Genomic DNA, 57671 nt, shown 5'->3' on the forward strand with positions numbered 1-57671 from the left:
TCCCCCTCTCCCCCCCCCCCCCCCCCCTCCCCCCCCCCCCCCCCTCTCCCCCCTCCCCCCCCCCCCCCCCCCCCCCCCCCCCCCCCCCCCCCCCCCCCACGGCCGTGAGGGGGCCCGCCGCCTCAGTGGCCCCGGCCGGTGGTCGGCTGCGGGCGCAGCAGGAAGCGCTGCGTCTTGCCGCTGGAGGTCTTGGGCAGTTCGTCCACGAAGTGGATCTGCCGCGGGTACGCGTGCTTGGCGAACCGGTCCCGGACGAGCTGCTGCAGCTCGGCGGCGAGCGTCTCGCCCGGCCGGGTCCCGGGGCGCAGGACGACGAACGCCTCGATGACCTCGCCGTACTCGTCGTGCGGAATGCCCACCGCGGCGGCCTCCGCCACCGCCTCGTGCTCCTGCAGCACGCTCTCCACCTCGAAGGGGCCGATGCGGTAGCCCGCCATCAGGATGATGTCGTCACCGCGCCCGGAGAAGAACAGATCGCCCTCCTCGTCCTTCGCCGCGGTGTCGCCGGTGTAGAACCACCGGCCGTCGGGGCTGAACTTCTCGGCCGTGCGCTCCGGGGAGCCCAGGTAGCCCTTGAACCACATCAGCGGGCTGTTCGCGATGTCGATCGCCACCCGCCCGGGGACACCGGTCGCCGCCTCGGCGGAGTTGGTGTCCTCGCGCAGGATCTTCACCGACCAGCCGGGCAGCGGGCGGCCCATGGAGCCGGACTTGAGGTCGGTGCGCAGCTCCGGATGCCAGGCGTGGACGATGGTCATGCCCAGCTCGGTCAGGCCGTAGTGGTCGCGTACGGGGACGCCGAGCGTCTCCCGGGCCCACTCGACGACATCCGTGGGCAGCGGTTCACCGGCCGCGGAGCAGCAGCGCAGCCGCAGGTCGCCGGGGACGGCGGCGCCGGATGCGCGCAGCTTGCGGTAGACGGTCGGTCCGGCGGTGAAGTTGGTGACGCCGTACTCGGACAGCACGCGCCAGGTGTCCTCGGCGGAGAACAGGCTGCTGAACAGCAGGCTGCGCCGGCCGAGGGCGAGCGGCCCGATGATGGCGTAGTACAGGCCGTACGCCCATCCCGGGTCGGCGGCGTTCCAGAACACGTCGGTGGGCTGGTGGTCCAGGCCGAATTCCTGGTACATCGCGAAGCCCGCGACGGCGTTCAGCGGGATCGGCACGGCCTTCGGGGAGCCCGCGGTGCCGGAGGTGAACAGCTCCACGATGGTGGCGTCGCCGCCCACCGCCACCGGCTCGGGCTGCGGTGCGTGCGCCTCCAGCAGCTCGGAGAAGGCGAGGTCGGTGCCGGTGGCGTGGCCGGTCGTGATGATCTGCCAGGGCCGCTCACCGGGGAAACCGGACTCCGGGTCCAGCTTCGGGCGCTGGTCGGCGTCCGTGATCACGGCCTTGGTGCCGTTGCCGATGGTGCGCAGCGCGATGGCCGGTGGGGCGAACGCGGTGAACAGCGGCACCTGAACGGCCCCGAGCCGCCAGATGGCGAGGGACACGATGAGCAGTTCGGCGGACTTGCCCATCAGGGTGGCGACCCGGTCACCGGTCCCGACGCCCAGGTCGGCCAGGGCGCTCGCCATGCGCGACGAGCGGTCGCGGAGCTCACCGAACGTCATGTCATGGCTGGTCAGGTCCTTGCTCACCACGGTGAACGCCACGGCGTCCGACGGATGCCGGTCGCACAGCAGGTACGCAGTACACGCCGCTGGCTCACCGAAGGTCTTGAGCAGGTCAGCCATCCGCTCTTCTGGGCTGGTCAAGAGGGCTCCTTGGGCTGGTTTCCACACGTCGCGCCATACAGGAGGTCGGCGGCGCCTTCCCGTTGGCCGGTACACGCTATCGCGGTTTTCGATGTGCTCCGCAGCCGTGTGCGGTGGGATTCCGGCTCGTCAACGCGGTGGCGCACGCCCGGTTTCCGTCGCGGAAGCCACAGCGGCACTCTGGCGTCACCCCGGCCCCCGGCTTACCGTGGCAGCCGTAGTCATACCGTGCGCACGGCTGGTTCTGTCTGAGCAACACTTCCGGACAAGAGGTGAGCCTTGTTCCTCCGCCGAAGACGAGTGCGCCGATTAACGGTCGTCGCCACGCTCCTCGCCGCCCTGGCCGCCGTCGCAGCCGGGCCCGCGGGGGCCACTCCCGACCGTACGCCGAGCGCCCGGCCGCCCCTCGTCGACCCGATCGACCCCCAGCGCTGGCAAAACCCCGACGACATGACCTGGGCCGACTACCGCGCGGTCCCCGGCACCCGCTGGGCCGACCCGGACGTCGAGCCCACGCAGCGCACCTTCAAGGGCGCGCTGGTGCTTCTGGACTACCCGGACGAGGAGTTCACGGTCGGCCAACCGGCGGGATCGACGCTGTTCGGCAACCCGCAGCCGTCCGCCTCCGGCATACCGCGCGACCGCCTGCCGCGGTTCTACGAGGACTTCCTCAACAAGCCCGGCGCGCTCAACAACGGTCACACCATCAACGAGTACTGGATGGAGGACTCCGGTGGCCGCATCGGCGTCGACCTGACGGCCTTCGGTGTGTACCGCATGCCCGCGAAGTCCTATCAGTACGGGGTCGAGGACTCGATGAATCCGGGCGCCTGCCCGGCCGGGGACACCTGCGGCATGGACATCCGGACCGACGGGAAGGCGGCCTGGACCGCCGACGTGAGCGCCGGGGAAACCGAGAAGTTCGACTTCGTCTTCTATCTCGCGGCCGGGCAGGACGAATCGTCCACCTGGCAGGAGTTCGGCCAGATGAAGTTCGCCGACCGGCAGGACGTACCGGCCGTATGGGGCCCGCCCGCTTCCACCGGGAGCAACGCGGCGGCGACCCGCTACGTACCGTGGACGTCGTGGCAGGCCGCGGCCCGCATCTGGCCCAACGCGGAGGAGGGTTCGTCCCTCCAGACCGAAAGCTCCGGCATGGCCGTGTACGCCCATGAACTCAGCCACATCCTGGGCATAGGCGACAACTACAACAACCCCTACGGCACTCCCCTCAGCCGCTCCTACACCGGCATCTGGGGCATGCTCTCCCGCGGCTCGTTCAACGGCCCCGGCGGCCCGCACACCCGGTGGCAGATACCCGCCACCGCCGGTGGGTCGATGGGCGCCCAGCATGTGCTGCGCGACAAGCTGAAGCTGGGCATCGTGGACGAGAAGAACGTCCTGCGCCTGGACCGGGACGCGCTGGCGGATTCCGGACTCGCGGTGGCCCGGGTCACGGCGCGTTCCGCGCCACCGGGCGAGAAGGGCCTCTCGGGCGTCAACATCACGCTGGGCAGCGATCTCTCACCGTCCTGCGACCGGAAGACCGACCCCCTGTGCGACGGCGGCGGCTACGACAACTACACCGTCGAGGCGGTGGACCGCATGGGCATGGACTCGTTCACCCCGGACAACGGAGTGCTGATCAGCAAGACGAAGAACAAGGATCAGGCCCCGTTCGCCTGGGTGGTCGACGCCCACCCCGAGGACATCGACATGGTGGACTTCCAACGCCCCGACGGCACCACGCAGAAGATCACCATGGGCGACTACCGGCAGCTCAGCGACGCGCTCTTCCACGCCGGCGCCGACTCCGGCAGCCAGTACGAGTACATCGACAAGGCCAACCGGCTGCACTTCTACGTCCTGAACCTGAAGCGCGACCGGTCCGGAGTGCTCTCGTACGACATCGCCGTCAAGTCGCTGGACGGCTCCGGGCCGCAGCGGCGTGGCGTCGGCCTGGACCGCGGCGTGGCGAAGGGCCACCCCTCGAAGGGCCGCGCCATGTGCACCTTCGACCTCGCCAACACCGGGCGCGCCGGAAGCGGCGGCGCCCATCTGGACTCGGATGTCTACCGGCTGTCGACCACGGCCACCGGCCGGGGCTGGTCGGCGTGGCTGCCCAACCAGCTCGCCACCGCCAAGGCCGGAACCTCGGTCGACGTGGGCGTGGCCGTGACCGCGAAGAGCGGAGCCGACCGGCACGGCAAGGTCGTCCTCACCGCCCGCTCCGAGAGCGACCCGAACAAGACGGCCAAGGCCACGTGCGCGCTGCGCACACGGTAGGACCACGCACGCGGTGAGTACGGCAGCATGAGGGCGGCCCGCCGGGAAACCGGCGGGCCGCTCCCGTACGTACCGTCACCCCTCAGCCCTCAGCCCTCAGCCCTCAGGTCGATTCCAGCGGCACCCGGAGGGTGTCCGGCGCACAGCCGTGCGTCCCCGCGATGATCCGCGCCGCGCCCATGGTGAGCGGCACCAGGCTCTGCTGGTCCACCTTGTCGGGGGTGTCCCTGGGGTCGAAGATGTACATCGGCGTGGTGATCAGCTGCACCAGTGGCACACCCGTGTAGTAGAAGTACGCGCCGTCGGTGGCCGGGTTCGGCGCGAAGGCGGTCGGCGACAGGATCCACGAGCGGCGCAGATCCTCGGCCGCGATCGAATCGGCCACCAGCCGCTCCAGCGCGGGCGCCTGGGTGGTGAACCACCAGCGCACCTCCGGATCGTCGGTGGGCACGACCTCACCGTCCACCACGACGGCCTGGCGCGCCGCGTGTTCCAGATGCATTTCGAGAACGACCTGCGGAAACAGCTCCGGATGCGCCTCGATGAACGCCTGGGTGCCCGCGGCCCCGGCCATATGGCCCGACGTCAGCAGGAACAGCATGTTGTGCGGCCGCAGTTCCTGGGGCACCGACGCCCAGAACGTGGCCTGCGCGAGGACGAGCGCCACCCCCGAGGCGTCCTCCACCGCCGAGGCCCACGGTCCGTCGTGGTGCGACCCGATGATCACCCAGTGGTCCGAGGCGCCGGGCAGGGTGCCCACCACATTGTGGGTGGTCTCCTCGGTGATGGTGGCATCGGAGATGATCCGGCCCTCGCACGCGCCCGAGGCCATCAGCTCACGGACCCGCTCGCCGTCGCTGCCGCTCAGCCAGATCCCGGGGATCGACCGCAGCTCGGCGTCATAGGGCCAGTAGAAGTCGCTGGTCTCCCAGGGCACACCGGTGAGCAGGCCGACGTACGCGGTCGCCCCGTCCTTGATGGCGATGTCGAAGTCCAGCACATGCGGAAGGTCGAACGGCACGGTCTGGACGAGATCGGGGAAGACCCCCTCGGGGTCGTACGCATCGGTGGCGCGGGCCTGCACCTCCGTCTGCGGCAGCTGGGTGAAGCCGATCTCCTGGACGGCGATGCCGCCGCCGACCTCCCCGTCCTCCATCCGCACCAGCCGTCCCTCGGTGCCCTCGGTGGGGGTGGTGTACGGCAGGGCGAGCCCGGAGAAGCGGGTGACCTCGCCGGGGCGGTCCGCGGGCCAGATCTCGAAGGCGGCCGACCGCGGCCGCCAGACCGGCGTGTCCAGCGGCTCCAGCCGGACGTCCTCCAGTCCCACTTCCCGGAACTGCTCGGCGGCCCACTCCTCGGTCCAGCTGTCGGCGGAATAGCCCGCCCGGCGAATGCCCTGGCTGACGATCAGTTCGATCCAGCCCATCATCTCCTTCGAGGTGGGTGCCCGATCGATGTACTTCTCCAGCGCCGACCAGCCGCTCATCGCCATCCTCCTTCATCCCGACGTCCGGTTCATGCTCGACGGCCGGTCTAAAGCTGGGCTAATGAGGCGCGGCGCCAAGCCACGCGTTAGAGCACCTTTAGGGACGGCGCAAATGATGGTCGCCGTATCCGCTCCAGGGCTTGCCAGGTGGCTCAGCCGCAGGTCAGCGCCCGATCAAAGCCCGATTACCGATGGGAGTCGCGTATGCGTACCGGGAAGGCAGTACACACGGGCCTAGTCGCCGTGGGTCTCGTGGCGTTCGCCGTCACTCCGGTGAACGCCGAACCCGAGGCCGAGTCCGGGGCCGACTCCGGGGACAGGCCGTCGCGCGCCACTTCCGCGAACCCGCTGCCCGCACCGCCCCAGATGCGCGCATTGGAATTCCTCCTCGGGTCCTATACGTGCGACTACACACCCCCACCGGGCAGTAAGGAGGCGGTGATGCACCTGACCACGAAGCGGGCCATGGGCGGGCATTACTACTACACCGACGCGACGCTGGAACCCGGCCATGTGGTCGGCCGGTCGACGTTCGGCTGGGATCCCGTGGACGGAAAGTTCATCGTCCAGTACCACGACAACTGGGGCTCCTCCGCGAATTACTCCTCCCCCGGCTGGAGGAACGGCCACCTGGTGTTCAAAGGCCCGCTCAGCCAGGTGGTCACGCCCAGCGCCACCGGAAAGACCGAGGGCGTGAACATGGACGTGGTGGACGATTACCAGGTACTCGGTCCCGGACATTTCAAGGACGCCACTAGCTTCACCTTCCCCGACGGAACAACCTTGCGGGGCAGTTACGACTGCCGTCGCTCATAGCGGTTTCGTGGTCGCCGGTTCTCGCCGAGGGGAAGTGGGTGCGCCGACAATGGCGAGCAATGAAGAGAAGCTTCTCGACTATCTGAAGCGTGTGACGGCGGACCTTCGTCAGACACAACGCCGCCTGAAGGATGTCGAGTCGGCCGGGCACGAACCGGTCGCCGTCGTGGGAATGTCGTGCCGGTTCCCGGGCGGGGTGCGTTCCCCGGAAGAGCTGTGGGAGCTGGTCGCCACCGAGCGGGACGCCATCACGGAACTGCCCACGGACCGCAACTGGGACCTGGACAACCTCTTCCACCCCGACCCGGAGCACCCGGGGACCACCTACTGTCGCGAGGGCGGCTTCCTCGACGACGCGGCGGGATTCGACGCCGCGTTCTTCGGCATCAGCCCGCGCGAGGCCCTGGGCATGGCACCGCAGCAGCGGCTCGCGCTGGAGGCGTCGTGGGAGGCCATCGAGCACGCGGGCATCGATCCGGAATCGCTGCGGGGCAGCCTCACCGGCACCTTCATCGGCTGCGACCACCTCGACTACTGCACGGACGCCTCCCAGGTGCCCGAGGGCTCGGCCGGGTACTTCACCATCGGCAGCTCCGCGAGTGTGGTGTCCGGCCGGGTCGCGTACACCCTGGGGCTGGAGGGCGCCGCGGTGACGGTGGACACCGCGTGCTCCTCGTCGCTGGTCGCCATGCATCTCGCCTGCCAGGCGATCCGGCAGGGCGAATGCGATCTGGCGCTGGCCGGTGGGGTCGCCGTGATGTCCTCGACGGCCGGCCTCATCGGCTTCAGCGATCTGCGGGGACTCGCCCCGGACGGCAGGTCCAAGGCGTTCTCGGCGAACAGCGACGGCATGACTATGTCCGAGGGTGTCGGTGTCCTGCTGCTGGAGCGGCTGTCGGACGCCCGGCGCAACGGTCACCGCGTACTGGCGCTCGTACGGGGCTCGGCGGTCAACCAGGATGGCGCGAGCAACGGGCTGACCGCGCCGAACGGGCCCTCGCAGCAGCGGGTGATCCGGCAGGCGCTCGCCAACGCCCGCCTGACGCCGTCCGAGGTGGACGCGGTCGAGGCACATGGCACCGGGACGACGCTCGGCGACCCGATCGAGGCCCAGGCGCTGCTGGCCACATACGGACAGGAGCGGCCGGAGGACCGACCGCTGTGGCTCGGCTCCATCAAGTCCAACATCGGCCACTCCCAGATGGCGGCGGGTGCCGCGGGTGTGATCAAGATGGTGATGGCGATGCGGCATCAGCTGCTGCCCGCCTCGCTGCACATCGAGGAGCCGACCCCGCATGTGGACTGGAGCGCGGGTGAGGTGCGGCTGCTGACCGAGGCAGCGGAGTGGTCTCGGGGTGAGCATCCGCGCCGGGCGGGCGTGTCGTCGTTCGGCATCTCGGGTACTAACGCGCATCTGATCCTTGAGCAGGCCCCGGAGGCCGCGGAGGCCGCGGAGGCCGCACCACCAGTTGCCGAAGCGGGCGGTGTCATGCCGTGGGTGGTGTCGGCACGGAGTACGGAGGCGCTGCGCGGCCAGGCGGCCGCCCTGCTCGACCGGGTGACGGCCGACGACGAGGTATCGCCGGTCGAGGTGGGCTGGTCGCTGCTGAAGACCCGCTCGCTCTTCGACCACCGGGCGGTCGTGGTCGGGGAAAGCCGCGAGGAACTGGCGGCGGGCTTGCAGGCCCTGGCGAACGGGGTGCCACACCCGGCCGTCGTAGATCCCGGAAGGGCCGCGGGGGTCTCGGGCCAGACGGTGTTCCTCTTCAGCGGTCAGGGCAGCCAGCGCCCCGGCATGGGCGCGGCGCTGTATGACCGATTCCCGGTCTTCGCCGAAGCCTTCGATGAAGTGTGCGCGCTTCTGGATCCCCATCTGGAGCAGCCCCTCCGGCCTGTCGTCTTCAGCGAGCGGCACGCGCAGTTGCTGGACCACACCACTTACGCCCAAGCCGGGCTCTTCGCCCTCCACATCGCCCTCGCCCGGCTCCTGGCCTCCACCGGCATCCACCCGGACGTGGTCATCGGCCACTCCATCGGCGAGATCGCCGCCGCCCACATCGCAGGTGTCTTCGACCTCCCCGATGCGTGCCGACTCGTGGCCGCCCGCGCCACCCTGATGGGCCAGCTCCCCACCGGGGGCGCCATGGCCACCATCGCCGCCACCCCCGACGAACTCGCCGAGGACCTCACCGCAAGCGACGGCCAGGTCAGCATCGCCGCCCTCAACACCCCCGCCAATACCGTCATCTCCGGCCCCACCCCCCTCGTCACACAGATCAGTACAGCCTGGGCCGAACGCGGCCGCAAGACACGCATGCTCACCGTCAGCCATGCCTTCCACTCACCGCTGATGGACCCCATCCTGGAACCGTTCACCCAGGCCATCAGCAACCTCACCTACCACCGGCCCACCCTTCCGCTGCTGAGCAACCTCACCGGGGAACCCGCCGACGAACAGATCGCCACCCCCGAATACTGGGCCCAGCACATCCGCCAACCCGTCCACTTCCACCCCGCCATCACCCACACCGCACCCCATACCGGTACCTACCTCGAACTCGGCCCCGACCCCGTCCTGACCACCGCCACCCAACACACCCTCCACCACAACAACCACCCCACACCCCTGCTCACGGCCATCCTCACCCGCAAGCAACCCGAAACTCAGGCGTTCGCCCACGCCTTGGCACGGCTCCAGACCGCCGGGATCGACGTCGACTGGGCTCCTTGGTTCCCCGCCAGCCCGGCCCCGAGGCTCGTCGCGTTGCCGACGTACGCCTTCCAGCACCAGCGGTTCTGGCTCGCCCCGCCCGCTGCCCGTACCGGCGGCGCCGCCGGGATGGGAACCGACCAGGCCGAGGCACAGCTGTGGCACGCCATCGAAGAGCTGGACGTCGACGCCCTCACCAGCACACTCCAGCTGGAGAAGAACGGCCCGGGCATCGACGCGCTCCTGCCCGCGCTCCCCGTTCTGTCGGCTTGGCGGCGGCAGCATCGCGAGCAGGCGGTCATCGACTCCTGGCGCTACCGGACCACCTGGCAGCAGCTGCCCGACTCCACCACGGCGGCCCTGGACGGCACCTGGCTGGTGGTCGTCCCCGTCGGACAAGAGGACCACTCCACCGTCCGGACCGTCGTCCACGCCCTGCAGACCCATGGCGCCGCCGCGTCCGTCAACGTGCTTCCTGCGGAGCACTTGCGTCGCGATGCCCTCTCCGAGCGGCTGACCCAGTGGGCCGAGGATGCCCCGATCTCGGGTGTGCTCAGCCTGCTCGCCATCGACACCGCGGCGCACGCCGAACACTCCGCCGTACCCGCCGGGCTCATCGGCACCGTCACGCTGCTCCAGGCGCTCGGCGACGCCGGTATCACCGCTCCCCTGTGGTGCCTTACGCAGGGCGCGGTCGCCACCGGCCGTACGGATCCGCTCCCCCACCCGGGCCAGGCCCAGGTCTGGGGGCTGGGCCGGGTCGCCGCCCTCGAACACCCGCAGCAATGGGGTGGGCTCATCGACTTGCCCGCCACCGTGACCCACCACACCGCCGGACGGCTGGCTGCCCTGCTGGTCCCGGGGCAGCCCGAGGACCAGGCGGCGATCCGTACCAACGGCACCTACGCCCGCCGCCTCGGCCACGCCGCTCCCGGATCGTCCGCGAACCCCGCGCCCTGGCAGCCGACCGGTACGACGCTCATCACCGGCGGTACGGGCGGGCTCGGCGCCCACCTCGCACGCTGGCTCGCCCACAACGGCGCACCCCACCTCCACCTCATCAGCCGGTCAGGCCCCGACGCGCCCGGAGCCGCCCAGCTCAGCGAAGCACTCGTCGCTCTGGGTGCCTCGGTCACCATCTCCGCATGCGATGTCTCGAACCGGGCAGCGCTGCAACACCTCATCGACTACATCCCCGCCGAACACCCCCTGACCACCGTCATCCACACCGCCGGGACCATGGACCTCGGCCCGATCGCCGAACTGGACCCCGAGCGACTGCAGTACGTGCTGCACTCCAAGGCGCTGGCCGCCACTCATCTGCATGAGATCACCCGGGACCTCGGTCTCGACGCCTTCGTGCTCTTCTCGTCGAACGCCGCGACCTGGGGCAGCGGGCAGCAGGGCGCCTACGCCGCGGCGAACGCGTACCTCGACGCCCTCGCGGAACACCGCCGGGCCCTGGGGCTCCCCGCCACCAGCATTGCCTGGGGCCCGTGGAGCGAGGCGGGCATGGCCGCCGACGAGAACACGCTCTCCCACCTCAGGCGGCGCGGTCTCTCCCCGCTGACCACCGACCTCGCCCTCAAGTCCCTGCACCACGCCCTGACGCACGACGACACCACCGTCACGGTGGCCGATGTCGACTGGGAGAGGTTCTCCAGCGCCTTCACCGCGCAGCGCCCGAGCCCGTTCCTCGCCCCCGTGACGGCGCGCCCCGTGGAGGACACCACCGCCACCGCCACCGCACCCGCCGCCGGGGCCACTCCGCTGCGGCAGCAGTTCGCCGCCGCCACGGCGACGGACCAACAGCAGCAGCTCCTGGTGCGCCACATCCAGACCCTCGCCGCGGCCATCCTCGGTCATCCGGGCCTCGACGCGGTTCCGCCCGCGCAGCCCTTCCAGGAACTCGGCTTCGACTCGCTCACCGCTGTCGAACTGCGCAACCAGCTCGTCGCCACCACTGGTCTGGAACTCGCCCCCGCGCTCGTCTTCGACCATCCCACGCCGAGTGCGCTCGCCACGTATCTGCGCGCTCAACTCACCGGCCGGAAGGCCGTTGTCGGCGCCCCTGCGTCCTCCGTTGCCGCTGATGACGCGCCCATCGCCATCATCGGCATGGCCTGCCGCTACCCCGGTGGGGTGCGCTCCCCGGAGGAGCTGTGGAAGCTGGTCGCCGAGGGCCGGGACGCCGTCTCGGCGATGCCCACCGACCGGCACTGGGACCTGGACACGCTCTTCGACCCCGATCCGGAACGTCTGGGCACCAGCTACGCGCGGGAGGGCGGCTTCCTGTACGACGCGGCCGCGTTCGACGCGGCGTTCTTCGGCATCAGCCCGCGCGAAGCGCTCGCCATGGACCCCCAACAGCGGCTGCTCCTCGAAACCGCCTTGGAGACCTTCGAGAGCGCCGGACTCGACCGTGACGCGCTCAGCGGCAGCAACACCGGCGTCTTCGCGGGCGGCACCTATCAGGGCTACGGCGCGGTCGGACGCTCGTCGGCCCAGGAGGTCGAGGGCTATCTCCTCGCGGGCGGCACCCCGAGCGTGATGTCGGGGCGGGTGGCGTACACCTTCGGTCTGGAGGGACCGGCGGTGACGGTGGACACTGCGTGCTCGTCGTCGCTGGTCGCGATGCATCTGGCGGCTCAGGCGCTACGGCAGGGCGAATGCACCCTCGCCCTGGCCGGTGGGGTGACGGTGATGGCCACCCCGACCACCTTCATCGAGTTCTCCCGCCAGCGCGGGCTGGCGGCCGACGGCCGGTGCAAGCCCTTCGCCTCGGCGGCCGATGGCACGGGCTGGGGAGAGGGAGCCGGACTTCTGCTGCTGGAGCGGCTGTCGGACGCCCGACGCAACGGCCACCGCGTACTGGCGGTCATGCGAGGCTCGGCAGTCAATCAGGACGGCACCAGCAACGGCCTGACGGCGCCGAACGGCCCATCGCAGCAGCGAGTGATCGGCCAAGCACTCGCCAACGCCTGTCTCTCGCCCGCCGAGGTCGATGTGGTGGAAGGGCATGGCACAGGAACTACTCTCGGCGATCCCATCGAGGCCCAGGCGCTGTTGGCCACGTACGGACAGGACCGGCCGGAGGGCCGTCCGCTGTGGCTCGGCTCCATCAAGTCCAACATCGGCCACACCCAGGCCGCCGCGGGCGTGGCCGGGGTGATCAAGATGGTGATGGCCATGCGGCACGAGTTGCTGCCGGTCTCGCTGCACATCGACGAGCCGAGCCCGAACGTCGACTGGTCCGAGGGTGACGTACGGCTGCTGACCGAGCCGGTCCCTTGGCCGCAGGGTGAGCAGCCGCGCCGGGCGGGTGTGTCGTCCTTCGGCATCAGCGGCACCAACGCCCACGTGATCGTGGAGCAGGCCCCGGAGGCCGCGGAGGCCGCACCACCGGTCGCCGAGGCAGGCGGTGTCACGCCGTGGGTGGTGTCGGCACGGAGTACGGAGGCGCTGCGCGGCCAGGCGTCCGCTCTGCTCGACCGGGTGACGGCCGACGACGAGGTATCGCCGGTCGAGGTGGGCTGGTCGCTGCTGAAGACCCGCTCGCTCTTCGACCACCGGGCAGTCGTGGTCGGCGAAAGCCGCGAGGAACTGGCCGCGGGCTTGCAGGCCCTGGCCACCGGCGCGCCACACCCGAGGGTGACGCACTCCGAAGACACCCCGACCGCACCGGGTCAAACGGTGTTCTTGTTCAGCGGTCAGGGCAGCCAGCGTCCCGGCATGGGCGCGGCACTGTATGACCGATTCCCCGTCTTCGCCGAAGCCTTCGACGAGGTGTGCGCGCTTCTGGATCCCCATCTGGAACAGCCCCTCCGGCCTGTCGTCTTCGGCCAGCAGCACGCGCAGTTGCTGGACCACACCACCTACGCCCAAGCCGGGCTCTTCGCCCTCCACATCGCCCTCGCCCGACTTCTGACCTCGACCGGCGTCCACCCGGACGTGGTCATCGGCCACTCCATCGGCGAGATCGCCGCCGCCCACATCGCAGGCGTCTTCGACCTCCCCGACGCCTGCCAACTCGTCGCCACCCGCGCCACCCTGATGGGCCAGCTCCCCACCGGGGGCGCCATGGCCACCATCGCCGCCACCCCCGACGAACTCGCCGACGACCTCACCGCAAGCGACGGCCAGGTCAGCATCGCCGCCCTCAACACCCCCACCAACACCGTCATCTCCGGCCCCACCCCCCTCGTCACACAGATCAGTACAGCCTGGGCCGAACGCGGCCGCAAGACACGCATGCTCACCGTCAGCCACGCCTTCCACTCACCTCTGATGGACCCCATCCTCGAACCCTTCACCCAGGCCATCACGGACCTCACCTACCACCGACCCACCCTTCCGCTGCTGAGCAACCTCACCGGACAACCCGCTAACCAAGACATCACCACCCCCGAATACTGGGCCCAGCACATCCGGCAGCCGGTCCGTTTCCACCCCGCCATCACCCGTGTCGCTCCCGAGGCGGGCGTCTTTCTGGAGCTGGGACCGGACCCCATCCTCACCACCGCCGCCCAACACACCCTCCACCACAACGACCACCCCACACCCCTGCTCACGGCCACCCTCACCTGCAAGCAACCCGAAACCCAAGCCTTCGCCCAAGCCTTGGCACGGCTCCACACCGCCGGGACCACAGTCGACTGGACCCCTTGGTTCCCCGCGGTCCCGACACCACGCACCGTCGAACTCCCCACGTACGCCTTCCAACACCAGCACTTCTGGCTCGCCTCCTCCGAAACGGCCACGGCCGCCACCGAGACCGCGCAAGCGGACCGGGCGTTCTGGGACGCCGTGGAGCGCGAGGATCTGGAATCTCTCGCCGCGACCCTCGACTCCCCTGCCGATCAGCAGCCCATGCTGAGCGCCGTGCTGCCGACTCTGTCGGCTTGGCGGCGGCAGCACCGCGAGCGGGCGGTCATCGACTCCTGGCGCTACCGGACCACCTGGCAGCAGCTGCCCGACTCCACCACGGCGGCCCTGAGCGGCACCTGGCTGGTGCTCATCCCGACCGACCAGGCCGATCACCCCGCCGTGGCGACCGTCGTACAGGCCCTCACCAGGCACGGTGCCACTCCGCTCCCCCACACGCTCGACACCCGCCAAGCCCATCGCGGCGATCTGGCGGAAGCACTCACCCGGCTCACCCTCGACAGCGAGCCGAAGGGGATCGTGAGCCTGCTCGCACTCGCCCAGGAGCCGGATCCCGGCTACGCCGCGGTTCCCTCCGGGCTCGTCGCCACCACCGCCCTGGTCCAGGCTCTCGGTGACGCCGACGTCGCCGCGCCCCTGTGGTGTCTCACCCAGGGTGCCGTCGCCATCCATCCCGCCGATCCGCTCCCCAGCCCGCGGCAGGCGCAGACCTGGGGGTTCGGCCGCTCAGCCGCGCTGGAACACTCCCGTCGCTGGGGTGGTCTGATCGATCTCCCGACCGTCATCGACCACCACACCTCCGACCGTCTCGCGGCGCTCCTCGCGCCCGGGCAGCCCGAGGACCAGGCCGCGATCCGCGCCACCGGCACGTACGGCCGCCGTCTCAGCCGCGCTCCCCAGCCGTCCACGAGCCGCCTTCCGTGGCAGCCGACCGGTACGACGCTCATCACCGGCGGTACGGGCGGACTCGGCGCCCACCTCGCACGCTGGCTCGCCCGCAACGGCGCACCCCACCTCCACCTCACCAGCCGCTCCGGCCCCGACGCGCCCGGGGCAGACCAGCTGGCCCAGGAACTCACCGAACTCGGCACCACCGTCACCCTCACCGCCTGCGACGTCTCCGACCGCACCGCCCTTTACCACCTCATCGAAGCCATCCCCACCGAACACCCCCTCACCGCCGTCATCCACGCCGCGGGCGCCTCCGACACCGAGCTGATCGCCGATCTCCCGCCGGAACGCCTCCAGCATGTACTGGCGCCCAAGGCCCTGGGCGCGGCGCATCTGCATGACCTGACGAGAGAACTCGACCTCAGCGCGTTCGTCCTCTTCTCCTCCGGCGCGGCCTCCTGGGGCGGCAGTCGGCAGGCCGCCTACGCCGCCGCCAACACCTACCTCGACGCCCTCGCCGAACACCGACGCCATCAAGGACTCCCCGCCACCAGCATCGCCTGGGGACCCTGGAGCGACGCGGGCATGGCCGCCGACGAAACGGCGCTCTCCTTCTACGGGCGGCGGGGGTTGGCTCCGCTGAGCCCCGATCTCGCGGTCGCAGCACTCCACCACGCGCTCAACCACCGCGACACCACCGTCACCATCGCGGACATCGACTGGGAGAAGTTCTCCGCCACCTTCACGGCACAACGGCCGAGCCCGTTGCTCTCCGACCTGATCGAACCCGCCGTACACCCGGCGGACCGTCGCCGTACCCCGTCGCTCGTCACACCGCTGCGTCAGCAGCTCGACGCCGGCTCCCCCGCCCAGCAGCATCAGCTGCTCCTGCACCAGATCCAGTCCCTGGCGGCCGCGATCCTGGGCCACGCCGGGCCGGATGCCATTTCCCCCAGCCAGCCGTTCCAGGAGCTGGGGTTCGACTCCCTCACCGCCGTCGAACTCCGTAACCAGCTCGCCACTGTCACGGGCATCGACCTTCCGCCCTCCCTCATCTTCGACCACCCCACGCCGCACGCCCTGGCGACCCGTCTGTGTGCCGACATCACGGGGCTGCAGACGGCGGTCACCGCCCCTGCGCCGACCGCCGCCGCGCTCGACGAGCCCATCGCGATCGTCGGAATGGCCTGCCGCTATCCCGGTGGCGCGCGCAATCCGAAGGATCTGTGGGAGCTGGTCGTCGCACACCGCGACGCCATCTCGGAAATGCCCACCGACCGGCACTGGGACCTGAACGCGCTCTTCCATCCCGACCCCGGCCACTCGGGTACGAGTTACGTCCGCGAGGGCGGCTTCCTGCACGACGCGCCCGCGTTCGACGCGGCGTTCTTCGGCATCAGTCCGCGCGAAGCGGTCGCCATGGACCCCCAACAGCGGCTGCTCCTCGAAACCGCGTGGGAGACCTTCGAGGACGCGGGACTCGACCGCGACGCGCTGAGCGGCAGCAACACCGGTGTCTTCGCCGGAGTGACCTCCCAGGACTATCTGTCGCTCACCGGCGATACGGCGAGCGATGTCGAGGGCTACGTCGCCACGGGAAACATCGGCAGCGTGGTGTCCGGCCGGGTGGCGTACTCGTTCGGCCTGGAAGGGCCCGCAGTCACAGTCGACACGGCCTGTTCGTCCTCGCTCGTGGCCATGCACCTGGCCGCTCAGGCGCTACGGCAGGGCGAATGCACCCTCGCCCTGGCCGGTGGGGTGACGGTGATGGCCACCCCGGGCGCGTTCGTCGAGTTCTCCCGCCAGCGCGGCCTGGCCCCCGATGCCCGGTGCAAGCCGTTCGCCGCGGCCGCCGACGGCATGGTGTGGGGCGAGGGCGTGGGGCTCGTACTGCTGGAGCGGCTGTCTGACGCCCGGCGCAACGGTCACCGCGTACTGGCGCTCGTACGGGGCTCGGCGGTCAACCAGGACGGCACGAGCAACGGCCTGACGGCGCCGAACGGGCCGTCGCAGCAGCGGGTGATCCGGCAGGCGCTCGCCAACGCCCGCCTGACGCCGTCCGAGGTGGACGCGGTCGAGGCCCATGGCACCGGGACGACGCTCGGCGACCCGATCGAGGCTCAAGCGCTGCTTGCCACCTACGGACAGGACCGGCCGGAGGACCGACCGCTGTGGCTCGGCTCCATCAAGTCCAACATCGGCCACACCCAGGCCGCCGCCGGGGTGGCCAGCGTCATCAAGATGGTGATGGCGATGCGGCACGGGCTCCTGCCCTCCTCGCTGCACATCGACGAGCCGACCCCGAACGTGAACTGGTCCGAGGGGGACGTACGGCTGCTCACCGAGCCGGTCCCGTGGCCGCAAGGTGAGCAGCCGCGCCGGGCAGGTGTGTCGTCCTTCGGCATCAGCGGCACCAACGCCCATCTGGTCCTGGAGCAAGCTCCCCAGCAGGTAGCACCGGATCCCGTCGGCGGCGGTGTCGTGCCGTGGCTGGTGTCCGCGCACAGCCCAGAGGCCCTTCGGGGGCAGGCGGGGGCCCTGGCCGAGCACGTCTGCGCTGAGGACGACGTATCCCCGGTGGAGGCGGGCTGGTCGCTGCTGAAGACTCGCTCGCTCTTCGACCACCGGGCGGTCGTGGTCGGGGAAAGCCGCGACGAACTGGCGGCGGGCTTGCAGGCCCTGGCCAGCGGCGCACCACACCCGGCCGTTGCAGATCCCGGAAGGGCCGCAGGGGTCTCGGGCCAGACGGTGTTCCTCTTCAGCGGTCAGGGCAGCCAGCGCCCCGGCATGGGCGCGGCGCTGTATGACCGATTCCCGGTCTTCGCCGAAGCCTTCGACGAGGTGTGCGCGCTTCTGGACCCCCATCTGGAGCAGCCCCTACGCCACGTCGTCTTCAGCCAGCAGCACGCGCAGCTGCTGAACCACACCACCTACGCGCAAGCCGGGCTCTTCGCCCTCCACCTCGCCCTCGCCCGGCTTCTGGCCTCCACCGGCATCCATCCGGACGTGGTCATCGGCCACTCCATCGGAGAAATCGCCGCCGCCCACATCGCAGGCGTCTTCAACCTTCCCGACGCCTGCCGACTCGTCGCCGCCCGCGCCACCCTCATGGGCGGACTCCCGGAAGGCGGCGGCATGGCCACCATCGCCGCCACCCCCGACGAACTCGCCGAGGACCTTGCCGCACACGAAGGTCACGTGACCATCGCCGCCCTGAACACCCCCGACAACACCGTCATCTCCGGACCCACCGAACGAGTGGCCTCGATCAGCGCCACCTGGGCCGCCAAAGGCCACAAGACCAAGACCCTCACCGTCAGCCACGCCTTCCACTCACCGCTGATGGACCCCATCCTCGAACCCTTCACCCAAGCCATCGCGGAGCTGACGTTTCACCGGCCCACCCTTCCGCTGCTGAGCAATCTCACCGGGGAACCCGCCGACGAACGGATCGCCACCCCCGGTTACTGGGCCGAGCACATCCGGCAGCCGGTCCGTTTCCACCCCGCCATCACCCGTATCGCTCCCGAGGCGGGCGTCTTTCTGGAGCTGGGACCGGACCCCGTCCTCACCACCGCCACCCAACACACCCTCCACCACAACAACCACCCCACACCCCTTCTCACCACCACCCTCACCCGCAAACAACCCGAAACCCAAGCCTTCGCCCACGCCCTCGCGCGCCTCCACACCGCCGGAATCGACGTCGACTGGACGCCCTGGTTCCCCGCCAGCCCGGCCCCACGTACCGTCGAACTCCCCACCTACGCCTTCCAACACCAACGCTTCTGGCTCGCCCCGCCCACGCGCCGTCCCGATGGCCGCGGCGCGCAGCACGACCCGGCCGAGGCACAGCTGTGGGGCGCCATCGAAGCGCAGGATGTGGATGCCCTCACCAGCACGCTCCGGCTGGGGGAGGACAGCTCCGGCATCGATGCCCTGCTCCCGGCCCTCCCCCTTCTCTCGGCCTGGCGGCGACGGCACCGGGAGCACTCCACCATCGACTCATGGCGCTATCGGATCGCCTGGGACCGCCTGCCCGACGCCGTCGCCACTCCTGCCCTCACCGGGACCTGGCTGCTCCTTGTGCCGTCCGGCCTGGCCGGGCACCCGGCCGTCGAGGCCGCCGTCCAGGCGCTCGATGACCACGGCGCGGCTCACGAGACGCTGACCATCGACACCGTTGCCGCTCATCGCGAAGCCCTCGCCCAGCAGCTCGTAGGCCCCGTCGGCGCACGTACCGCACCCGTCGGTGTGCTGAGCCTCCTCGCTCTCGATGAGGCCCGCCACCCGGATCACCCGGCCGTTCCCACGGGGCTGGCCGCCACCATGGCCCTCGTCCAGGCCCTCGATGAACTCGGGCAGCCCGCAGCCCTGTGGTGCCTCACCCAGGGCGCCGTGGCGGCCACTTCCTCCGATGCGCTCCCCCGTCCGCACCAGGCACAGATCTGGGGGTTCGGCCGGGTTGCCGCCCTGGAATACCCCCAGCTCTGGGGTGGTCTGATCGATCTGCCCGACACCATCGATGCCCGCACTCCCAGCCGGATCGCGGGGCTGCTCATGCCCGGGCAGCCCGAGGATCAGGTGGCGCTGCGTTCGACCATCCTGGGCCGCCGTCTTGAGCACGCGCCCGCCACCGAAGCCCTGACGGTCCCCTGGCAGCCGACCGGCACGACGCTCATCACCGGCGGTACGGGCGGACTCGGCGCCCACCTCGCACGCTGGCTCGCCCGCAACGGCGCACCCCACCTCCACCTCACCAGCCGCTCCGGCCCCGACGCACCCGGAGCAGACCAGCTGGCCCAGGAACTCACCGAACTCGGCACCACCGTCACCCTCACCGCCTGCGACGTCTCCGACCGCACCGCCCTCCACCACCTCATCGAAGCCATCCCCACCGAACACCCCCTCACCGCCGTCATCCACGCCGCCGGTATCGCGGAGAACACATCGCTCGCGGAGATCGATCTCCCTCATATCAACGAGGTCCTTCAGCCCAAGGCGCTCGCCGCCACCCATCTCCATGAGCTGACCAAGGACCACGACCTCAGCGCCTTCGTTCTCTTCTCCTCCGGCGCGGCCTCCTGGGGCGGCAGTCGGCAGGCCGCCTACGCCGCCGCCAACACCTACCTCGACGCCCTCGCCGAACACCGCCGGGCCCTGGGGCTCCCCGCCACCAGCATCGCCTGGGCGCCCTGGGGCGACGCGGGCATGGCCGCCGACGAGGCGGTCATCGACTACTACAACCGGCGCGGGATGAATCCGCTCGACCCGGATCTCGCCGTCGCCGCCCTTCAGCACTCCCTCGACCACGACGACATCACCGTCACCGTCGCCGATATCGACTGGCAGAAGTTCCCGGCCAGTTTTACGGCGCAACGGCCGAGCCCTCTCCTCACCCGCCTCATGCCCGCCCCGTCGTCCGGCGCCGACACCGACGCCGCGGATTCGACGGCGGCCATCAGCTCGCTCCAGAAACAACTGGCCGAGGGCACACCCGCCCAGCAGCATCAACTCCTGCTCCATCACCTGCAGACACACGCGGCCGCAATCCTCGGCCACCCCGACATCGACGCCATTCCCCCCGCCCAGCCATTCCAGGAGCTGGGGTTCGATTCCCTCACCGCCGTCGAATTCAGTAACCGGCTCACCGCCGCCACCGGTATCGATCTGCCGCCCACTCTCATCTTCGATCACCCCACGCCCAAAGAGATGGCGGACTTCCTGCGTGAGCGACTTGTCGACACCGACGTGACCTCCGAGGGGCGGCTGCTGTCGGACCTCGACAGGTGGGATTCGGCGTCGGAGCCGTCCGCGGTGGACGAGGCGGCCCGTCGCCGAGTCACCGGCCGCCTGCGGCTCCTGCTGGCCAAGTGGAGCGACACGGAACGCGAAGCGGACCGTTCCACGGCTCATAGCGAGCTTGAGACAGCAACAGCGGAAGACATTTTCGACCTCATTTCCGATGAGTTCGGAAAGTCGTGAGCCCCATGACCTCCACCCTCCGCGCCGCGCCAAGGAGCTTGCGCTAAATGTCCAACGAAGAGAAGCTTCTCGATCACCTCAAGTGGGTTACGGCCGAATTGCGCCAGACCCGCCAGCGTCTGCGCGAGGTCGATTCCGCCGAGCCGGAGCCGATCGCCATCGTGGGAATGGCGTGCCGCTATCCGGGCGGGGTGCGGTCGCCCGAGGACCTTTGGCAGCTGGTGGCGCGGGGCGGTGACGCCATCTCCGGGTTTCCGACGGACCGGGGCTGGGCGCTCGGCGAACTCTTCGATCCGGATCCCGAGCAGTACGGCACGTCCTATGTGGACCAGGGCGGCTTCTGTTACGACGCGACCGCCTTCGACGCGGCGTTCTTCGACATCAGCCCGCGCGAGGCGCAGGCCATGGACCCCCAGCAGCGGCTGCTCCTCGAAACGGCGTGGGAGGCGTTCGAGCGGGCGGGGTTCCGTCGCGACACCTTGAGCGGCAGCAATACCGGCGTGTTCGCCGGGATCGGTTCCCACGACTATCTGTCGGTCATCGGGAACATCACCAGCGAGGTGGAGGGCTACGTCGGGGCGGGCAACCTCGGCAGTGTGCTGTCGGGCCGGGTGGCGTACTCACTGGGTCTGGAAGGTCCCGCGGTCACGGTGGACACGGCGTGTTCGTCGTCGCTGGTCGCCATCCATCTGGCCTGTCAGGCGCTGCGCCACGGCGAATGCGATCTGGCGCTGGCGGGTGGCGTGGCGGTGATGGCCACTCCGGGGGCGTTCATCGAGTTCTCCCGGCAGCGCGGTATGGCCCCCGACGGCCGCTGCAAGCCCTTCGCCGCCGCGGCCGACGGCACCGGATGGGGCGAGGGCGCCGGGCTCGTCGTATTGGAGCGGCTCGGTGAGGCGCGGCGCCGTAACCACCGGGTGCTGGCGGTGATCCGTGGTTCGGCGGTCAACCAGGACGGCGCGAGCAACGGCCTGACCGCGCCGAACGGGCCCTCGCAGCAGCGGGTGATCCGGCAGGCGCTCGCCAACGCCCACCTGTCCACCGCCGAGGTGGACGCTGTGGAGGGCCATGGCACCGGTACGACGCTCGGCGATCCGATCGAGGCCCAGGCGCTGCTGGCCACCTATGGGCAGGGAAGGGCGGAAGACCGGCCGTTGTGGCTGGGCTCCATCAAGTCGAACCTGGGCCACACACAGGCCGCCGCGGGTGCGGCCAGTGTCATCAAGATGGTGCTGGCGATGCGGCATCAGCTGCTGCCCGCCTCGCTGCACATCGACGAACCGACCCCCCACGCGGACTGGGCCGCCGGTGGCGTACGGCTGCTGACCGAGCCGGTCAGGTGGCCCCGGGGAGAACGGCCGCGCAGGGCCGGGGTGTCCGCGTTCGGCATCTCGGGGACGAACGCCCACCTGATCCTGGAGCAGGCTCCCGAAGCGACGGAACACCCCGCGGCGCGACCGGGCCCCGACGGCATCGGGATGGTGCCGTGGGTGGTGTCGGCGCGGAGCGTTCAGGCGCTACGGGGCCAGGCGCGGGCGCTGACCGAACGGGTGGCCGCCGATGCGGACGTATCGCCTGTCGAGGTGGGCTGGTCGCTGGTCCGTACCCGGTCGGTGTTCGACTACCGCGCGGTGGTCGTGGGCGAGGACCGCGACGAGCTGATGGCGGGGCTCACAGCGCTGGCCGCCGGGGATTCGCATCCGGCCGTGGTGGAGTCGGCCGGTGCGATGTCCGCCCAGGCCACCGCCGCCTCGGGCGCGGGCCCGGTGCTGGTGTTTCCGGGGCAGGGGTCGCAGTGGGCGGGAATGGGCGCCGCGCTGCTGAACGACTCCCCGGTGTTCGCCGCCCGAGTCGCCGAATGCGAACAGGCCCTGGCCCCGTACGTCGACTGGTCCCTCACCGACGTCCTGCGCGGCGCCCCCGACGCCGCCGACCTCGGCCGCGTCGACGTCGTACAACCCGCCCTCTGGGCCGTCATGGTCTCCCTGGCCGCCGTATGGGACGACTACGGCGTGGTCCCGGCCGCCGTCGTCGGCCACAGCCAAGGCGAAATCGCCGCGGCCGTAGTGGCCGGAGCACTGTCACTGGACGAAGGCGCCAAGATCGTCGCGCTGCGCAGCCGCGCGCTGCGCACACTCGCGGGCGGCGGCGCGATGGCCTCCCTCGGCATGGGGCTGGACCGGGCCGAGGAGTTCCTGACCGACCTGGGCGAACGGACGGCAGGTGTCGGCGTGGCCGCCGTCAACGGGCCCGGATCGGTGGTCGTCTCCGGACCCCCCGAGCAGGTCGCCCACGCGGTGACGGCATGCCAGGAGGCCGGTGGCCGGGCCCGGCTGATCGACGTCGACTACGCCTCGCACGGCCCCCAGGTCGACCAGATCGCCGACGAACTGACCGGCCTCCTGACCGGGATCGAACCGGCCCAGGCGGAGGCGGTGTTCTACTCCACCGTCACCGGCGGCCGGTTGGACACGGCCGAGCTGGACACCGCGTACTGGGTGACGAACCTGCGCGAACGCGTCCGCTTCGCCGACGCCGTACGAGCCCTGCTGGACGACGGCCACCGCGTCTTCATCGAAGCCAGCACCCACCCCGTACTCACCGTCGGCATGCAGGAGACCTTCGAGGAAGCCGGAGTCCAGGCCGCCACCGTGCCCACCCTGCGCCGCGACCACGGTGGCCACTCCCAGCTGGTGCGCGCGATCGCCCAGGCATTCACGGCGGGAGTCGAGGTGGACTGGTCCCGCCGGTTCCCCACCGACCCGGCCCCCCGCGCCGTCGACCTGCCGACGTACGCCTTCCAGCGCGCCCGCTACTGGGTCGACCGCCGGGGCGGGCTCAGTGGCGATCCGGCGGAATTGGGGCTGGCAGCCGCCGGGCATCCGCTGCTCGGCGCGGTCGTGGAAGTGGCCGAGGGCGGCACTCATCTGCTGACCGGGCGGCTGTCCCCGCATACCCACCCCTGGCTGAACGACCACCGGGTGCTGGACACCGTGCTGCTGCCCGGGACCGCCTTCGCCGAACTCGCCCTGCACGCCGCCGCCCGAATGGGCTGTGACCAAGTGTCCGAGCTGACCCTGGCCGCGCCCCTGGTCGTACCGGACGGCGAGGCGGTCGATGTCCAGGTGGCCGTCGGCGCCCCCGACCACGGCGGGGAGCGCTCCCTCACCATCCATTCCCGTCCCGCCGCCGAGAGCACCGAGAGCGCCGAGAGCGGTGACGCGGCGTGGACCCGGCACGCCACCGGTTCCCTCGCCCCCTCGCCCGCGACCGCGCCCCTCACACTCGACGGTGCGTGGCCGCCGCCGGGGGCCACACCCCTGCCCGTACAGGACTTCTACGCCCGGCTCGCCGACCACGGATACGCCTACGGCCCGTCGTTCCAGGGGCTCACCGCCGCATGGCGGCTGGACGAGCACCTCTACGCCGAAGTGTCGCTGCCCGAGGACGAACGCGCCTCCGCCACCGGATACGGCATCCACCCGGCCCTGCTCGACGCCGCCCTGCACGCCCGCGCCCTCGGCGTCGCCCCCGATTCCGAGGAGGCGCAGCGGGTCCTCCTTCCCTTCGCCTGGAGCGGTCTGCGGCTGTGCGCCACCGGCGCCGACTCCCTGCGGGTGCGCATCACCCCCACCGCACCGGACCGGTTCGCGCTGCGGGTCTGCGATCCGGTGGGCGCACCGGTGGTGGCCGTGGACGATCTGATCCTGCGGCCCGTACCGGAGGATGCCCGGCTCGGCCGGGCCCGTTCCGCGGGCCGCAACGCGCTGTTCCAGCTCACCTGGGCGCCGCTGCCCCTGCCCGAGGCCGCCGAGGGCGGCCCCGCGCTTCGTACGGCCGTCCTCGGGCCCGGCGGCGCGGAAGCGCTGGCCGGCGCCCTGCCCGAGGCCGCCCGCCATCCCGGACTCGACGCCGCTCGGGCGGCCGTGGCTGACGGCACACCGGCGCCCGACGTCGTGTTCGCCACGGTCACCGCTCCCCCGGGCGCCGACCCGGTCGAGCACACGCATCGCCTCGGCGCGGAGGTGCTCACGCTGCTCCAGCGCTTCCTCGCCGCCCCCGAGTTCATCGGCTCCCGGCTGGCCGTCGTCACCCGCCGCGCGGTCGCCACCCATGGCCATGACGACATCCATGACCTGCCCGCCTCCGCCGTGTGGGGTCTGGTGCGCAGCGCCCAGTCGGAGAACCCCGGCCGTCTGCTGCTGCTCGACCTGGACGAGCACGACGTTTCACCGCGGGCGGTGGCGGGTGCGGTCGCCTCGGGCGAGCCGCAGATCGCGCTGCGCGCGGGCGAGGCGTACGTCGCCCGGCTCGCCCATGACGACGCCGCCAAGCGGCTCGCCCCGCCCGACGGCCCGGCGGCCTGGCGGCTGGGGCTCACCGGTCACGGCAGCCTGGACCACCTCGCCCTGGTCGACTGCCCGGACAACACGCGCCCGCTGAGCCCCGGCGAGGTGCGGGTGGCACTGTACGCGGGCGGGGTGAACTTCCATGACGTCGTGGTGGCGCTGGGCATGGTGGAGGACCCCCGGCCGCTGGGTGGGGACGGCGCGGGGGTGGTGGTCGAAGTGGGCCCGGAGACCGGCCGGTTCGCCGTGGGCGACCGGGTGATGGGCCTGTTCAACGGCACCGGGCCGCTGGTCATCACCGACGGCCGACTCATCACACGGATGCCGGACGGCTGGTCGTACGCGCAGGCGGCGACCATCCCGTCGGCCTTCCTCACCGCGTACTACGGGCTGGCCGATCTCGCGGGGCTGCGCTCGGGCGAGAAGCTGCTGCTGCACGCGGCCACGGGTGGGGTCGGTCTGGCGGCCGTACAGCTGGCCCGGCACTGGGGGGCCGAGGTGTACGCCACCGCGAGCCCCGGCAAGTGGCATGCGCTGCGGGCCCGTGGCTTCGACGACCGCCACATCGCCTCCTCCCGCGCGCTCGACTTCGAGGACCGGGTCCGCGAGGCCGCCGGGTCCGTCGACGTGGTGCTCAATTCGCTGGCGGGTGAGTTCGTGGACGCCTCGCTGCGGCTGCTGGCGCCCGGCGGTCGCTTCATCGACATGGCGAGGACCGACATCCGTGACCCCGCCCAGGTCGGCGCCGAGCACGCCGGGGTCCGCTACCGTGCGTTCGACCTGGTCGGCGGCGCCGGTCCGGACCGTATCCAGCAGCTGCTGGCCGAGCTGTCGGTGCTGTTCGAGGACGGAACGCTGCACCCCCTGCCCACCACGGTGTGGGACATCCGCCGGGCTCCCGAGGCGTTTCGCCACTTCAGCCAGGCCCGCCACATCGGCAAGATTGTCTTGGCGATTCCCCAGTCCCTCGCCCCGGAGGGCACCGTCCTGGTCACCGGTGGCACCGGCACCCTGGGCGCCGCCACCGCCCGCCATCTGGTGGCCCGGCACGGCGTACGGAGGCTGCTGCTGGTCAGCCGCCGGGGGCCGGCCGCGCCAGGCGCTCCCGAACTGGTGGCGGAACTGGCCGAATTGGGCGCGCAGGTCACCGTCACCGCGTGTGACACCGCGGACCGGGCGGCGCTCGCCAAGCTGCTCGAATCCCTTCCCGAGCGTCATCGGCTCACCGCGGTGGTCCATGCCGCCGGGTTGCTGCGCGATGCCACGGTCGAGGCGCTGACCCCCGCTCAGCTCGACGACGTCCTGCGGACGAAGGCGGACGCGGCGTGGAATCTGCACGAACTGACCCGGGACCTGGGGCTTTCGGCATTCGTGCTGTTCTCCGCCGCCGCCGGGCTGCTCGGCGCCGCGGGGCAGGGCAACTACGCGGCCGCCAACACCTTCCTGGACGCCCTCGCCCGGCACCGCCACGCCCAGGGCCTGCCCGCGACCTCCCTGGCCTGGGGCTACTGGGCCCAGGCGACCGGGATGACCGGGGACATGACCGACGCCGACCGGGCCCGGCTGGCGCGGGCGGGCATCGTGGGGCTGGAGACCGAGCAGGGGCTCGCGCTGCTCGACATCGCCCTCGCCAGTGGCCTGCCCACCCTGGCGCCCATCCGCCTGGACCTGGCCGCCATGCGCCGTCAGGCCCAGGACACCGAACCACCGGCTCTCTTCCGCACCCTCGTGCGCGGCGGCGCTCCCCAGGCGGCCGCCAAAGCCGGGGTTTCCGGCACGGACCCGGCGCAGGCGCTCGCGGCGCTCTCCCAGGAGGACCGGCAGCAAGCGCTGCTCAGGCTGGTGCGCGGCCATACCGCGACCGTGCTGGGCCACGACGCACCGGACACCATCCACCCCGCGCAGAACTTCCGGGAACTCGGCTTCGACTCCCTGACCGCCGTCGAGCTGCGGAACCGGCTGAGCACCGCCACCGGGCTGCGGCTGCCCGCCACTCTGGTCTTCGACCACCCCACGCCCACCGCGGTCGTCCGGCTCCTCGACGAGCTGCTGGCCCCGGCCGGGGCGGCCCGGACCGGCTCCCTCCTGGCCGATCTGGACGCCATCGGCGCGGCCCTGGGTGCGGTGGCCGACGACCCGGAGCAGCGGACACGGATCGCGGGGCGGCTGCGGGAGTTGCTGCACAGGGTGGACGGCGATGGTGAAGAGGTGTCCGCCGAGGACGACCTGGACTCGGCCACCGACGAGGAGCTGTTCCAGGTGCTCGACGGCGAACTGAACGCCCCCTTCGACGACAGCCTCCGCTGAGCTTCCCCGCCTTTCGGCGAATGCCCTTCCGGTGAATGCCTTCCGATGAATCCAGACGGCCGTGACGATCGGGTTGATGTGACATGACGGACGACGAGAAGCTCCGCAGCTATCTGAAGCGGGCGACCGCCGATCTGCGCCTGGCCAAACGGCAGTTGCGCGAGGCCGATGAGCGCGCCCGGGAGCCCATCGCCATCATCGGAATGGCCTGCCACTTCCCCGGCGACGTGGCCTCTCCGGAAGACCTGTGGCGGGTGGTGAGCGAGGGGACGGACGTCATCTCGTCGTTTCCCGAGGACCGCGGCTGGGATCTGGACGGCCTCTACGACCCGGATCCCGAGAGCACCGGGACGAGCAGCGCCCGGGAGGGTGGCTTCCTCCGCGATGTGGCCGACTTCGACGCCGACTTCTTCGGGATCAGCCCACGCGAGGCCGCGGCGATGGACCCACAGCAGCGGCTGCTGCTGGAGACGGCGTGGGAGGCGTTCGAGCGCGCCGGTCTCGGGCGCGACGCGCTGAGCGGGAGCGACACCGGGGTGTTCGCGGGGGTGGACTCGTACCACTATCTGTCGCTCATCGGGCAGACGACCAGCGACGCGGCGGGCTATGTCGCCACCGGAAACCTCGGCAGTGTGGTGTCCGGGCGGGTGTCGTACTCCTTCGGGCTGGAGGGGCCCGCGGTGACGGTGGACACGGCGTGTTCGTCGTCGCTGGTGGCGACGCATATGGCCGCGCAGGCGCTACGGCAGGGCGAATGCGCCCTCGCGCTGGCGGGCGGGGTGACGGTGATGGCGACGCCGGGCGGCTTCACCGAGTTCTCCCGTCAGCGGGCGCTGTCGCCGGACGGGCGGTGCAAGGCGTTCGCGGCGGCGGCGGACGGCACCGGCTTCTCCGAGGGTGTCGGACTGCTGCTGCTGGAGCGGCTGTCGGACGCCCGGCGCCACGGCCACCGCGTACTGGCGCTCGTACGGGGCTCGGCGGTCAACCAGGACGGCGCGAGCAACGGGCTGACCGCGCCGAACGGGCCCTCGCAGCAGCGGGTGATCCGGCAGGCGCTCGCCAACGCACGGTTGGCGCCCCGCGAGGTGGACGCGGTGGAGGCGCACGGCACCGGGACGACGCTCGGCGACCCGATCGAGGCCCAGGCGCTGCTGGCCACCTACGGACAGGACCGGCCGGAGGACCGACCGCTGTGGCTCGGCTCCATCAAGTCCAACATCGGCCACACCCAGGCCGCCGCCGGGGTGGCCAGCGTCATCAAGATGGTGATGGCGATGCGGCATCAGCTACTGCCCGCCTCGCTGCACATCGACGAGCCGACCCCGCATGTGGACTGGGCCGCCGGTGACGTGCGGCTGCTGACCGAGCAGATCACCTGGGTGGCGGACGAGCGTCCGCGCCGCGCAGGCGTGTCCTCCTTCGGGATCAGCGGCACCAACGCCCATCTGATCCTGGAGGAGGCGCCGAAGGAGGCGGAGCGGACCCTCACGCGACCGGACACCGATGACATCGGCGTCGTGCCGTGGGTGGTGTCGGGGCACAGCGCCGCGGCGTTACGGGGCCAGGCGCGGGCGCTGGCCGAGCGGGTGGCCGCCGATGCGGACGTATCGCCTGTCGAGGTGGGCTGGTCGCTGGTCCGTACCCGGTCGGTGTTCGACCACCGCGCGGTGGTCGTGGGCGAGGACCGCGACGAGCTGATGGCGGGGCTCACGGCGCTGGCGTCCGGTGACACCCATCCCGGGGTGGTCGAACCCGGCGGCGCCGTGGCCATGGGTGGCACGGGGCCGGTGCTGGTGTTTCCGGGGCAGGGTTCGCAGTGGGCGGGAATGGGCGCCGCGCTGCTGAACGACTCCCCGGTGTTCGCCGCCCGAGTCGCCGAATGCGAACAGGCCCTGGCCCCGTACGTCGACTGGTCCCTCACCGACGTCCTGCGCGACGCACCCGACGCCGCCGACCTCGGCCGCGTCGACGTCGTACAACCCGCCCTCTGGGCCGTCATGGTCTCCCTGGCCGCCGTATGGGACGACTACGGCGTGGTCCCGGCCGCCGTCGTCGGCCACAGCCAAGGCGAAATCGCCGCGGCCGTAGTAGCCGGTGCGCTGTCGCTGGATGAGGGCGCGCGGATCGTGGCACTGCGCAGCCAGGCGCTGCGCACGCTCGCGGGCGGCGGCGCGATGGCCTCGCTCGGCATGGGTCAGGACCGGGCCGAGGAGTTTCTCAGCGGCCTGGGCGAGCCCGCGGCAGGTGTCGGCGTGGCGGCGGTGAACGGGCCCGGATCGGTGGTCGTCTCCGGACCCCCCGAGCAGGTCGCCCACGCGGTGACGGCGTGCCAGGACGCGGGTGGCCGGGCCCGGCTGATCGACGTCGACTACGCCTCGCACGGCCCCCAGGTCGACCAGATCGCCGACGAGCTGACCGACCTCCTGGCCGGGGTCAAGCCGGGGCGCTCCGGGGTGGCGTTCTACTCGGCGGTCAGCGGTGGCCGGTTGGACGCGGCCGAGCTGGACACCGCGTACTGGGTGACGAACCTGCGCGAACGCGTGCGCTTCGCCGACGCCGTACGAGCCCTGCTGGACGACGGCCACCGCGTCTTCATCGAGGCCAGCCCCCATCCCGTGCTCACCGTCGGCTTGCAGGAGACGTTCGAGGCCGCGGGTGTCGGGGCCGTCACGGTGCCCACGCTGCGCCGCGACCACGGTGGGACGGCGCAGCTGGCACGGTCGGTGGCCCAGGCATTCACGGCGGGAGTCGAGGTGGACTGGTCCCGCTGGTTCCCCAACGGCCCGGCCCCCCGCCCCGTCGACCTGCCGACGTACGCCTTCCAGCGCGAGCGCTACTGGATCGACGGCGAATCCGGGCCCGGTGGCGATCCGGCCGGTCTCGGACTGGTGTCCGCGGGCCATCCGCTGCTCGGCGCGGCGGTGGAGCTGGCCGACGGCACCACGCGGCTGCTGACCGGCCGGTTGTCGGCGCGGACCCACCCGTGGCTCGGTGAGCATGTGGTGGCGGGTGCGGTGCTGGCGCCGGGTGCGGTGCTGGTGGAGTGGGCGCTGCGGGCGGCCGACGAGGTGGGCTGCGGTGGCGTGGAGGAACTGGCGCTGCAGCGGCCGCTGGTGCTGCCCGCGTCCGGCGGGTTGCGGGTGCAGGTGGCGGTGGGCGCCCCGGCGGAAGACGGGCGGCGTGAGGTAGCCGTGTACACGTGCCCCGAGGACATCGGGGGTCCCGGCGTGGACGCGGAGTGGGTGTGCCACGCGATGGGTGTGCTGGCCCCGCCCGCCGACGCCCCCGGCGAGGCGGAGGGGCTGGGTGGCGTGTGGCCTCCGGCGGGCGCGGAGCCGGTGGACATCGACGGGTTCTACGAACAGGTGGAGGCGGCCGGTTACGCGTACGGACCGGCGTTCCAGGGCCTGACCGCCGCTTGGCGGCAGGGCGCGGACATCCTCGCCGAGGTGGTCCTGCCCGACGCCGCCGGTGACCGGAGCGGGTTCGGGATTCACCCGGCCCTGCTGGACGCGGCGCTGCATCCGTCGCTGCTCATGGACCGGCCAGAGGGGCAGGAGGACGACGACCGGGTGCGGCTGCCGTTCGCGTGGAAGGGCGTGTCCCTGTGGGCCACCGAGGCGACCCGTGTACGAGTCCGGCTGGCGCGCGACGAGGAGCGGCAGGCGCTGCGGATGACGGTCGCCGACGCGGTCGGTGCACCGGTACTGACGGTGGACTCGCTGGTCACCCGCCCGGCCGGTACGGACGGATGGGCGGCGGCCGCGGCCGGTCGCGGGGTGGACGGGCTGTTCACGCTGGGCTGGACGCCGCTGCCGGTACCCGCCACCGCGCCGTCGGCGCGGTCGGTGGTGGGTGACGGCGGATGGGTGGTGCTGGGCGAGGATCCGCTGAGCCTGGCGGCCTCGGTGTCGAGGGGCGCGGAGGGGGCGGAGGCCGCGGAGGGCGCGGAGCCGGACGGCATGGACCAGGGCGTCGTACGGTACCCGGATCTGGAGGCGCTGATCGCGGCCATCGACGCCGGTGCGCCCGCTCCCTCGGTCGTGCTGACGCCCTGCCACGCGTCGTCCGCGGACGTGGCCGACGCCCGCGAGGGGTTGCGGGCGGTGGACGGGCTGCTGGGGCTGGTGCAGGGGTGGCTGGGCCGGGCCGCGCTGGCCGATGCCCGGCTGGTGGTGGTCACGCGCGGCGCGGTGGCCATGGCCGATGCCGGTGAACACTTGGCGGTGGACCCGGTCGGGGCCGGGGCGTGGGGGCTGATCCGCAGCGCCCAGTCGGAGAACCCCGAACGGTTCGTGCTGCTCGACCTCGGGCCGGGCACCGAGCCCGGCGCCGCGGCGGAGGCGGTCGTCCGCGCGGTGGATCGGCATGAGCCGCAGGTGGCGGTGCGTACGGGACGCGTCCTGGTGCCCCGGCTGGGGCGGGCCGGAGCGGGGTGCGCGCTCCCGGCCGACACCGCGGAAGCGCCGAGTGCCGGTGGGGTGCTCGACCCGGACGGCACCGTGCTGATCACCGGCGGGACGGGCACGCTGGGCGGCCTGGTCGCCCGGCACCTGGTGCACGCCTGGGGTGTCAAACATCTACTGCTCGTCAGCCGAAGCGGCCCGCACGCCCCCGGCGCACCCGAACTGACCGCACAACTGGGCGAGTTGGGTGCACAGGTGCAGGTCCGCGCCGCCGATGTCACCGATCCGGCGGAGGTGGCGGACCTGGTCGCCGGGGTCGACCCGGCGCACCCGCTGACCGGTGTCGTCCACGCCGCCGGTGTGCTGGACGACGCCGTCCTCACCTCCCAGACCCCGGAGCGGCTGGCCCGGGTGTGGGAGCCGAAGGCCACGGCCGCGGCGCACCTGCACGCGGCGACGGCGGATCTGCCACTGGCCCTGTTCGTGATGCTCTCCTCGACGGCGGGCACCCTGGGTTCATCGGGGCAGTCCAACTACGCCGCGTCGAACGCGTTCTGCGATGCCCTGGCCGCCCACCGTCGCGCCCTCGGCCTGCCGGGGGTCTCGGTGTCCTGGGGGCTGTGGGCCGATGCCAGTGGCATGACCGGACACCTGGACGAGGCGGACCGGGCCCGGATGGCCCGCTCGGGCATCGGGGCGATGTCCGGTGACCGGGCGCTGGGGCTGCTGGACGCCGCCGTACGGCACGGTGCGCCGCATCTCGTCGCCATCGATCTGGACGTACGGGCGCTGGCCGGGCAGCCCGCACTCACCCTGCCCGCCCCGCTGCGGGCGCTCACCGGCGGCGGTCCGGCGCGGCGCACCGCCGCGACCGGCCGGGCGCACGCCGACTGGTCCGGCCACCTTGCCGCGCTGCCCCGCGACGAGCAGCACCGGGTGCTGCTCCATCTGGTGCTCACGCACGCCGCGGCCGCCCTCGGCCACGCCGACCCCGGCCGGATTCCGGCCGAACGCGGCTTCCTGGACCTGGGCTTCGACTCGCTGACCGCGATCGAGCTGCGGAACAGGCTGACCGCCGTCACCGGGCTGCGGCTGGCCACCACGCTCATCTTCGACCAGCCCGACCCGGCCGCCCTCGCCGCGCATCTGCACACCGAGCTGGCGCCCGGGGACGTGGATCCGCTCGCCCCGGTGCTGGGCGAGCTGGAGCGGATGGAGGGCACGGTGCTCACCGTCGCCCGGGACGAGGCCGCCTGGGAGGCGCTGCGCAGGCGCCTGCGGAGCACGCTGTCGAAGCTGGACGCCCTGCACGGCGGCCCGGCGGAGGGCGCGGCGGTGAACGGCCGCATCCAGGACGCCAGCACCGACGAGATCTTCCAGTTCATCGACCAGGACCTTGGCCGCGGAGAAGGCGACGGAGAGCACATGGGAGCACACGTTGATTGACGAACGAAGCCGGAAGAAGCTCATTCTCGAGCACAGCCGTCGGCTGAACGCCGCGGACGTGGACGGGCTGCTGGAGCTGTACGCGGACGAGGTCACCTTCGAGGACCCGGTCGGCTCGGGCCGCCGGAGCGGGCGGGACGCGCTGCGGACGCACTTCGAGGAGCTGGCCACGGCGGGCATCGCCGAGGTTCCCGGCGAGCCGGTGGCGGGGCAGGACGGTGTGCACGTACTGGTGCCCGTCACCGCCACCATGGGCTACCTGCCGAAGGGGCCTGAGTTCGCCGACCGCGGCTGGCTGACGGCGCCCGACGCGCCCGAGGACGCCCGCATCACCTGGGAGTACGTGCTGATGGTGCGCGCGGGGGCCGGTGGCCTGATCCAGGAGCTGCAGAAGTTCTGGGGGAGGTCCGACATTGGCATCCCGGAGTGAGCCCCGCGATCCGACGACCCACGACCGCGGAACCGCACAGGAGGCGTTCATGGCCGATGAGGCGACCCTCAGGAAGATGGCCGTTGAGTATGCCCGGCGTATGAATGCCGGTGATGTGGACGACGTACTCGCCCTGTTCTCGGACGACATCGTCTTCGAGGATCCGGTCGGCGCGCCGCCGCTGATCGGCAAGGAGGCGCTTCGCGAACACATCGCGTGGTCCATCGAATGCAAGGTGCACGAGACGCCGGGCCGCCCGGTCACCTCGATGGACGGCCGGCGGGCGGCGGTGCCGACCACGGTCACGGTCTACGCGCCGACCAAACTGACCTTCAGCATCATCGGTGTCATTGAGCTCGGTGATGACGGTCTGGTCCATCACGCCCAGGCGTTCTGGGGCATCACGGACACCAAAGTGGGTGATGGCCCCGAACTCACCGGCGTCGCACACTTCATGGCCGTCACCCAGAACCTCGCTCGGATGGTCCAGGCCAAGGGCAGCCCCAGTCCGATGTAAGTGGTGAAGGGACGAAAGCAGAACCATGACCGAACCGAAGCGTGGAATTGTCCTGGGCGGCGGCTGGGCGGGGATGTTGGCCGCGCATGTGCTCGCCCGCCATCTGGAGAGCGTCACCGTCGTGGAACGCGACGTGCTGCCCGACGGGCCCCGCCACCGCAAGGGCTCACCCCAGGCGCGCCATGTCCATGTGCTGTGGTCGAGCGGCGCCCGTATCGTCGATGAGCTGCTGCCGGGCACCGTCGACCGGCTGCTGGGCGCGGGCGCCCGCCGGGTCGGCTTCCACGAGGACCTGGTGACGCTGACCTCGCACGGCTGGCAGCATCGTTTCCCGCCGCGGCAGTACGCCATCATGTGCACCCGGCCGTTCCTGGACTGGATCGTCCGTGACCAGATCCTGGCGGCCGGGCGGATTTCCGTACGGTCGCGCGCCGAGATCCTGGACCTGGCAGGCGACGGCAAGCGGGTCGCCGGGGTGCGGGTGCGGGACATGGACACCGGGGCCCTCGAAACCCTGGACGCGGATCTGGTGGTCGACGCCTCGGGGCGCGGCTCGCGGCTGCGGCACTGGCTGTCGGCGCTGGAGCTGCCCCCGGTCGAGGAGGACATCGTCGACGCGGGCATCGCGTACGCCACCCGGGTGTTCCGGGCGCCGCCGGGGGCCACCGCCGGATTCCCCGCCGTCAACGTGGCCGCCGACCACCGGGTGCGCCAGCCCGGCCGCTTCGGGGTGGTCTATCCGCAGGAGGACGGCACCTGGATGGTGACCCTGTCCTGCACCCGTGGCGCCGGGCTGCCCACGCACAACGACGACTTCCTGCCGTACGCCCAGACCCTGCGCCACCCGCTCGTCGCCGACCTCATCGCCCTGGCCGAGCCGCTGACGTCGGTGGCGGTCTCCCGCGTCGGCGCCAACCGGCGGCTGTATCCGGAGCGGCTGGACACCTGGCCGGAGGGGCTGCTCGTCCTCGGGGACGCCCTGGCCGCGTTCAATCCCATCTACGGACACGGGATGAGCGCCGCCGCACGCAGCGCCGCCGCGCTCGACGCGGAGCTGGGGCGGTCCGGATACGACCCGGCGCGGACCCGGCGGGTGCAGCAGGCCGTCAGCGCCGTGGTGGACGACCCGTGGATCATGGCCGCGTCCAAGGATGTCGAATACGTCAACTGCCGTACGGACGTGAGGGATCCCCGGCTGACCGGCGGTGCGGTGGCGCGGCAGCGCTTCTCCGATCTCATCTCCGACCGGGCGATTCGCGCCTCCGCGGTGTGTGACGTGGTGACCGATGTGATCAGCCTGACCGCCCCGCAGTCCGAGCTGGCGTCCAGCCGCTTCCTGTCCCTGATGCAGCGGGACCGGCCGCTGCGGGAACTCACCGCGCCGCCGCTGCGCCCCGAAGAACTCGCCCTGGTGGATCTGAATCCGCGCAGCACGGTGGCCGGGCGACTGTCATGACGAACGAGGAGAAGCTCGTCGACTACCTCAGGTGGACGACGGCCGAGCTGCACGAGGCCCGGCAGCGGCTGCGGGATCTGCGGGCGGAGCGGGAGGAGCCGATCGCGATCGTCGGCATGGCCTGCCGCTTCCCCGGTGGCGTCCGCACACCGGAGCAGCTGTGGGATCTGGTGGCCGGGGAACGCGATGCCGTCTCCGGTCTTCCCACCGACCGGGGGTGGGATCTGGAGCGGCTCCACGCTTGCGATCCGGGCCACCATGGCGCCTCGTACGTCCGCGCGGGCGGCTTCATCTATGACGCCGGCGCGTTCGACGCGGAGTTCTTCGACATCGGCCCCCGCGAGGCGGCGGCCGTCGAACCGCAGCAGCGGATGCTGCTGGAGCTGGCCTGGGAGGCCACGGAGAGCGCGGGCATCGATCCGCAGACGCTGCGCGGCAGCTCCACCGGGGTGTACACGGGCGTGATGTACCACGACTACGCCGCACGGCTGACCGAGATCCCGGAAGATCTGCTGGGGCAGGTGGGCAACGGCAGCGCGGGAAGCGTGGCGTCGGGCCGGATCGCGTTCACCCTGGGGCTGCGCGGCGCGGCCGTCACGCTGGACACGGCGTGTTCGTCGTCGCTGGTGGCGATGCATCTGGCCGCGCGGTCCCTGCGCCAGCGGGAGAATGACCTGGCGCTGGCGGGCGGGGCCGCCCTCATGTACACCCCGAGCGTGTTCCAGGTGCCCTCCGGTCAGCACCAGCTGGCCCCCGACGCGCGGTGCAAGTCCTTCGCGGACGCGGCCGACGGCATGGTGTACGGGGAGGGCGCCGGTCTGGTGCTGCTGGAGCGGCTGTCCGACGCGCGGCGCCACGGCCATCAGGTGCTGGCGGTGCTCCGCGGTTCGGCGATCAACCAGGACGGGGCCAGTACGGGGATGGCCGCGCCGAACGGCCCGGCCCAGCAGCAGCTGATCCGGGACGCGCTGGCGAACGCCGGGCTGTCGGCAGCCGATGTGGACGCGGTGGAGGCGCATGGCACCGGTACCGCGTTCGGCGATTCCATCGAGGTGCAGGCGCTGCTGGCCACCTACGGTCAGGAGCGGCCCGCCGACCGCCCCCTGCTGCTGGGGTCGGTGAAGTCGAACATCGGGCACACCCAGGCCGCCGCCGGGCTGGCCGGTGTCGTCAAGATGGTGATGGCCATGCGGCACGGGGTGCTGCCGCGCTCCCTGCACATCGACCGGCCCACCCGGCTGGTGGACTGGCGCAGGGGCGCGGTGCGGCTGCTGACGGAGCGGACGGCGTGGCCGGTGCGCGAAGAGGGTCCGCGGCGCGCCGGGGTGTCCTCCTTCAGCGCGAGCGGCACCAACGCGCATCTGATTCTGGAGCAGGTCCCTCTTTCCGAGGGGAGTCATGTGCCGGACGCCGGAGTGGTCCCCTGGGTGCTGTCCGCGCGTGGTGCGGCGGCGTTACGGGGCCAGGCGCGCGCCCTGGCCGCCCATACGGCCCAGGATGCTGTGCCACCACGCGATGTGGGGTGGTCGCTGGCCACGACGCGGTCGGTGTTCGACCACCGGGCCGTCGTGGTCGGCGCGGGGCGGGACGAGTTGCGGGCCGGGCTGGCGGCGCTGGCGGCCGGCGAGCCGCATCCGGCCGTGGTCGGGCCGGGTGTGGTCCGTACCGGTGGAGCGGTGACCGCGCCGTGCAGGACGGTGTTCCTGTTCGAGGGCGATAAGGAGGTGGCGGGCCGCGAACTGTACGACCGGTTTCCGGTGTTCGCCGCCGCCTTCGACGAGGTGTGCGCGCTGCTGGGGAGGGCGGGGGAACGTCCGCCGCCGGACTCGGATGCCGGGCTGTTCGCGTGGCACATCGCGCTGGTCCGGCTGCTGGACGCGGCCGGGGTACGGCCCGATGCGGTAAGCGGTGGGGTGGCCGGTGAGGCAGGCGGGCATCGCGTCGGTGAGATCGCCGCCGCGCATGTCGCCGGTGTTTTCGACCTCTCCGACGCCTGCCGTCTCGTCGCGGCCGGTCCCGGCGAACTCCCCCGGACCATCGGGACGGTGTCCCTCCGCTGCCCGGCGATCCCGGTCCTCGACGCCGTGACGGGCCTGCCCGTGGACGAGCGGATCAGCACGCCAGGCTACTGGTGCGGCCGCGACCCGGCCGAGCAGCGCCCCGACGCCCCGCACCTGGGCGGGGCCGATGTGGTCTGGGAGCTGGGGCCCGGGCGTGGGCTGCCGGACGGGGCGGCGCCGCTGGTGCTGTCGCCGTTCGGTGGCGACGGCGAACGGTCCGAGGTGCGCGAGCTGTTGTACGCGCTCGCTCGACTGCACACCACGGGCGCCACCGTCGGCTGGGCCGCCCTCTTCGACGGCGCCACACCACCGCGTACCGTCCCGCTGCCCACCTATGCCTTCCAACGACAGCGGTTCTGGCTGGAGAACGCGTCTTTGGCGGATGCCGCGCGGGTGACCGAGACCTGGGTGGACACCGAGTTCTGGGACGCGGTGGAGCACGGGGACGTGGCGGCCCTCACCCGTACCCTCGACGTGTCCGCGGAGCGGCACGGCCCGCTGCGGGAGCTGCTGCCCGCGCTGGCCGCCTGGCGGCGGCAGCGCCGGTGGCGGCACCGGATCGCCTGGCAGGCCATGGCCGAGGTGGTGGCGCCGCGGCTGTCCGGTACCTGGCTGATCGCGTCGGCCGGTGGCCCGCCCGCCGACGCCGTTGCCGCCGTGCTGCGCGAGTACGGCGCCGATGTCGTCGAGCTCGGTCCGGAGGGCCCGTCGGCCCGCGCCCTCGCCGAACGGATATCCGACGCCGCCACCGGCCGGTTCGTCGCGGGTGTGCTCTCACTGTCTGCCCTGGACGCGTCGCAGCCTCCGGCCGACGACGGCCGAAGCCCGGCGCTCGCCCCCACCCTCTCGCTGGTCGAGGCGGTGGAACGGGCCGGGATCGAGGCCCCGGTGTGGGTGGCCACCCGCGGCGCGGTCGGCGTCGGTCGCGGGGATCCGGTGACGCATCCGGAGCAGGCACAGCTCTGGGGCCTGGGCCGGGCCCTCGCGGTGGAACGCCCGCGGTGCTGGGGCGGGTCGGTCGATCTGCCGGAGCGGTTCGACACGCGGGCCGGACGGCGGCTGGCAGGGGTCCTGGCGGGCCTCCACGGCGAGGCCGAAGTGGCCGTACGCGCCGACTGCTGCTTCACGCCCCGTCTGGTTCCGGACGCAGCCGGGCGCGCCACCGCGGAGACGCTCCCCATGCACGGCACCGTGCTGATCACGGGGGCGGCCACCGACCTGGGCGCGCACACCGCCCGCTGGGTGGCCGGAGCGGGCGCGGACCGGCTGCTCCTCCTCGACACCACGGCCCCGGACGACGGCCTGCTCGCCGAACTGACCGCCTCGGGCGCACAGGTGTCGTCCGCCACCGTCGACCCGGCCGATCCGGTCGCGCTCGCCGCCGCCGTGGCCGGGCTTCCGGCCGACGCGCCGCTGTCCGCTGTGCTGCATCTCGCGGTGCCGCCGCCGCATGAGGCCGGGCCGCTGGACACCGCGCACATCGAGCGCATATGGCATGAGGCGGTGGCGGGGGCGAGGAATCTGTGCGCCCTCAGCCTGAAGAACGACCTGTCGGCCTTTGTGCTCAGTTCCTCGGCCGTGGGCGTACTGCCCGGCCCGGGGCTGGGCAATCAGGCTCCGGCCCACGCCTATCTGCACGCGCTCGCGCAGGAGTGCCGGGCGCGGGGCGTCCCGGCGACCTCGGTGTGCTGGGGCACGGGAATGTCCGCACTGTCCTCACGATCGGCGGTCGCCCTGCTGCGGCAGGCGGTCATGGAGGACGCGGTGTCCGTGGTCATCGCGGACACCGACGAAGCATCCACCAAGCGGGAGAAACGATGAACGCATTCACCGCGGTCAATGGCAGCGTCCCCGGAGACTCCTCCGACCCCCAACCGAACGGATCCGCGATGCACACGGAACAGAGCGAGGCCCATCTCGACGGCGCGGCCCTGCACCAGGCGCTGGCCATCGCCACGGCGGAGGAGCGCGAGGACATCCTGCGGGAGACCGTACGGACGCAACTCGCGGACATCCTCTCTCCCACCCCGATCGACGACGACAGCAATTTCCTCGAAAACGGGCTCACCTCGCTGACGGCGCTCGAACTCACCCGCAAGCTGATGACGCTCACCGACGTGGAAATTCCCCTCGTCGCGATTCTGGAATATCCCACCCCCGCCCAGCTCGGTCACTATCTCGCCGAGGCGTACGCGGCGGTCAACAGCGCGGATGGCGCGACGGCATAGCGCGCCGCGATACGCCGACGTCGGGCGGGAGGGGGCTCGTCCCCGCCCGCCCGACGTCTTCTTGCTTCCTTAAGTGCCGCTAATGCGGGGGCAATTGGCCGCCGAGGGATCTCGAAGCCCCCGCGGTGATGCGGCTAGAATTTCCATATGGATCTTTCCGTGCCCGTAACCGACGATGTGAAATTACATTTCCGACACCGGCCTGGAACCGAATCCCCCGTCTTCCTCCTGGTGCATGGCATGGCCTCGAACGCCCGTATGTGGGACGAGGTCGCCGACCATCTGGCCGCCGCGGGCCACCCGGTGTACGCGGCCGACCTGCGCGGCCACGGCGAGTCCGACACCCCGGAGAAGGGGTACGACACCCCGACCGCCGTCGCGGACCTGGTGGCGGCCTGCGCCGCCCTCGGGCTGTCCGAGGTGGTGGTGGCCGGGCACTCCTACGGCGGCAACGTATCGGTGCGGCTGACCGCCGAGCATCCCGAGCTGGTGGCGGGGCTGGCCCTGGTCGACGGCGGCTGGCTCGAACCCGCCAAAGCCTTCCCCACCTGGGAGGCGTTCGCCGGCGCGCTGCGCCCGCCCGCGCTGGACGGCGCCACCGTGCAGAGCGTGAGCGACTACTTCCGGGACATTCACCCCGACTGGTCGCCCGCCGCGATCGAAGCGGCCGTGGCCACCATGAGGGAGAACCCGGACGGTTCGCTCTCCCGGCGTATGACCCTGGAGCAGCACACGTCGATGCTGCGCAGCATCTGGGACGAGCCGCCGGGCCCCTGGTACCCGGCCATCTCGGTGCCCACCGTGCTGATGCCCGCCATTCCCAAGGGCGCGGACCGGCAGTGGGCCGACCGCATCCGCTCGCGCATCGAGGCCACCACGGCCTCGCTGCGCGGTGCGGCCATGCGCGAATATCCGGACTCGGAGCACGATCTGCACGCCCAGCACCCGCGGCGGGTGGCGGAAGACCTGCTCGATCTGGCCCGTACGGTCCGGCAGACCCATGACCTGCACTGACCGGCATACGAAGAGCCCCCCGTACGGCGTGCCGTACGGGGGGCTCTTCGCGAAGGGGCCCCGCTCAGGTGCCCAACTCACGGTCGATGAGGGCGAACACCTCGTCCGCGGTGGCGGCGGCGAGATCCCTCTCGTCCTCCGGCGCCCGTTCCTCGTTCTCGGTGGCCGTGTGCTTCCACAGGAGGCTCCGCAGACGGTTCACCAGACCGGTGCGCCGCGGGTCTTCGGCCGCCATTCCGGTCAGCGCCGCCTCCAGCGCGTCGAGATGTCCGAGCCCCGGGTGGGCGGTGGCGGACTCCTCCGGAGCCAGCTGGGCCAGCAGACAGCCCGCCAGGGTCTCCGGCGTCGGATAGTCGAAGACCACCGTCGTGGGCAGGCTCAGCCCGGTGGCGGCGCGCAGCCGGTTCCTGAGTTCCACCGCGGCGATCGAGTCGAAGCCCAGTTCCTTGAACGGCCTGGCCGGGTCGACCGCCTCCGGTGCCGGATAGTGCAGTACGGCGGCCACATGGCCGCGTACCAGGGCGAGCAGCCGTCCGGCCCGCTCGTCCTCGCCCAGCGGGGCCAGCTCCTCGCGCAGCGCCGCGGCGCCGTCCGCGCCCGTCTCCCCTTCGACGGGCTCCTGTGCGGCCTCGATGGCGTGGCGGGCGGTCGGCACCGTGTCGAACAGCCTGCTCGTCCGGGCGAGGGTGAACAGGGGCGCGAACCGTTCCCAGTCGACATCGGCGATCGTCATCCGCGGATCGTCGTGGTCGAGCACCTGCCGCAGGGCGTTCAACGCCCATCGGGGCTCCAGTGGCGACAGCCCCTGGCGCCGGGAACGCTCGGTGTGCGGGGCCAGCGGGTGCCGCGTGTCGCCGCCGTCCGACAGAGCCCACAGCCCCCAGGCGATCGAGACCGTGGCCCGGCCCTCAGCACGTCGGTATTGCGCGAGCGCGTCGAGGTGGGCGGTCGCGGCGGCGTACGAGCCGTGGTCCCTGCTGCCCCATGCCGTGGCGACGGTGGAGCAGTAGACGACGGTGTCCTCGGGGCCGAGACCGCAGGCCGCCTCGACGTCCGCCTCGGAGTAGATGAGTTGAGCAGAGATCTCGTCGGCCAGCCGGTCCGGTGTCAGCTCCGTCAGCGGTGCCAGCACACCGGAGGTCGCGGTGTGCACGACCGTGTCGATCCGTTCGCCCTCCGCCGCCAGCCGTTCTACGGTACGGACGACACCCGCCCGGTCGCCGGGCACGCAGTCCGCGATCGTCAGCTCGGCGCCGAGCGCGTCCAGCTCGGCCTTCAGCGCGGCGGTCTGCTCACCGTTCTGAGGGCCCAGCAGCAGCACGCGCTTCGCGCCGCTGGCCGCGGCCCATCGGGCGATGTGGGCGGCCGGGCCGGTGGTGTCCCCGGTGATGAGCACGGCGCCGTGCGGCGTCCAGCTCCGCGGCGACGCACCGCCGCCGACGGGGGCGGGGGCCAGCCGTCGCCCGTACGCGCCCGAGGTACGCAGCGCCACCTGGTCCTCGCCGGACGCCCCGGTGAGCAGGGCCCGCAGCCGGTCCGGGTCCAGCGCGTCAAGGCTCGTTGGGAGGTCGAGCAACCCGCCCCACAGGGTGGGGTGTTCGAGTGCGGCGACCCGGCCGAGCCCCCAGAGCTGGGCCTGTGCCGGGGCGGCCACGGGGTTGGCGTCGTCGACGGATACCGCCCCACGGGTGGCACACCACAGGGGCGCCGTGACGTCCGCGTCCACCAGCGCCTGCAGCAGCGTGAGAGTGCCGGTCAGGCCGGTGGCCACGCCACGTGGCCGGGAGTGTGCGGAGGTGTCGAGTGCCAGCAGGGACAGGATCCCGGCCGGTGGCGCCGCATCGGCGTACCGGCCGTGCAGCAGCTCCGTGAGCCGTGCCCGGTCGGTGTCGTCGGCGACGGTCAGCTCCGCCACCCGTCCGCCACCCGCGCTCAGCGCCTGGACGCAGGCGTTCACCCAGTCGTTCACCGTGTCGTGCGTGTCGTCGGCCGGGCGGACGACGAGCCAGGTGTGTGCGCCGGACGGAGTGTTTTCGGTGAGGTCGGTGAGGGGCTGCCACTGGATCCGGTAGCGCCAGGAGTCCACGGCGGACCGCTCACGCCGCTCGCGCCGCCATGCGGACAGCACCGGCAGCACGGTGCCCCACGGCGACCGCGAGCCAAGGTCGTCGGGGAGCCGCAGCGCATCGGAGAGCGCCCGCAGATCCTCGCCGTCGACGGCGGCCCAGAACCGTTCCTCGTCCTCGTCCGCCCTCTGTGCCACGTCCGTCCGCACCGAGTCGGGCAGCCAGTACCGCTCCCGCTGGAAGGCGTACGTGGGCAGGTCGACGGTGCGCGGGGCCGCCGGGCCGGTCGGGTGGAGGGTCGTCCAGTCGACGCCGACCCCGGCGGTGAACGCCTGGGCCAGGGACTGGACCAGCTGCGCCCTGCCCCCGTGGTCGCGGCGCAGCGTGGGCACCGCGACCGCCTCGACACCCGTGTGCTCGAACGTCTCCTGCATGCCGACGGTCAGCACGGGGTGGGTGCTGGTCTCGATGAACGCCCGGTGGCCATCGGCCAGCAGCGCTTCGATGGCGTCGGCGAAGCGTACGGGCTCCCGCAAATTCGTCACCCAGTAGCCGCTGTCCAGGGTGGCGGTGTCGATCCGTCCGCCGGTGACCGTGGAGTAGAACGCCACCTTCGACGCGCTCGGCCGGATTCCGGCCAGAACCTCGGTCAGTTCTCCGGCGATCTCGTCGACCTGCGGGCCGTGCGAGGCGTAGTCCACATCGATCAGGCGCGCTCGCCCGCCCGTTTCCCGGCAGGCGGCCACCGCGTCGGCCACCTGTGCCGGAGGTCCCGAAATCACGGTGGAGGAAGGGCCGTTGACGGCCGCCACTCCGACCTCAGAGGCCCGGTCGCCTAGCCCGGCCAGCAGCGTGCCCGCCTGATCCCGGCCCAGCCCGAGGGACGCCATCGCCCCGCCGCCCGCCAGTCTGCGCAATGCCCGGCTGCGCAGCGCCACGACCTTGGCGCCGTCCTCCAACGACAGCGCCCCCGCCACCACGGCCGCCGCGATCTCGCCCTGGCTGTGGCCCACGACGGCGGCGGGCGTCACTCCGTGCCCGGCCCACGCAGCCGCCAGAGAGACCATCACGGCCCAGAGCACGGGCTGCACCACATCCACCCGGCTCATCCCGGCCGCGCCGTCCGCGCCGCGCAGGACGGCGTTGAGCGACCAGTCGACGTAACGGGACAGCGCCCGCTCGCACTCCGCCACTCGCGCCGCGAACACGGGCGAGGCGTCGAGCAGCCCTGCTCCCATGCCCGCCCACTGCGACCCCTGGCCGGGGAAGACCAGCACCGGCCCGGGCTCGCCCGCCGCGGCGGCGACGCAGGGGTGCACCACTCCCGGGTGTGCTTCCCCGGCGGCCAGCGCCTCGACCGCCGCCAGGAGCGCTTCCCGGTCCTCGCCGAGCACCACGGCCCGGTGGTCGAACAGCGACCGTGTGGTGGCGAGTGACCATCCCACATCGGCCACGGACAGCCGCGGGTCCTCCGCCACCCGTGCCGCCAGCGCCGCCGCCTGTCCCCGCAGGGCCCGCTGGCCGCGGGCGGAGAGCGTCCACGCGGTGACGTCGGCGGCGATGGCGTCGGTGGCGATGGCGTCCGGTACGGCCACCGCGATGGGCTCGGGCGGTTCGGGTGACTCCGCGATCTCGGGCGGCTCGGGCGCCTGTTCCAGGATCAGATGAGCGTTGGTGCCGCTGATACCGAAGGACGACACTCCCGCCCGGCGCGGACGCTCGCCCCTCGGCCACGCCACCGGTTCGGTCAGCAGCCGTACGCCGCCGCCCTCCCAGTCCACATGCGGTGTCGGCTCGTCGACGTGCAGGGTGACCGGCAGGGTCTCCTGCCGGAGCGCCATCACCATCTTGATCACACCGGCCACGCCCGCCGCCGCCTGGGCATGACCGATGTTCGACTTGAGCGAGCCCAGCCACAGCGGCCGGTCGGCCGCCCGGTCCCGGCCGTATGTGGCCAGCAGCGCGTGCGCCTCGATCGGGTCGCCGAGCGAGGTCCCCGTACCGTGCGCCTCCACCGCGTCCACCTGGTCGGCGGCGAGGCGCGCGTTGGCGAGGGCGTGCCGGATCACCCGCTCCTGCGCCACGTCGTTCGGCGCGGTCAGGCCGTTGCTGGCGCCGTCCTGGTTGACGGCCGAACCGCGGATCACCGCCAGCACCCGGTGGCCGTGGCGATGTGCGTCCGACAGCCGCTCCAGCAGCACCAGCCCGACGCCCTCCGAGAATCCGGTGCCGTCGGCGGCCGCGGCGAAGGACTTGCAGCGCCCGTCCGGAGCCAGCCCGCGCTGCCGGGAGAACTCGGCGAACGCGGTCGGGGTCGTGAGCGCGGTGACCCCGCCCGCGAGCGCCAGTTCGCATTCGCCCTGGCGCAGGGCCTGGCAGGCCAGGTGCATCGCCACCAGGGACGACGAACAGGCCGTGTCCACCGTCACGGCGGGCCCCTCCAGCCCGAAGGTGTACGCCACCCGGCCGGACACCACGCTGGTGAGGCTGCCGGTGGTGGCGTACCCCTCGAAGCCCTCGGGGATCCGGGGCAGCCGGGACAGATAGTCCTGGCTGGACACCCCGGCGTACACACCGGTCGGGCTGCCCTTCAGCGACATGGGGTCGATGCCCGCCCGTTCCAGCAGTTCCCAGGACACTTCCAGCAGCAGCCGCTGCTGGGGATCCATCGCCAGCGCCTCGCGCGGGCTGATGCCGAAGAACGAGGCATCGAAGCGGTCGGCCCCGCGCAGGAAGCCGCCGTGCCGGACATAGCTGGTGCCGGGGTGGTCGGGATCCGGGTGGTACAGGCCCTCCAGATCCCAGCCGCGGTCGGTGGGAAACTCCTCGATTCCGTCTCCGGCCGAGGACACCAGCTCCCATAACTCCTCGGGTGAGCCCACCCCACCGGGGTAGCGGCAGGCCATGCTCACCACGGCCACCGGTTCCTGGGACCGCTCCTCCATGTCCCGTACCCGCTGACGGGCCTGCCCCAGATCCACCGTGACCCGCTTCAGGTATTGGCGGAGCTTTTCTTCCGTACCCGACATCAGTCCTCACTCACGCTACTCATGGTCAAGAAGGCAGTTCCCGGTCGATGAACGCGAACAGCTCGTCGTCCGACGCGGCTTCCACGGCCCCGTCGTCCACGGTCTGGCCGACGGCGGCCTCGGGGGCGCCATCGCCGAGCCGCCACAGCAGGGCCTCCAGACGCTTCGCCAGCCTGCCGCGGGCCCGGTCGTCGGGGACGAACCGGGCCATCGCCCCCTCCAGCTTCTCCAGCTCGCCGAAGACGGGGGCGGAGGTGTCCGCGGCCGAGGGGCACAGCTGTTCTCGCAGGTCGTCGGCGATGGCCGAGGACGTCGGATGGCGGAAGATGAACGTGGCGGGCAGCCGCAGCCCGGTGGCGGCGGCAAGCCGGTTGCGCAGCTCGACGGCGGTCAGCGAATCGAACCCCAGGTCCTTGAACGGGGTGTCGCTGTCCACCGCCCCGGCATCGGTGTGCCCCAGCACGGCGGCCGCCTGGGTGCGTACCAGGCTGAGCAGTTCGCGGTGCTGTTCGTCCGGCGGCAGTGCGGTGAGCCGGGCGACCAGTCCCGCGGCGGGCGCGCCGGTGGCGGCGGTTCGCCGTGGGGTGGCCCCGCGGGCCTCGTTGGTGAGGGCGCGCAGCAGGGCCGGGAGGGCGTCGGCGGGCTGTGCGGACAGGGCGCGGACATCGAGGTCGACGGCCGCGGGCTGAGGATCGCCGTGCCAGCAGGCGGTGTCGAGCAGGCGCAGTGCCTGTTCGCCGGACATCGCGGCGATCCCGGACCGGGTCATGCGGGCCAGGTCCGCCTCGCCGAGATGGCCGGTCATCCCGCTGGCCTCGGCCCACAGTCCCCACGCCACGGATACGCCGGGCAAGCCGAGGCCCTGGCGATGGGACGCGAGGGCGTCGCAGAAGGCGTTGGCCGCAGCGTAGTTGGCCTGCCCGGGGCTGCCCATGACTCCGGCGGCCGAGGAGAACATCACGAACATGGCCAGCGGAAGGTGTGCGGTGGCGGTGTGCAGGTTGGCCGCGGCGGTGGCCTTGGCTCCCCACACCCGCGCCAGCCGCTCCGGCGATTGCGAGGTGACGACGGCGTCGTCCAGCACGCCCGCGGCGTGGATGACACCGGTCAGCGGATGGGCCGGGTCGACGCCCGCGACGAGATCGTTGATCGCGGCGGGGTCGGCCGCGTCAGCTGCGGCGATCCGTACGTCGGCGCCCAACTCGCCCAGTCGCGTTGCCAGTTCCTCGGCCCCGGGGGCGTCGTGGCCGCTGCGGCTCACCAGCAGGAGATGCCGGACGCGCCAAGTGCGGACGAGGTGTTCGGCCACTTGCCCGCCCAGTGTCCCAGTGCCTCCAGTGATCAGCACGGTGCCCTCGGGATCCACCGGGGCCGGTACGTCGAGCACGAGCTTGCCGGTGTGCCTGGCCTGGCTCAGATACCGCAGCGCCTCCCGCGCCCGGCACAACGGCCACACCCGCACCGGAGGCGCCACCAGAGCACCCGACGCGAACAGCCCACTCAACTCGCCCAGCATCCGGCCGATACGGTCCGGCCCGGCATCGCTGATCAGGTCGTACGCCTCGTACGACACCCCGGGATACTCGGCCGCGACCTGCTCCGGATCACGGATGTCGGTCTTCCCCATCTCCAGCAACCGGCCACCATCGCCCAGCAACCGAAGAGAAGCATCGACAAACGGCCCGGCCAGACTGTTCAGCACGACATCCACGCCACGGCCACCACTGGCCTCCCGCACGGCCCGCTCGAAGTCCAGATCGCGCGACGAGGCCCGATGTGCGTGGTCGATGCCCATGTCCTCCAGCACCGCGTGCTTGCCGGGGCTCGCCGTGGCGTAGATCTCCGCCCCGAGATGGCGGGCAATCTGCACCGCCGCCATCCCCACACCACCCGTCGCGGCATGGATCAGCACCGACTGGCCCGGCCGGAGTCCGGCGAGGTCCGTGAGCCCGTACCAGGCGGTGAGGAACGCCACCGGTACGGCGGCCGCCTGCTGGAAGGTCCACCCGGCCGGTACGGGGGCGACGAGCCGTGCGTCCGTAACCGTCAGGGGGCCGAAGGACTGGTCGAAGACGCCCATGACCCGGTCTCCCACCGCGACATCGGTGACTCCGGGGCCGATGTCCACCACCACACCGGCGCCTTCGCCGCCCAGCCCGGTCTGTCCCGGGACCATGCCCAGGCTCACCACCACATCCCGGAAGTTGATTCCGGCCGCGCGAACGGCGATGCGCACCTGGCCCGTCCCCAGCGGCTCCAGCACCTCGGGGCAGGGCACCGGCACCACGTTGTCCAGGGTGGCCGTGCCGACGGTGTCCAACCGCCACGCGGCGGGCTGCTCCGCCGGGCCCACGAACCCCGCGCCACCGGCACCGGCCCGGACGAGGCGGGGTGCCAGGACGCGCCCCGCACGGATGGCGAGCTGGGGCTCGTCCTGCTCCGTGGCCTGTGTGACGGCAGTCCGTACGGTGTCGTCGTCGGCCCCGGTCCGTACGGTGTCGTCGTCGAGGTCGAGCAGGAGGAACCGGCCGGGGTTCTCCGACTGGGCGCTGCGTACCAGCCCCCACACGGCCGCGGCAGCCACCTGCGCACCGGCCTCGGCAGAGCGGTCGGCGCTGACCGCACCGTGCGTCACCACCACCAACCGGGCGTCGGACAGCCGCGGTTCGGCCAGCCATCCCTGGAGCAGGGCCAGCGTCCGTTCCGTCATGGCCAGGCCCTCGGCTGCCGTTGCGTCGCCGACGCCCGTGGACGGTACGTCCGCGAGGACCACCGACGGGACCGGCTCCCCGCGATCGAGCGCCTCGATCAACGCCGTGAGGTCCGGGAGGTGGTGCGCATCCGGTCCGGCAAGGTGCGGAGAGCCGGTGCCCAGCAACGCCCAGGGGCCGCCCGCCGGTTCCGCGGTGTCCACGGCGAGAGGCAGGGAGGTCCAGTCGAGGGTGAACAGGCTGTCCGTACGACGGGTGTCCGCCGACCGCAACTGGTCCACACTCGCCGGGCGCATCGCCACCGACTCCACCGTCAGCACGGGCGCACCGACCGCATCCGCCACGGTCACGCGCAGCGCTCGTTCGCCGTCCGCGCTCCGCTCGTGGGGGGACAGCCGCACCCGGACGGTGGTGGCCTCGGCCGCCCACAGCGTCACGCCGTTCCATGCGAAGGGCAACCACAGCTGGCCAGGGGTGGTGTCGGTGTCCGTGCCGGTGGTGATCTGGTCGATCTGGTCGATCAACAGGGCCGGGTGCAGGGCGGCGTCGAGGAGCGCCGGGTGGATGCCGAAGCCACCGTGCTCGCCCGCGGATTCCGGCAGCACCACTTCGGCCAGGACGTCCGCGCCGTCCCGCCACACCGCCCGCAGCCCCTGGAAGGCGGGCCCGTACGCATACCCTGCCGCCGCGACACGTTCGTAGAATCCCCCGGTCTCAAGCGGCTCCGCGCCCGCCGGGGGCCATGCGCCGGTCAGTCCGGCCACGTCGTCGGCGCGGTCGGCGGGCGCGCTCAGTACGCCTTCCGCATGGCACATCCACCCGGTGTCGGGGGCGGCATCACCGTCGGGCCGCGAGTACACCTGCACATCGCGGCGACCGTCGTCCCCGGACGCGCCGACGACCACCTGAAGCCGCACGCCACCGGATCGGGGCAGCACCAGCGGGACCTGGAGCGCCAGTTCCTCCACACCACCGGCGCCGACCTCGTCGGCGGCCCGCAGCGCCCACTCGGCAAGGGCCGCACCCGGCACCAGCACGGCGTCCGCCACCACATGCTCACCGAGCCAGGCGTGCTTGCGCGCCGAGAGTCGGCCCGTGAGCACATGGCCGTTGCCATCGGCCAGTTCCACGGCGGCGGCCAGCACGGGGTGCCGCGCGGAGACCAGTCCGAGGTCGGTGGGGTCGCCCCGGCGACCGCTGTGGCCGTCGAGCCAGTACCTCTCCCGCTGGAAGGCGTAGGTGGGCAGCTCCACGACCCGGGGCGTGGGCGAGGCGGGGTACAGGGAGGTCCAGTCGACATCGGCTCCGGCGACGAACGCCTGGGCGAGCGCCCGGACCAGCTGGTCCCGGCCTCCGTGGTCGCGGCGCAGCGTGGGCACCGTGACGGCCTCCACGCCCGTGTGCTCGAAGGTCTCCTGCATGCCGATGGTCAGCACGGGATGGGTGCTGGTTTCGATGAATACCCGGTGCCCGTCGGCAAACGCCGCCTCGAGCGCGTCAGCGAACCGTACGCGCTCCCGCAGATTCGTCACCCAGTACGCGGTGTCCAGTTGTGCCGTATCGGCACGGCCACCGGTCACCGTGGAGTAGAACGTGATGCCCGTGCCGGAGGTGTCGTTCGGGCGGATACCGTCGAGTTCGCGGAACAGTTCGTCGCGGATCTCATCGATCTGGGGGCCGTGCGAGGCGTAGTCCACATCGATGAGCCGTGCCCGGTCGCCGTTCTCCTGGCACGCGGCCACTGCGGCGGCCACCTGCTGCGGAGGTCCTGAAATGACTGTGGAGGAGGGCCCGTTGACTGCTGCAACGCCCACCCCCGCCGCGCGGTCTCCGAGCCGGTCCAGCAGCTGTTCGGCCTGCTCCTGGCCGATGCCGAGGGACGCCATCGCGCCGCCACCGGCCAGCTGGCGCAGGGCCCGACTACGCAAGGCCACCACCTTCGCGCCGTCCTCCAGCGACAGCGCCCCGGCCACAACCGCCGCCGCGATCTCCCCCTGGCTGTGACCGACCACCGCGGCAGGCTTCACACCATGCCCCGCCCACACCGCGGCCAGGGACACCATCACCGCCCACAACACCGGCTGCACCACATCCACCCGGCCCAGATCACCCTGACTGCCGCGAAGCACATCCGTGAGCGACCAGTCCACGTACGGCGACAGTGCCTGCTCGCACTCGGCCACCCGCGCCGCGAACACCGGCGACTCATCGAGCAGCGCGGCTCCCATCCCGGCCCACTGGGACCCCTGCCCCGGGAACACCAGCACCGGACCGGCATCGCTCGCCGTCGCCGGAGCATCCGCGTGCACCACACCCGGGTGGGACTCCCCCGCCGCCAGCGCCTCGACCGCCGCCAGCAACTCCGCCGGGGCCTCGCCCACCACCACCGCACGATGCTCGAACACCGACCGCGCCCTGACCAACGACCAGCCCACATCCACCGGCCTCAACCCAGGAACCTCGGCCAGAAGCGCCACCAGCGCGCCCGCCTGCCCGCGTAGCGCCTCGGCACTGCGCGCGGACAACACCCAGGGCACGACGCCACCACTGTGCTCGGGCACCGGTGCTGGTTCGGGCGCGTCCGGCGCCTGTTCCAGGATGAGGTGGGCGTTCGTACCGGAGGCGCCGAAGGAGGACACTCCGGCGCGGCGGGGACGCTCGCTGTGCGGCCATTCCACTGGCTCGGTCAGCAGCCGTACCGCGCCGCTGGCCCAGTCGACATGGGGTGTCGGCTCGTCGATGTGCAACGAGGCGGGCAGCACGCCATGCCGCATGGCCTGCACCATCTTGATCACACCCGCCACACCCGCGGCCGCCTGCGTATGCCCGATATTCGACTTGACCGACCCCAGCCACAGCGGCTGACCCTCCGGCCGCTCCTGGCCGTACGTCGCGAGCAGTGCCTGCGCCTCGATCGGATCGCCCAGCGTGGTGCCCGTCCCGTGCGCCTCCACCGCGTCCACCTCCGACGCCGACAACCCCGCACCAGCCAACGCCTGACGGATCACCCGCTGCTGCGACGGACCGTTCGGCGCCGTCAAACCATTCGACGCACCATCCTGATTCACCGCCGAACCCCGGATCACCCCCAACACCCGACGCCCATGACGCCGTGCGTCCGACAACCGCTCCAACAACAGCAACCCCACGCCCTCGCCCCACCCCGTACCGTCCGCCGTGGCGGCAAAGGGCTTGCACCGGCCGTCGGGGGCCAGACCGCGTTGACGGGAGAAGCCGGTGAACACATCCGGGGTGGCCATCACCGTCACACCACCGGCCAGGGCAAGCGTGCACTCGCCCTGCCGCAACGCCTGCGCAGCCAGATGCATCGCCACCAACGACGACGAACACGCCGTATCCACCGTCACCGCCGGACCCTCAAGGCCGAGCGTGTACGCCACCCGCCCCGAGACCACGCTGCCCGACCCCGCGAGCATCGCATAGCCTTCGAGCTTGGCATCGGTGCCGCTGCTCAATCCGGCGGCGTAGTCGTGGTACATCACCCCGGCGTAGACGCCGGTCGGAGTGCCCTTCAGGGAAACGGGGTCGATACCGGCCCGCTCCACCACCTCCCACGCCGCCTCCAGCAGCAAGCGCTGCTGCGGATCGGTCGCCAGCGCCTCACGCGGATTGATGCCGAAGAACCCCGCGTCGAACGCGTCGGCATCATGCAGGAAGCCGCCCTCGTTCGCATAGCTTGTGCCGGGGTGGTCGGGGTCCGGGTGGAAGAGGCCGTCGAGGTCCCAGCCTCGGCCGGTCGGAAACTCCCCGATCACGTCCTTCCCCGAGGCGACCAACTCCCACAGCTTCTCGGGAGACGTCGCGCCACCGGGGAACCGGCAGGTCATCCCCACGATCGCGATCGGCTCACCGGAGTCGGCCACCGTCATCGCCGGGCCACGCGCCACCGTGGACTCGCCCACCAGCCGGGTGCACAGATAGGTGGCCAGTGCGTGAGGCGTCGGATAGTCGAACACCATCGTCGCGGGCAACCTCAACCCCGACACCGCCGACAACCGATTACGCAACTCCACCGCCGTCAACGAATCAAAACCCAACTCCTTGAACGCCACCCCCGACCGCACCTCACCCGACGAACCAAACCCCAACACCACCGCCACACAACCCCGCACCACCTCCACCACCACACCCAACCGCGCACCCTCATCCAGCCCCACCAACCGACCAGCCAACCCACCAACCTGCTCGCCACCAACAGCCACCCGGCGGCGAACGCGCCCCACCACCAACCCACGCAACACCGCAGGCACACCACCACCCACCACCCCCGCCACATCAAGATCCACAGCCATCGTCAACGGGTGCGGGAGTCGACACGCGGCATCCAGCAGGGCAAGTCCGCGCTCGGACGACAACGGCCTCATTCCGCGCAGCCGGGTCAGGTCCGTCCGGCCCAAGTGCCCGGTCATGGAGCTGGCCTGCTCCCACAGCCCCCATGCCACCGACACACCGGGCAGCCCGAGGCCGTGTCGGCGGGCGACCAGCGCATCGACGTAGGCGTTCGCCGCCGCGTATCCGGCCTGCCCCGCATTGCCCACCACCCCAGCGGCCGAGGAGAACATCACGAACATGCCCAGCGGAAGATCCGCCGTCGCAGCATGCAGCTGGGCCGCCGCCGTGGCCTTCGCGTCCCACACCCGCGCCACTTGCCGCGGGGTCAGCGAGGTGATGACCGCGTCGTCCAGTACACCTGCGGCATGGATGACCCCGGTCAGCGGGTGTGTCGGGGCGATCCCGGCCACCAGCTCGGCCACCTCGCCCGCGTCCGTGACGTCCACGGAGACGACCCGTACCTGTGCGCCCGCATCGCTGAGTCGGTCGGTCAGTTCCTGCGCGCCCGGGGCCTCGGGGCCTCGGCGGCTCGCCAGCACCAGGTGCTTGACCTGCCAGGTGCGTACGAGGTGCTCGGCGACCAGGCCGCCCAGCAGCCCCGTACCGCCGACGATCAGCACCGTCCCGTCCGGGTCGAGGGCACCGGGCGCCCCCGGACCCTCGGCGGCGGGCTCGTCATGGCCTGCGCGGGCAGGGGTCATCCGGGGCACCAGCAACTGCCCGGCCCGCATGGCCACCTGCGGCTCATCAGCCCGTACGGCACGGGCCACGGCGTCGGCCACGCTGCGAGGGGTGACCTCGGCGTGGGGATCCGGGTCGGTGTCGAGTAGGACGAACCGGTCCGGATTCTCCGCCTGTGCACTCCGCAGCAGGCCCCAGACGGCAGCACTGGCCAGATCCGGGACGCCTTCCTCGGCGTGCGCCACCGCACCCCGCGTCACCACCACCAACCGGGCCTCGGTCAGGCGCGGTTCGGCCAGCCAGCCCTGCACAAGGTGCAGCGCGTCCTCGACGGCGGTGAGACCATCGCTCGCGCCCGCCACGAGGCCATCGTCGGCGGGCTCGCGCACGGCAGGGAGATACGCCAAGGCCAGGGTCGGAGCTGACGTACCGCCGTCCATCGCGGCGGTCAGCGCCGTCAGATCCGGGTGGCATACGGCATCGTCGGAGCCGTCCCCGCCCAGCACCACCCAGCCGTCGTCATCCGTCGTCATCGGCACGGCAGGCAGGGGCGTCCAGTCGAGCGTGAACAGCCCACCGAAATCGCGTCCGCCCACGGACCGAAGCTGATCGGCGTCCGCCGGGCGCATCGTGAGGGAGGCGACCGTGAGAACGGGAGCGCCCCCGGCGTCGGCCACGACCAGCCGGAGCCCGCGCTCGCCGGTCGCGCACTCCTGGCTCGGCGTGAGCCGTACGCGGACCGTGGTCGCGTCCGTGGCGTGCAGCGATACGCCATTCCAGACGAACGGCAACCACAGCTGCTCAACCTGCGACGGGTCGGCGTCGGTGGCGAACCGGTCGGCCAGCAGGAGGGGGTGGAGGGCTGCGTCGAGGAGCACCGGGTGGATGCCGAAGCCGTCAGGGTCTCCGGCGGCCTCGGGCAGCGCCACCTCGGCCAGCAGATCCTGGCCATCGCGCCACGCTGCCCGAAGCCCCTGGAACGACGGGCCGTACGCGTACCCCGTCGCCGCAGCCTGCTCGTAGAACCCCGCTACGTCCAGCGGCTTCGCGTCCGCCGGGGGCCATGCGCCGGGCAGCTCCTCCGCCGGGCCGCCCGGGGACGGCGGGCTCAGCACGCCTTCCGCGTGGCACACCCATCCCGGGTCGCCGCCCGGCTCGGCGGTGCGGTCGGGGCGGGAGTACACCCGCACATCGCGCCGTCCGTCGTCGGCCGCCTCGCCGACCACCACCTGTACGCGCAAGCCTTCCGACGCGGGGAGGGCCAAGGGCACCTGAAGCGCCAACTCCTCGACGCCGCCGCACCCGGCTTCATCGGCCGCCCGCAGCGCCCACTCCACCAGCGCCGCACCGGGCATCAGCACCGCGCCCGCGACGGCGTGCTCGGCCTGCCAGCCACCGCTTCCGGCCGAGACCCGGCCGGTCAGCAGCAACCCGCCGTCGGGCAGCCCGACCGCGGCGGGCAGCAAGGCGTGCTCCACGCGCTGCAACCCTGCCGCGGCCACATCGCCCACCCGACCGCTCGCGGCAGCCGCCCAGAACCGCCGACGCTGGAAGGCGTACGTCGGCAGATCCACCGTCCGTGGCGTCGGCTCGGAGGGGAACAGGGTCGTCCAGTCCACGGGGACGCCCGCGACGAATGCCTGGGCGAGGGAGCGCACCAGCTGTGCCCGGCCACCGTGGTCGCGGCGCAGCGTCGGCACGGTCACCGCATCGACGCCCGCCCGCTCAAAGGTCTCCTGCATACCCACGGTGAGCACGGGGTGGGTGCTGGCCTCGATGAACACCCGGTGCCCATCGGCCACCAGCGCCTCGATCGCATCCGCGAAGCGCACCTGTTCCCGCAGATTGGTCACCCAGTACGCCGTGTCGAGACCGCTTGTGGCGATCCGGCCGCCGGTCACCGTGGAGTAGAACGCCACCTTCGACGCGCTCGGCCTGATTCCCGCCAGTACGCGCATCAGCTCATCGCGGATCTCATCCACCTGGGGACCGTGCGACGCGTAGTCCACATCGATCAGCCGCGCCCGGTCGCCGCTCTCCTGACACGCCGCCACCACTGCGGTCACCTGCTCCGGCGGACCCGACACCACCGTAGAAGAGGGTCCGTTGACCGCCGCCACACCCACGCCCGCAGCCTGATCGCCAAGCACGTCCAGCAGCTCCATAGCCTGCTCCTGGCCCATTCCCAGCGACGCCATCGCCCCGCCACCGGCCAACCGGCGCAACGCACGACTGCGCAACGCCACCACCTTCGCGCCATCCTCCAACGACAGCGCCCCCGCCACGACCGCCGCCGCGATCTCCCCTTGGCTATGACCCACCACCGCCGCAGGCCGCACCCCATGCCCCGCCCACACCGCCGCCAACGACACCATCACCGCCCACAACACCGGCTGCACCACATCAACCCGACTCATATCCGCACCACGCAACACATCCGTGAGCGACCAATCCACATACGGCGCCAACGCCCGCTCACACTCCGCCACCCGAGCCGCAAACACCGCAGACTCATCCAACAACCCAGCACCCATCCCCACCCACTGCGAACCCTGCCCCGGAAACACCAACACCGGACCCACATCACTCACCAACGCCGAAGCACCGGAACACACCACGCCCGGGTGCGACTCCCCCACCGCCAGCGCCTCGACCGCCGCCACCAACCCCGCACGGTCCTCACCCACCACCACCGCACGATGCTCGAACACCGACCGCGCCCTGACCAACGACCAGCCCACATCCACCGGCCTCACCCCGGGAGCCTCAGCCAGACGCGCCACCAACGCGCCCGCCTGACCCCGCAGCGCCTCCGCACTCCGGCCCGACACCACCCACGGCACCACACCACCACCGTGCTCGGCCACCGGCTCCGCCTCGGGCACGTCCGGGGCCTGCTCCACGATCACATGCGCGTTGGTGCCGCTGATCCCGAAAGAGGACACTCCTGCCCGCCGTGGCCGGTCGCCGCGCGGCCACTCGACGGGCTTGGTCAGCAGCCGTACGCCGCCTCCGTCCCACTCCACATGGGCTGTCGGCTCCTCGGCGTGCAGGGTCGCGGGCAGCATCTCGTGCCGTAACGCCATCACCATCTTGATCACACCGGCCACGCCCGCCGCGCCCTGCGTATGGCCGATGTTGGACTTCAACGAGCCGAGCCACAGGGGGCGATCCTCCGGCCGGTCCTGCCCGTAGGTGGCGATGAGCGCGTCGGCCTCGATGGGGTCGCCGAGGGTGGTGCCGGTGCCATGGGCCTCGACGGCGTCCACCTCGGAGGGGGCCAGCCGAGCCCCGTTCAGCGCCTGGCGGATGACGCGCTGCTGCGATGGCCCGTTCGGTGCCGTGAACCCGTTGCTGGCACCGTCCTGGTTGATGGCCGAGCCCCGGATCACGGCCATCACCTCGTGGCCGTTGCGCCGCGCGTCCGACAGCCGCTCCAGCAGCACCAGGCCGACGCCCTCGCCCCACCCCGTGCCGTCGGCGGTGGCGGCGAACGCCTTGCACCGGCCGTCCGGGGACAGGCCACGCTGACGGGAGAATCCGGTGAACACCTCGGGGGTGGCCATCACCGTGACCCCACCGGCCAGGGCGAGCGTGCATTCGCCCTGGCGCAGTGCCTGCATGGCCAGGTGAATGGCCACCAGCGAGGACGAGCACGCCGTCTCGATCGTGACGGCCGGGCCTTCCAGACCGAAGGTGTACGACACCCGGCCCGACAGCAGGCTCGGGGCATTGCCCGCGTAACCCTCGGATGCCCGCTCCGGAAGGTCGCCCGAGCCCGCTCCGCCGGTGGTGGCCGTACCGGCGTAGACCCCCGTGGGGGAGCCCTTCAGAGAGAGCGGATCGATACCGGCCCGTTCGAATGCTTCCCATGCCGTTTCGAGCAACAGCCGCTGCTGCGGGCTGGTGGCCAGCGCCTCGCGCGGGCTGATGCCGAAGAACTGGGGGTCGAACTGGTCGGCGGCGTCGAGGAACCCGCCTCGGCGGACATAGGTGGTGCCGGGGTGATCCGGGTCCGGGTG

14 protein-coding genes and 1 pseudogene (1 of these 15 cut by a window edge) are annotated in these 57671 nt (G+C 71.9%); 11 read left to right on the top strand and 4 right to left on the bottom strand.

From position 1 onward, the window contains the following. Positions 1-122: 122 nt before the first annotated feature. Positions 123-1757 (bottom strand): AMP-binding protein, encoded by a 1635-nt coding sequence (locus tag ACZ59A_RS41180; protein ID WP_470970018.1) that lies wholly within the window; start codon positions 1755-1757, stop codon positions 123-125. Positions 1758-2057: 300 nt separating this feature from the next. Between ACZ59A_RS41180 and ACZ59A_RS41185 the strand changes: the two genes are divergently transcribed. Further along, complete coding sequence (locus ACZ59A_RS41185; protein WP_470970021.1) at positions 2058-4043, top strand: M6 family metalloprotease domain-containing protein; 1986 nt, start codon at positions 2058-2060, stop codon at positions 4041-4043. Positions 4044-4146: 103 nt separating this feature from the next. Here ACZ59A_RS41185 and ACZ59A_RS41190 read toward each other — a convergent pair whose 3' ends face one another. Further along, complete coding sequence (locus ACZ59A_RS41190; protein ID WP_470970024.1) at positions 4147-5529, bottom strand: M28 family peptidase; 1383 nt, start codon at positions 5527-5529, stop codon at positions 4147-4149. Between the two features lie 441 nt (positions 5530-5970). Between ACZ59A_RS41190 and ACZ59A_RS41195 the strand changes: the two genes are divergently transcribed. The 10 genes and pseudogenes from ACZ59A_RS41195 (at position 5971) to ACZ59A_RS41240 (ending at position 40809) form a co-directional block, all read left to right on the top strand. After that, complete coding sequence (locus tag ACZ59A_RS41195) at positions 5971-6345, top strand: hypothetical protein (RefSeq protein ID WP_470970027.1); 375 nt, start codon at positions 5971-5973, stop codon at positions 6343-6345. Between the two features lie 49 nt (positions 6346-6394). Continuing rightward, positions 6395-20596 (top strand): type I polyketide synthase, encoded by a 14202-nt coding sequence (locus ACZ59A_RS41200; protein WP_470970029.1) that lies wholly within the window; start codon positions 6395-6397, stop codon positions 20594-20596. Positions 20597-20682: 86 nt separating this feature from the next. After that, positions 20683-27252, top strand: a pseudogene (locus tag ACZ59A_RS41205) (type I polyketide synthase); the annotation flags it as partial. Between the two features lie 83 nt (positions 27253-27335). Beyond that, positions 27336-33104: a type I polyketide synthase gene (locus ACZ59A_RS41210; RefSeq protein WP_470970031.1), complete on the top strand. Its 5769-nt coding sequence runs from the start codon at positions 27336-27338 to the stop codon at positions 33102-33104. After that, a complete protein-coding gene (locus tag ACZ59A_RS41215) occupies positions 33097-33534 on the top strand; it encodes a nuclear transport factor 2 family protein (protein WP_470970034.1) in 438 nt (145 codons plus the stop codon). Before ACZ59A_RS41210 ends, ACZ59A_RS41215 begins: the two co-directional genes overlap by 8 nt. Positions 33535-33583: 49 nt before the next feature. Beyond that, complete coding sequence (locus ACZ59A_RS41220; protein WP_470970036.1) at positions 33584-34051, top strand: nuclear transport factor 2 family protein; 468 nt, start codon at positions 33584-33586, stop codon at positions 34049-34051. Between the two features lie 25 nt (positions 34052-34076). Next, on the top strand, positions 34077-35507 hold the full coding sequence (locus tag ACZ59A_RS41225) for an NAD(P)/FAD-dependent oxidoreductase (RefSeq protein WP_470970039.1): 1431 nt from the start codon (positions 34077-34079) through the stop codon (positions 35505-35507). Next, positions 35504-39388 carry a type I polyketide synthase gene (locus ACZ59A_RS41230; protein WP_470970042.1) on the top strand — a complete coding sequence of 1295 codons (3885 nt, stop codon included), beginning with the start codon at positions 35504-35506 and terminating at the stop codon, positions 39386-39388. The genes ACZ59A_RS41225 and ACZ59A_RS41230 overlap by 4 nt, the downstream gene beginning before the upstream one ends. Then, entirely contained in the window at positions 39385-39795 is a 411-nt protein-coding gene (locus ACZ59A_RS41235; protein WP_470970044.1) for an acyl carrier protein, read from the top strand. Before ACZ59A_RS41230 ends, ACZ59A_RS41235 begins: the two co-directional genes overlap by 4 nt. A gap of 147 nt (positions 39796-39942) precedes the next feature. Further along, positions 39943-40809: an alpha/beta fold hydrolase gene (locus ACZ59A_RS41240; RefSeq protein ID WP_470970047.1), complete on the top strand. Its 867-nt coding sequence runs from the start codon at positions 39943-39945 to the stop codon at positions 40807-40809. Positions 40810-40873: 64 nt separating this feature from the next. Here the strand turns inward: ACZ59A_RS41240 and ACZ59A_RS41245 are convergent, their stop codons facing one another. After that, positions 40874-45904: a type I polyketide synthase gene (locus ACZ59A_RS41245; RefSeq protein ID WP_470970050.1), complete on the bottom strand. Its 5031-nt coding sequence runs from the start codon at positions 45902-45904 to the stop codon at positions 40874-40876. A gap of 25 nt (positions 45905-45929) precedes the next feature. Further along, positions 45930-57671: the 3' portion of an SDR family NAD(P)-dependent oxidoreductase gene (locus tag ACZ59A_RS41250; protein WP_470970052.1), read on the bottom strand. Its footprint extends 255 nt past the window's final position; 11742 of the gene's 11997 nt are visible here — the last part of the coding sequence; the start codon falls outside the window, past its right edge; the stop codon is at positions 45930-45932.

It is taken from the genome of Streptomyces sp. NPDC040405 (assembly GCF_055595765.1).

What these genes read in the sequence shown, in the direction of transcription:
- ACZ59A_RS41190 (WP_470970024.1), bottom strand. Translation starts at nt 5,529, where the DNA reads ATGAGCGGCTGGTCGGCGCTGGAGAAGTACATCGATCGGGCACCCACC.
- ACZ59A_RS41195 (WP_470970027.1), top strand. Translation starts at nt 5,971, where the DNA reads ATGCACCTGACCACGAAGCGGGCCATGGGCGGGCATTACTACTACACC.
- ACZ59A_RS41200 (WP_470970029.1), top strand. Translation starts at nt 6,395, where the DNA reads ATGGCGAGCAATGAAGAGAAGCTTCTCGACTATCTGAAGCGTGTGACG.
- ACZ59A_RS41210 (WP_470970031.1), top strand. Translation starts at nt 27,336, where the DNA reads ATGACGGACGACGAGAAGCTCCGCAGCTATCTGAAGCGGGCGACCGCC.
- ACZ59A_RS41220 (WP_470970036.1), top strand. Translation starts at nt 33,584, where the DNA reads ATGGCCGATGAGGCGACCCTCAGGAAGATGGCCGTTGAGTATGCCCGG.
- ACZ59A_RS41225 (WP_470970039.1), top strand. Translation starts at nt 34,077, where the DNA reads ATGACCGAACCGAAGCGTGGAATTGTCCTGGGCGGCGGCTGGGCGGGG.
- ACZ59A_RS41230 (WP_470970042.1), top strand. Translation starts at nt 35,504, where the DNA reads ATGACGAACGAGGAGAAGCTCGTCGACTACCTCAGGTGGACGACGGCC.
- ACZ59A_RS41235 (WP_470970044.1), top strand. Translation starts at nt 39,385, where the DNA reads ATGAACGCATTCACCGCGGTCAATGGCAGCGTCCCCGGAGACTCCTCC.
- ACZ59A_RS41240 (WP_470970047.1), top strand. Translation starts at nt 39,943, where the DNA reads ATGGATCTTTCCGTGCCCGTAACCGACGATGTGAAATTACATTTCCGA.
- ACZ59A_RS41245 (WP_470970050.1), bottom strand. Translation starts at nt 45,904, where the DNA reads ATGTCGGGTACGGAAGAAAAGCTCCGCCAATACCTGAAGCGGGTCACG.